The sequence below is a fragment of the Nitrospira sp. genome (assembly GCA_024998565.1).
Taxonomy (GTDB): Bacteria; Nitrospirota; Nitrospiria; order Nitrospirales; family Nitrospiraceae; genus Nitrospira_A.
In genome coordinates, this window is the sequence record JACOEM010000004.1 from 1 (window position 1) to 56,719 (window position 56,719).

Sequence of the window (56,719 nt, forward strand, 5' to 3'; positions counted from 1 at the left end):
GTCGCCAGGTGATGGAGCGGCTCTCTCCGCTCACCGTCAACTGGACAACGCTGCTGCTGTCCCTCTTGTTGCAGATTCCTCTGCTGTGGACCGATCAGAAATTGCTGTTGACCGGAGCGAGTGTGGTCCCGGTCTCCGGGTGGGTGGCTTTAGGGTATCTGATCGTGTTCGCCACGGCATTGGGGCAGCAGGCCTGGTTGTACGGGGTGCAAGGGGTGGGTCCTTCGCGGGCCGGCGTGTTCGTGAATCTCATCCCGGTATCGGCTCTGCTTCTGTCTGCGCTCGTATTGGGTGAGGCGATCGGCGTCCGCGAGATCGTGGGCATTGCGCTCATCCTGGCCGGCGTCTGGTTGGTCGGTTGGCAATCGGCCCGACTCAAACACGCCGGCGGATAGCTTCTTCCCGCCGCATAAACAGGTACAGCATGCGTTTGCGGTGTCATCGGTTCATCTACGCAGTTCTCACTCCCATAAAGCAGCAGTCTCGACACGCCTCCGGTAATCCGCTAGAGTGAACCAGTGAGCCCAGATGCCTGCCATGGCTCTCATCCTGTGTGAGCATGCCGTACACGGTTGTCGCCGACCTGTCGCGAGGGGATCTGATTCCGTCGCGTCAGTCGTGACATTTTTTTGTAAGGTGGCGGAATGACCAAATTAAGAGTGGGCGTCATCGGGGCCGGAGCGTTTGCCGAAAGCTGTCATGTGCCCGGCGTGCAGTCGCATCCGGAAGCGGAGGTTGTGGTCCTCTGCGGGCGAGACTCGGCACGGACCCGCGCGGCGGCGCAGCGGTTGGGTGTGCCGGAAGTGTCGCTCGACTATGCGGATGTCTGCGCACGGACTGACATCGATGCAGTCACGATAGCAACCCCGAATGTAGTGCACGCCCGTCAGGCCCAGGCCGCGTTTGCTGCCGGGAAGCACGTGTTCTGTGAAAAACCCCTCGGGATGAACACGGAGGAAGCGGCTGACATGCTTCGGGCCGCGGAGCAGAGCCGCAAGATTCACCAGACCGCGTTCACGTATCGCTACTTGTACGGTGTGCAGGAACTGAAGCGCCGGCTTTTGAACGGGGAGATCGGCGAGCCGTATTATGTGGCGGTGCACTATGATTCCTGGGATGGCTTGAGACCTGGTTCGAAGATTGGTTTTCGCGAACACCTCGATTCCGCCGGAGCCGGGGTATTGTACGACGTCGGGTCCCACCTCTTTGACCTTGTCGGATTTGTGCTCGGGCCGATCGAGGCCGTTTCAGGAAATACCATTCTGGTTCCACGGAAACGGATCGATGCGAGAACCGGCGTGCTCGCTCATGTGGAAACCGACGACATCGCATCGGCGGCGTTTACCTGTCGAGGTGGGATTCAGGGACAGTTGTTTGCGAGTCGCGCGACCCCGAATTCCGGCGACAAAGCGTACATCGAGTTGGTCGGGCGACAGGGAGCCCTGAAGGCTTCATTGAGCCGTGGGTCGGTGGATGTCTTGACAATCTCACGCCCGTCGCAACCCGGCTGGGAAGTCGTGCCGTTGCCGGTCCAGGCCTCAGATGGCCAACCTCATTGTCTTTCCCGCATGATGCACAGTTTTGTTGATGCCTGTCTTCGCGGAAGTTTGAACGCCGAGATCGACGCGTCTTTTCATGACGGACTCGCCGTGCAGCGCGCCATGGATGCGGTGCGACAATCCTCAGCCGAACCCGCTGCAATCTCCCTGGACGCCGATTTCGATTCTACGGCCTTCGGCGGAGTGGCATAACCTGACCGATTATTCATGTGGTGCGGGCCGTCGCGCGGCCTGGCTCGGACAGGGTGCGGCCTGTCACTGCGCATGCATCAGTCGCCCGGCGGTCCTGAGAGGGGCGCAGCAAGACCACGACCACGATGGAGCTACACGGTATGATCGGAGCAGCTGATGTTGATACTACCACGCATGCGAGGTGAGGGCGGATGCTGATATCGCAGGACGGTGTGCTCGACAGAGGAAGCGTCGCGGTGGTGGTGCCTGCTTACAACAGAGCACACTTTACCCGGGATGAAGAAGTCTCGTTTCGCCATCTGGAACATTTTCTCGGCCGGTACGACAAATTTCTGGTGGTGCCGCGGAGTCTGGAGATTGAGCGGCCGGGCTATCAGATTCAACGGTTCGACGACGGCTATTTCGGGAGTGCGATTGCAAATGGGAAACTGATGCTGTCGCCTGCCTTTTACGAGTCGTTCCGGAAGTATCGCTATATCCTCATTTATCAGCTCGATGCCCTGGTGTTTTCGGATCAGTTGTTGGAATGGTGCGCCACGGATGTCGACTATATCGGCGCACCATGGGTGCAATGTGCCGACAGCCCGTGGGTGGGGACGCCACGGGTCGGAAACGGCGGGTTGTCTCTTCGAAAAGTCTCGAGTTTTCTGCGCGTGCTCTCGTCGGAACAGTATTGGATCCATCCTGAAGTGTATTGGCAGCGAGTCGTGTCCGGGACGCCCTGGTACGTGCGGGGGGTGTATCTGCCAAGGAAGTGGTTCAAATATATCAAACGGTTCAATGGGGTGAAGCGACAGGTCGCGCAATGGCATCTACGTCCCGATGGAACCAAAAATGAAGATCATTTCTGGTCCGATGAGGCGGTGCGATATGACGATCAGTTCAAGGTCGCCTCGTTCGACATGGGACTTCGGTTCGCCTTCGAGGTTGTTCCCGGGCGTTGTTTTGAACTCAACAATCGGCGACTCCCTTTCGGCTGCCATGCCTGGCCGCGGTACGATCGCACCTTCTGGGAGCCCTATCTCCTCAAATCGTAGTTCCGTCCCATTACATCGGGCTGTCAGGCAAGTCCCCTCCGTGATCCGGAGCCGCATGCAGGAGTCGACCGACTCATACCCCCCTCCTTCTCCTTGTCTCACATGATGTGGTCGCGTGCCAGTCTGCCGGGAACGTGACGGTTTCTCTTTCAACCTCTTCTGATCACTGCTCCACGGAGTAGGGCCGTACTAGGGCCGATTGCCGGGGTTTACCTCAGTGAATCATGGGCGTATCTTACCGATGGATTTGGGGGAGACCGACTTGCGAATCGCTTATTCGTGCGGAGTTCTGAGGAGACGATTCTAAGGATGCTGGCTGCGATTTGCCTGGTGACTGCGGGAGTCTTCGTGTTGGATGCGGCGATTCCGCTGGGGCATGGGATGTGGCTTTTGTACCTGTTCCCGCTCTGGCTGAGTTCGCGACTCGACCCGCCTGCGGCTCCCCTGCGATATGCCTCGGTATGCACGGTCTTACTTGCCGGAGGATTGTGGCTCGCGCCTCCCGGTGTCGATGTGACGACGGTGATGTTCAGCCGTGCTCTGGGTACCGTCGTGATTTGGGGGGCCGCCTACCTGCTGTCGCAGCGGCGTGAAGCCGAGGACGCATTGCGTGCCGCCAATAGTCGCCTGGAGCTGCGAGTGGCGGAGCAGACGAAGAATCTGGTTTCCGCCAACGACCGGCTGACGGCTCAATTGGTTGAGCAACGGCGGATCGAAGCCGAATTGCGCGAGAGTCGGGAGCGGTTCGAACTGGCCGCGGAAGGTGCGGATGTTGGGGTGTGGGAGTGGGATCTGCAGGAACACACCGCCTACTATTCCCCGCGCTGGAAAAGCCAGCTTGGATGTACCGAAGCTGAAATCGGTGCGACGGTCGCCGACTGGCAGGCGCGTCTTCACCCTGACGACCGCGCGCGGGCGCTGGCGACGGTCAGGTTGTTTCAGGAGGGATATACCAAACAGTATCGTCTGGACCACCGCCTCCGGCATCACGACGGGTCCTATCGCTGGATCTCTTCGCTGGGCGCGGGAGTGTGTGATGAGCAGGGGCGGATGGTCCGGATGACCGGCATTCATCTGGATGTCACGGCGAGAACACAGGCTGAGGAGGCGAGACGGGAAAGCGAAGACCGATACCGCACATTGGTGGAACAGGCCGGCGATATCATCTATCGGACCGATGCCGCGGGGAGGTTCATCTACTGTAACCCGACTTCGCTTCGTGTCCTGGGCTATCTCCCGGAGGAGTTGCTCGGTCGGCACTACTTAGAGATCGTTCTGCCGCAGTGCCGTTCGCAAGCCGAGCGGTTCTATGGCCGCCAGTTTGTCCGCAAAACGCCTCGCACCGTCTATGAGGTGCCGGTGGCCACCAAGGACGGCCGGGAAGTGTGGTTGGGGCAGCATACGCAGCTGTTACTGGAGGGGGACGTCGTCAGCGGCTTTCAAGTGGTGGCCCGGGACATCACCGAGCGGAAAGGTGTCGAGCAGGCGTTGCGCGAAAGCGAGGAGCGCTTTTCCAAGGCGTTTCACAGCAGTCCGGCCGGGATGGCGATCAGCCGGCTTGAGGACGGCCGGGTGCTGGACGTGAATGAGGCGTTCGTGCGGGTGTCCGGATTCTCCCGCGAAGAGCTGATCGGCATGTCCTCGCTGGATATCGGAATCTGGGTGAATCCGGAGGATCGCCGGCACTTGGCTGAGATCTTGACGCGCGACGGATTTCTGCGACATCTGGAAAAAGAGTTCCGCACGAAATCCGGCGAAGTGCGGCATGGGCTGTTCAATGTCGAGCCGGTGTGCATCGGCCGGGAGACCTGCGTGCTCACCCTCGTGCTGGATATCACGAGACGCACGGAAGCGGAGGCAGCGTTGCGTCGTAGTCAATCGGTGCTGCAGGCGCACCAACATGCCTTGATGCGGCTGACAAAAAGCCAGCATATCGGGTCGGGGGACTGGCAGTTGGCGCTGGAAGAACTGATGCAGACGTCGGCGCTGGTGCTGGGGGTGGATCGGGCGAGTGTCTGGTTGCTGGATCGAACCGGAACGATTCTGGACTGTGTGGAGCTGTATGAGCAAGGTCAGGCGCGGCATTCACGGGGACAACGATTGAATGTGGCCGAGTACCCTCGCTACTTCGCCGAATTGCTCCAGGAGCAAGTGGTCGATGCGCATGATGTCGCGGCTGATTCACGCACGGGCGAATTGGTACAGCCCTATCTCGGGGCTCTCGGGATCGCCTCGTTGCTGGACGTGCCCATTTTCTTCGGCGGTCGATTGGCCGGCGTGGTCTGTCATGAGCGGGTCGGCCTGCCGCGCGAATGGACGCGAGAAGAAGTGCAGTTCGCCACGTCCGTCGGGAACCTGGTGACCCTGGCCTACGAAGCGAAGCAACGGCTGGAGGCTGAAAATGCGCTCATGACGGCGAAGGAGGCGGCCGAGTTCGCAAACCGGGCGAAGAGCGACTTCCTGGCGACCATGAGCCACGAGATCCGGACGCCGATGAACGCAATCGTCGGCATGGCGGATCTGTTATCGGAAACCCCCTTGAACGAGGATCAGCGGGAATATGTGCAGATTTTTCGCGATGCCGGGAGCAACCTGCTCAGCCTGATCAACGATGTGCTGGATCTGTCAAAAATCGAAGCCGGCCACTTGGATCTGGATGTGGTGGACTTCGATCTCAACGACCTGGTGCAACGGGCGGCTGAACTGGTTGCCGTGCGCGCCAGCGAGAAAAACCTGGAGTTGGCCTACCAGATTCAGCCGGATGTGCCGACGTCGCTGGTGGGCGACCCGAATCGTCTGCGGCAAGTGTTGCTCAACCTGCTGGGCAATGCCATCAAGTTCACTGATGAAGGCGAAGTGGTGTTGCGCGTGGAACGGGATCCGCAGGCGGACGGCCCGGGGACCATTCTGTTTACGGTGCGGGATACCGGCATTGGAATTCCCACAGACAAGTTGGCTGCCATCTTCGAGCGATTTACCCAGGTGGATTCCTCAACGACCAGGCCATACAGCGGCACCGGGCTCGGGTTGACGATTTCCCGACGACTGGTTGAGCGGATGGGCGGCAAGATGTGGGTGGACAGCGAACTGGGCAGGGGGAGTACGTTCAGCTTCACCGCCAAGTTCGCCGTGCATGTCCAGCCGGTGCCGGCGGTCCCGCCGGCGCAGTGGGAGCAACTGGCGAGCTTGCGGACCCTCATCGTGGACGACAACGCGACCAACCGCCTGATTGTGCGGGAAACGCTGGCAGGATGGGGTATTCCAGCGGCCGAGGTCCCGGGAGGCGAGGAGGCGCTGTTCGAGCTACGTCGGGCGTCGAAAGCCGGTGTGCCGTATCGGTTGGTGATCCTGGATGTGCGCATGCCGAAACTCAGCGGGTGGCAGGTCGCGGAGACAATTGCCCGTACCCCGGGCCTGGCGGGAGTATCCATGATCATGCTGACCTCCGAGCGGCGCGCCGGTGACCAGGCGCGGGCCCGCGAGTGCGGAGTGGTGCGCTATCTCACGAAACCGTTTCGACGATCGGATTTGTTCAACGGCATGATGGCGGTGATCGGCAAGGTGGCGTTGGCTGAGAGCCATGCGCTGTCGCCTCAGCCGCCGGAGTCGACCGGGGACATGCCGGGGCTGAAGATTCTCCTGGCCGAGGATTTTGTCGACAACCGCCGTATGATGGAGTTTTATTTCAAATCGACCCCCCATCGGGTTGAGACGGCGGCCAACGGCCAACTTGCCGTCGAGATGTTCCAGCGGGGCTCGTACGATCTGGTGCTAATGGACATTCAAATGCCCGTATTGGATGGGTATGCCGCGACGAGGGCGATTCGGTCGTGGGAGCAGGCGCAAGGCCGGAGTCCGGTTCCGATTCTGGCGCTGACGGCCAATGCGTTGCAGAGTGAAGTCCAACGGAGTCTGGAGGCGGGGTGTACGGCGCATTTGACGAAACCTATCCGTAAGGCTCGCCTGCTGGAAGCCGTGCAACTGTATTTTCAAACTTCCGATCCGGTCGCGCCGTCGTCGTCGGATGCGTCGTCCGAATCCGTCGTGTTGCAGGTGAGCGGAGAGTTTGAATCCCTGATGCCGGGGTTCCTGGAGCATCGACGACAGGAACTTGTCCAGATTGCAGACGCAATCGATCGAGGAGATTTTGAGACGATTCGCGAGATCAGGCATGGGCTCAAGGGGGCCGGGGGGACCTATGGTCTCGAAGCCATCAGCGCGTACGGGCGCGCGTTGGAAACGGCGGCGGGCCAGAAGGACGGCGCGTGCGTTCGCGAGGCGCTCCACAGGCTCACCCGTTTTCTGGAGCGGCTGCAACTGGTCTATGTGTAAGGAGTATCCAAGCCATGCGTGTCTTGCTGGTGGAAGACCACATCGATATCCGGCGCCTGTTCGAACAGGTCATTGAGGCGCGGGGACATGACGTCACGGGCTGTGCCGATGGTGAGTCCGCCTGGGAGGCCTACAGTCGGCGACCCTATGAACTCGTGTTACTCGATTGGGAGTTGCGAGGGGGCGGAATGGACGGACTGCAGGTGTGTCGGACCATCCGATCGAGTCCCGGCGGCGACCGCTGTGTCATTGTCATGATCACCGGACATGATTCTCCGGAATCCTTGCGTACGGCGCTCCAGGCAGGGGTCAACGACTATCTGGTGAAGCCCGTCGGTGTGGAGTTCTTGAAGCTGCGGCTGACGATCGCGGAGCAGTGGGTGGAGAGTGTGCGACGGCGCTTCGCGGCGGAAGATCAAGCGCAGGCCTTGCAGTCGCAGTTGGCCGATCACGGCAAGTTCCATGACCTGATCGGCCGGAGTCCCGCGATGGTGGTGCTCTACGAAGAGATCCAGAAGATCGCGGCCGTCGATGCGACCGTGCTGATCGAAGGCGAAACCGGCACGGGAAAGGAATTGGTGGCCCGCGCAATTCATCTCTCCAGCCGCCGCGCACCTCATACCTTTCTCGCCGTCAATTGCGCCGGGTTCACCGACTCCATTCTGGGCAGCCAGCTCTTCGGTCATAAGAAGGGGGCCTTCACAGGCGCGATCGACAATCAGGAGGGTGTGTTCGAGGCCGCGCAGGGGGGCACCATATTTCTGGATGAGATCGGGGATATTTCTCCCGCCGTGCAGACGAGCCTCCTGCGTGTGCTGCAAGAACGTGAAGTGACCCGGTTGGGAGAATCGAAGCCGCGCAAGGTGGATGTGCGGGTGGTGGTGGCGACACACCATAACCTCGTCGAAGATGTCGAAAAAGGCACGTTCAGACGGGACCTGCTGTATCGCATCAAGGTGGCGCGACTCCAACTCGCCCCGCTTCGTGAGCGGCCCACCGACATTCCGTTACTGGTCCATGCCTTTCTCGGACAGTTCCGGTCCGTGATGGAGAAGCCTGTGTTACAAGTGAGTCCGGAAGCCTTGCAGGTCCTCATCAGCCATTCGTGGCCCGGTAATGTGCGAGAACTCAAGAGTGCGGTGGAGTCGGCCCTGATTCATTGCAAGGGGACCGTCGTACGGGTGGAGGATCTTCCGCCGGAGGTCCGGAATCCGGAGCCGGCGGCGACCTATGTGCCGCTTCAGCGCCAGGACGAACGGACTCGCATGGTCGGGGCGCTGCAGCAAACGGGCGGCAACCGCTCGGAAGCCGCACGGTTGTTAGGGATGAGCCGACGAACTTTCTATCGCCGCCTGGCTGAATACGATGTATCCGCACCGGGTGATGGGGGAGATGCACCCCTTCAGTGAATCCGCCTCGATTACGATCTAAATGCGGGGACCTGTACCTCCGCGTCAGATAGATCTTTCCTCTGAATCCACCATTTCCTACTTTCTTCGCCTGACGAGCCATTTCGCGCGTATCAGATTCAGCGTAGCCGCACCCGCGTGTGCAGGTGCTGAAACTGTGCAACGAGGCAACATGACACAGGTCTGGCACAACGCATTGCGCCATGTCCTTGACGCGCGAAATGGATGGATTTTCTATCAATCAGCGCAAGTGCCTAGTATTGCTTGATGCTTCACCCGCCGTCTTTGATGGCACGATCCTTGATATGAGAAGAGGCATGAGAGCGAGTTACCACCGGCCATAACGGGTCGAACGACGGGGAGAGGCCAAAGAGGGGACGCATATGGATGTCGCAGGATTTTTACTCTCATACGATGCGGAGCAGGAAGTGTTGGTGACGATTCAGCCCTCGTCCCTCGGACCCTTCGATCAGCCTGATGTAAAAGAACAGATTGACGGATCTTGGATCGATATGTCGCGAGTGCCGCACCGAACCTGGACGGATCGAACGAGGGCAGTCGGAGCGGTGTTGACATACCTGCAAGGGTTGTCGCCGATCTCATCGGGATTTCCGCCCGCGACTCGTGAAGGAATGAAGGGCCAGAACTAGAACCAAGGAGAGCACCATGTGGAGTGAACAGCAGAATGTTGTGCAGGTTGAACGTGAGGCGAATGCGCAGGGCTCGACACCGGGGATCGCGCAGGCGTTGGGCGGAGGCCTGGTGGCCAAACGGCGTCCTGAAGACTTGACTCCTCGCGAACAGGAAATCTTGCAGTTGGTTTGGGCCGGCCTGACGAATCGTACGATCGCGGAGCGGCTGCATATCAGCATCAAGACCGCGGAGGCTCACCGCGCCAATATGATGAAAAAATTGCGTGTGTCCAACATTGCGCAACTCTTGAAGACCGCGCTGGAAGAGGGGCTGCTCGCCACCCATGCGGGCTGATGGGGTTCGCGGCGGCCTGCGTTCTCGGGGGAAGTCCCACTCCCGGCGGCGCAGCGGCTCCCCGCGAATCCGCCCCCTCACAGTAGAAATGAGGCTCGCGCCGGCGAGGGTGTTTGCAGTAGAATGCCGCACCGTTGCAGGAGCGAGCCGTGGTCGAACAGCGTATCGAAGAAATCACCCGCGCCAATCTCGCCTTTTATGCCGCCTTTGAAAGCCTGGACATGCTCCAGATGGACAAAGTGTGGGCGCATCTCGAATACGTCACCTGCATTCATCCCGGCTGGAGCCTCCGCAGCGACTGGCCGGCGGTGCGCGATTCCTGGGTGCTGATCTTCAACAATACCTTCTCCATGAAATTCGAGCTGTCGGATGTGCAGGTTCAGGTCGCAGGGGACCTGGGGTGGGTCATCTGCACCGAACATCTCACCAGCCGTCAAGACGACCAGCCGGTCGAAACGCGTGTCCTCGCGACCAATCTCTTTGAGCGTATCGGCGACGAGTGGTTGATGATTCATCACCATGGCTCGCCGGTGATGGGCTAGCCCCATTGCTGCGGAGGCTCCGGATGTCCGGCGAAGCTCGAAGGACGGTCGGTGCCGGGTGGTTGGCGCTGGGACTCTTCTTCCTCACCGGCTGTACGACCGTCGCTCAGGTCACGACGTGGTCGGATGAATCCTGTCGGCAAAAGGTCAAAGACCAGCTTCAGTCGATCCTCATCGAGGAGCGTGAGCAAGGTGATGTCGCGAATCGCCTGGCCGTGAATACCACTGAGGTGTTGGCGACCGGTTCTTTGGGCCCCCGTCCCTTCGGCGTCTCGTCGCCATCCGGCGCCGACTATAGTTTCTTCATACAACGTAAAGGCGAGGGCTGTCTCCTGCGGTTGTTCGGCCGTCAGAAGGGGTTTACCCGGTACACCAATAACCTCACCTATATCTCCACTCGTTCCCTTGACGGTTGTGCTTGCGCTGAATGATCGTCGCCTGACGATTGCGCTTCCAGTTTCCCTGCCGTTCTCTTTGGTTCTGTAAACTCTCGTCCCATTCGCATTCCGCACACTCCCCGCGCCTGCTCAAGATCACCGGAATCTGTTGCGCTATGGCGGCCTCACCGGGCCGATCTGTCGCCAGAAGTGTCTCACGATACTGTCTCACGCTTGGATTCTGGCACACTCTTGTTTCTTGTGGCACAACCTATGGCATTGGGCATAAATCCAGAATTATTGCGCAACATATTGTTTTGAATAGAACAATGTCTTTCAGGCGTGGCTTGGCACAGCCCTTGATCTAGTGGAGATATGTCTCGTAGGGCAAAGACCTTGGGGATTTTGATGGAGTCGCGCAGTCGAGAGTCCTGAATGCGCAGAACAAAGGGAGGAGTGATCATGATGGTGAAGGGGTTCTTACTCAAAGACAGGGAGGAGCAGGAGTATCTGCTGGCCATTCAACCGGCCACCCACGGCATGTTCGAGCGGTTGATCGTCCGCCAAAAAGTCGATGGGTGTTGGGTTGAGCTCAACGGGAATGCACAGGGTTCCTGGCAGCCGCGGGCACAAGCTATTACTGCGGTGTTGGGGTACCTGCAACGTCTCTGGGACACGTCCAAGCCTGCCTTGGCGCGGGGGAACTAAAGAAACGGCAAAGGAGGAACTTGATGTTGGCTGAGAAAAAAGACAGCCGGGTAGGGAACCAAGAGGTGACGGAGGACGGGGTCTTCACGACACATCGTCCATCGTCCGACGCTCTTGCAGCGGCCGCCGTAAAGCGAAGGCCGGAGGATCTCACGCCGCGTGAGTTGGAAATTCTCCGCCTGATCTGGGATGGCCATACCAATCGAAGTATCGCAGAGCAGCTGAATATCAGCATGAAGACGGCCGATACTCATCGCTCGAATATGATGAAGAAGTTGCGCGCGTGTAATACTGCCCAATTACTTAAAGCGGCGCTGGAGGGAAATCTGCTAGAGACGGGCTCGGGCCTGAGGCGTCCCGGTCGGGGAGGCCAACGCTGAGGACCGACAGGCAGGAGACCGGTTTGAATTGCCTGACCTTCCGTCCGGTGCAGGACAGGAAGGTGCAGGTGAAGCGGAGAGACTTACAAGCCGGGAATGGGGTGGGGCAGGTCTTTGGTGCCGAGGGTCTGGAGCCACTCACCCGCGATCACATCGCGTTCGTCCATCGTCATGCCGGCATATTTACGAAACATCTGTGGGCCTCGTCGCCGCCTCCACGTGAGGAAGCCGAGAAAGTGATCCTTGCAGATGGCATGGGTGCCTGCTGGCGCATACACTCTCGCCTGACATCCGTCGATTAAACAGCTCTGTCCGCTCATCGGTATCCCCCCTGATTGTCGCAAAGTATGCCGGAGATCGACCTGGAAATGCAATGTGGTGGCTCGGCGAGCGCAGCCTGCCAGACAGGCCGACGCACCGCGCTGGAGTGATGCTCAACCACATCGGCACCAACCCATCAGCGTTTCCTTGCCCGCTTCTTCATGGGGAGTTTCCGCTTGCAATCAGATCCAGCAGCCAGGTACCGTACCCTGTTCTCACGCGGCGTCCGGCAAGGAGTGCCCGAGCATAGCATGGTGATGCAGGTCATATCGGTGGTCGGAGCTCTGATGGTGCTCGTGGCCTATGGCCTCATTCAGGCCGGCACCTGGCGTGAATTGGACGCGGGGTATCTGGCGCTGAACATCCTCGGCTCGTTGCTGCTGGGAATTGTCGCCATTGAAGATCGACGGGTGGGTTTTGTTCTGCTGGAATTCGCGTGGGCCGGCATTGCGCTGGTCGGCGTCGCCCGGGCGATTCGCGCCAGGCGGGCTGCCCGTAGCCTCTAAATCGCCCATAGATAATAAACATCGGACCGTCTTGTAACGAAGGAGTAGGGAACTATGGCAGGGTTGTTGTCAGCAGCCGAAATTTTTGAAAAGGCAAAGGACGCGGCGGTCGGGGCGACCACGGCCGATGAAAAGGCGCTCCAAATCGATTACGAAGCTTTGCAACTCAAGTTCCAGGCAGCCTTGGGCGATCGCAAAGTGGCCCGGTGTCATATCAATAAGTTCCTGCCCGAAGGGTACGAAGATCAGGGACGGTTCAATCTGGTGCTGCTCACGGCCGGCAACGTGATTTTCGACATCGTCATCGGGGATTCCTATTTCCGCTATGATGTCGTGTCCGTCGGTCAGCTGGATAAGGTGCAGGTCATCGATGCCATGTGGGATAACCGCGAAAAGCGCCGGGAAGAACCCTTCTTGAGCCTCCGGCTGATGCACGCCGAAGAGACGCATCTGCTGTTGGCGTTGGATGATGAGGAGCGGAAGAGTCTGCTCGGATTTGCGTCAGCCGTGTCGGCCGTGCGCAATCCTGAAAAGTAACACACCTCTGCCGCTCGAAAACGTGTCGTTATTGGTGCGAGTGATCGAGGCCCGAAGGATGGTCAACACGGCCGTCCAGCAAGGCCGCAGCGGGTGAAGTGTTGACGCGTATCTTCAGAGGTACGTTGAGGCGCTGAACGACACGGGCGAACGTTTTCAACATCCTGCTACGAGTGCTTCTGAAATGGAAGGGCATGGACGGTAGCCTGATGGCGCGTCCCTGCCACTTCGACCGTCAGTGTGGTGTCAGGGGAAGAAAAGTCTCGCAAGGGAAACCCGAAGGCCAGGACGGCATTGCGCTGTGGCGAGAAGGCAGCGCTGCTGATCCATCCCACCTCCCGATCTCCGCTGAATAGCTTTGATCCTGCAGGCGGAACCGTGTTGTCCTGGATGATCAATCCGACCAGATGCCGGCGCACATTCCCATAGGTATCCATCCTGGCCACGACTTCCTGTCCCGGGTAACAACCTTTTGAAAGGCTGAACGCCTTGCCTTCCAGGTTGGCTTCCGGGGGGACAATCTCTTCGTTGAGATCCGGACCGGCCTTGGGCAGACCGGCTTCGATGCGCAACAGTTCGCGCGCCTGTGTGCCGACGGGCTTGATGCCGAACAGTGCGCCTGATGTCATGAGCTGGTTCCAGGCGGCGGGGACCGCATCGGCCGGCAGCAAGACTTCAAAGTCCTGTTCGCCAGTTTCTTCGGTACGCAGGATCAGTCCCTGCTGCCCGCCGATCGTGGCGGGGAGGGTGTGCAAGAGCTGAAGGGCGCGGACCTCGATACCGAATGCCGCGGCGACGGCCTCTGCTGATTTCGGCCCGCTCACCAGCAGCAAGCCCCAGCTTTCTCCGCAATTCTCCATCTTAGCCTTGGTGCCGTAGAGCAGGAACTTTCGCAACGCCTGAAATGTGGCCTCACCCACCTCGCCCACATCTTCGACCCACACGGCATCGGCTTGCACATACACCCGGAAGTAGCCGAGCATTTTTCCCTTATGGGTCAGGAAGCTGGAGTAGCGCCCCTGGCCTGGTTGAAGCGGGAGGATGTCGTTGCTGATGATGCTCTGGAGCCATTTGATGCGATCGTCGCCGGTCACCCGGATTTTTCCGCGGTGCGACAGATCGGACAGCCCGACGGCGCCGCGGACGGCGGCATATTCTGCGGCGGGATCACCATAGTGGGTCGGCATCGACCATCCTGCGGTGCTCTCGAAAATGGCGCCTAGTTGTTGGTGCTGATCGTGGAGTCGGGATTGTTTCATTGGATTCTTGCTCTCTGCTCTCAGCCTTCAGCGTTCATCTCTGAGCGGACGGCTGATCGCTGACTGCTGTTGGCTATGATTTCTTCAACCAGCTCTCTGGTTCGCGCGGAGAATTCATTTCTGGAGACGATCTTCGTCACGCCTAGGTCCTTGGCGCGGCGCCAGGTGTCCGTTTCTTCGTGATTGGCAAAGGCCAGGATGGGGAGCGAGCGCAACGCGGGATCGGCCCGGAGGGTTTCCAGCGCTTGGAAGGCATCGATCGCCAGATCGTTCATGTTGAGGATCAGGGCAGCAGGAGAATCCGAGGCGGTTTTTTCCGCCACCTCATCCTGGCTGCGGATCCGCTCCAGCGTGTAGCCCTGCGGCCGCAAGGCATCGCGTACCTTGGTGTAAAAGAAAATGTCGGTCACGGCCACTAAAATCGTGATGCTCATCCGGTTCCTGTCCTATGATCCCTAATTCAGTGAGCTGATGAGCCGACCCAGAGCCTTCTTGGCCAAAGCGTAGTCCGGGTTGAGGGCGAGCGCCTGTTTGTAGCAGTCGATCGCCTCGCTCCACTTGCCCTGGCGCTCGTAGACCCGGCCCAGATTCAGATGCGGGAAAGCCGGGCTCTCATACCGCCTGGCCTGCATGGCTTTTTGAAACCAGGGAATCGCCTCGTCCAGATCACCCTTTTCGATCAGGTAGGCGCCGATGTCGTTGTAGGGATTCCCGAAGTGCGGATCGCAGGCGATGGCCTTGTGGCATTCATCGATCGCCTCGTCCAGCTTACCCATGAAGCTGTAGGTCCATCCGAGGAACGTATAGGCCTCGGCGGTTTGATGCGTCGCGAGCGACAGCTTGTAGAGACTGACCGCTTCTTCCAGCTGCCCCTTCATCTGCTGCTCATAGGCTTGCTGGAACAGCTGCCAGGCTTCGCGCTTGTCTTCTTCGCTGCCGTCGCCCTGTATAAGAAAGTCCTGAACATCCATGTGTGATCACAAGAGCCAATGGCGTATGGCGCATAGCAGTTCGATGGTCCGTTCCCTGCTACCAGCCGTTCGCTATCAGCTATATGCTCTTGCCTTGTTTCAGTTTCTTCTGAATTAACTCCGCGCCATAGCGGCCGGAGAGCAACATCGATCCGAAGGCCGGGCCCATTCGTGGTGTGCCGAACACGGCCGCGACGGCCAACCCGATCACGAAACAATTGGGAGAGACTTCCCCGGTCCGGTCCATCACTTCTTCTTCCGACCGCGACACCCACATCGCGCCGTTGCCCGGAACCTGCTGGTAGAGCCCGCGCTTGTGCAGGAGATTGACGACGACGGCATCATGTCCGGTGGCATCGACCACGATTTTACTCTCCAAGGCGATCGGATCGACATGGATAATATCGTGGCCCGCCATTTCGGCGGTGGTGCTGTTGACGACGACGCCTTCAAGCACGCCTTCGCGGCGCAGGATCAGATCGACGACCCGCGTCAGGTTCATGATCTTCGCGCCGGCGTTGTAGGCGGCGGCAATCAGCGCCCCGGTGGCATGCGGAGGATCGACCATGTACATGCCGGGGCATTCCTTGATCTGCTTGCAAGGCACGCCCACTTCTTTGAGAATCTTATGCGCGGGGGCGCAGATGGTGGCTTTGTTCATCAAATACCCGCCGGACCAGAAGCCGCCGCCGAGGGCCAGGCTCTGCTCTACGATGAGGGTCTTGATGCCCATCCGGCCGAGATCGTGGGCGCAAATGAGGCCGGAGGGCCCGGCGCCGACGATGATAACGTCGCTCTCGATCAGCTGATCGAACTCTTTATAGTACTCCCGCGCAATCTGGCGGGTGATATCGCGCTCGCGTAATGGCGCCGGCTTCGGCTTTCCCATGCTACCTTCCCTCTCAGCGGATGCTGAACATGATTCCCGGCTTCGTTCTCGGCTCCATCCAATCCTCAACGTACCCCGGAGGGTACGCCTCCGGTTTGAGTTCGCCTGTGGCCTTGCCGGATAGCCATGTTGATCCGCCTTATAGATAGATTTCTGAACCGGCCTTTTTGAATTCTTCTGATTTTTCTTTCATGCCGATCTGGATGGCCTGCTGCTCCTCCAGCTGTTTCTGTGCCGCATAGTCGCGGACGTCCTGCGTGATCTTCATCGAACAGAAATGCGGTCCGCACATGCTGCAGAAATGCGCGACCTTCGCGGCATTGTCCGGCAGCGTCGCATCGTGATACGAGCGGGCGGTGTCCGGGTCCAGCGACAGGTTGAATTGATCTTCCCAGCGGAACTCAAAGCGCGCTTTTGATAAGGCGTTGTCACGCGCTTGGGCACCCGGATGGCCTTTGGCCAGGTCCGCGGCGTGGGCGGCAATCTTGTACGTCACGACGCCGACCTTTACATCCTCCTTGGTCGGCAGACCGAGGTGTTCTTTCGGCGTGACATAACAGAGCATCGCGCAACCATACCAGCCGATCATCGCGGCGCCGATGCCGGAGGTGATGTGGTCATAACCGGGAGCGATGTCCGTCGTGAGCGGCCCCAGCGTGTAGAACGGCGCCTCCTGGCATTCCTTCAGCTGCTTCTCCATGTTCTCTTGAATCATATGCATCGGCACATGGCCGGGACCTTCGATCATCACCTGGACATCATGGTTCCGCGCGATCTTGGTGAGTTCGCCCAAGGTCTCCAATTCGGCAAATTGCGCCTCGTCGTTGGCATCGGCAATCGAACCGGGCCGTAAGCCATCGCCTAGGCTGAAGGCCACATCGTAGGCCTTCATGATTTCGCAGATCTCTTCGAAGTGCGTATAAGCGAAGTTTTCCTGGTGATGCGAGAGGCACCATTTGGCGTGGATCGAGCCGCCGCGCGAGACGATGCCGGTCATGCGTTTCGCTGTCATCGGCACATAACGCAGCAGGACTCCGGCGTGGATCGTGAAGTAGTCCACACCTTGTTCGGCCTGCTCGATCAGCGTATCCCGGAAAATTTCCCAGGTCAGGTCTTCGGCCTTGCCGTTGACCTTTTCGAGTGCCTGATAGATCGGCACCGTGCCGATCGGTACGGGCGAGTTGCGGATGATCCACTCGCGTGTCTCGTGAATGTTTTTGCCGGTCGAGAGGTCCATCACGGTGTCGGCGCCCCAACGGATCGACCAGATCATCTTTTCGACTTCTTCCTCGATCGAGGAGGCGACCGCGGAATTGCCGATGTTGGAATTGATCTTCACGAGGAAGTTCCGGCCGATGATCATCGGCTCGGTTTCCGGGTGGTTGATGTTGTTCGGGATAATCGCGCGTCCGCGGGCCACTTCGTCGCGCACGAATTCGGGGGTGATGATGTTTGGAATACGCGCGCCCCAGGCTTGGCCGGGATGCTGCAACACGCCGCCGCCATGGCCGTTGGTCGAGGCCAGGAGTTCTTTGGCCCTTGCGCGGGACTGATTCTCCCGGATCGCGATGAATTCCATTTCCGGCGTGATGATGCCCTTCTTGGCATAGTGCATCTGGCTGACGTTGTGTCCGGCTTTGGCGCGGAGCGGCTTGCGAATATGCGTAAACCGGAGGTCGGCCAATTTCGGGTCCGCGGCTCGCTGACGCCCGTACTGGGACGTGACCTGCGAAAGTTCTTCCGTATCCCGGCGACTCTCGATCCAGGCTCGGCGCAAGGGCGGCAGGCCGGCGCGCACATCGATCGTCACGTTCGGATCGGTATAAGGACCGGAGGTGTCGTAAATCGTGATCGGCTGGTTGGGCGTAGAGCCCTGGCCGTTGGCTGACTGCGTGGGGGTCAGGCTGATTTCGCGCATCGGGACCCGGACCCCCGGGAGCGCGCCGTCAACATGCACCTTGCGCGAAGCCGCAAAAGGGGTCGTGGTGAGGCGCGCGGTCGAGGGCTTGGAGCCATGACCGTTGCTGGAACCGTTCTGTGTATGGGCCTCGCTCATAGCGGACATCCTTTCGTCGGAGGTGAGCGTCTGACAGCCGAAATAAAAAAAGCCGCATCCAGCGAGGGTGCGGCTTGAATCGATCACGAAGCCAGTCAACCGGTCGCTTCCCTACGCTGGTATTACCCAGGTCAGGTTGTGAGGGTCGCCCGAGCAAGTCGGACTCTCAGCCGGATGGCACCCCTAGCTGTCGAAGGTGATCGTACCGACCTGCCGGGGCGAAGTCAATCTTCCGGAGGGCCTAGTAGAGGAGGGGCTTCTCGGGCAGGAGTTCCAGTTCGGGCGAGTGATGCGGAGTGCCCAGGCAAGCGTGCCTGAATGATGCGGCGGGAGATTCGTCACGGAATGTTCAATGCACAATGAGTCATGCTCAAGGGATGGCAGGACGCCGGGCGCATTCAGGGCGAGAAGCTGCACGCTCGCGCATCATCGGAGAGCACCAATTGCAAGCCAGGGCGAAGAGGGGCCGCGTTGCGATGACGGTTTGTATCGCATCAGATACCGCCCTCGTATCGTATCGGATACGAGAACGCCCCCTGGTTCCTCTCAAGATTCACGTGAAGTCTGCGTCGCGCGTTCGTGCCCCCCGTCACCCTGCTGATCGCCGCAAAACATTTCGCGAGGTTCTAAATACTTGTTTTTATTTGCTGATCGCTGCATGAGCAGCCGCCGCACCCGGTATACCGTTTGCTTTTGACAGGAAGGACAGCCGCGTAAGGGAACTTCTCTCCCGGTCAATCTTGATTGCTCAATCTTTCCGGCGAGGTGGCTCGTGTTGCTGCACATCGCTCTACAAGAAGGCTTTCACCATGACGAGGTGCGTGTGTCGGTGGATGCCCGGGAAGCGTTGGTCAGTGCCGACCTCACGACGCGTCGACAAACCGGGTATGCGGCGGCTGTGGAAGTCGACGTCGCACATACCCCGGTCGTCGTGGAGGTCGTGTTGAGCAAGCGGGGGGTGGCTGAAAGCCAATCGGTTGCAGTGGATCGTCCGACCTATCTCGGTGTGTCACTCACAACTGAAGGGAACCTCGTCTGGAAAACTTCGTACGAACCCTTCGGGTACCTGTGACGGGACGTACCGAAAGAGCGTGATGCCTGAAGGTCGCGACCTATCACAACAGGAGGTAGCGTATGAAAGAGCAAGATCAAATCGATCAGGAGTATCGTGTCGAAGCCGCCGAAATCGCCCGTCCGGGCATAGAGCCCCTCATCCCGATCCTGCCCTGGCCGCCACGTCTCCGCGTGAGCGGGTTGTATGCCGCATCCAGGATCGTGACGCCCCCCATCCCGGCGCCCGGCCCCCTGCCGATTCAGCCCGTTCCACTCGCTCAGCCGATGCCGGGCATCGCGCCGACAGCAGCCGGTCCGTGGCAAATTGAGGAACTGCTGCCCTGGGGCTTTCTTCGCGAAGAGCTGCGCCTCGATGTGGACGGGCGCTATCCGCAGATGATGGCCAGCGGAACGCTCTATGGCGTGTTGGCCAAACGTGTGCACTGGATTGCCCGTCTCACCGCATCCGGGCCGAATGCCTGGACCGGCTCAATCTGGTTCAAGGATGGCGATGTCGCCAGCTTCCCCTACACGATGGTCGAGATCACGACGACGGCAACCTTTCTCTCCAGCCAGCGCAAGGCCGTTGTCCGGTTCTCAGGCGGGGGCACGTCGGTTCGGACGAGAACGTTGGCCTTCAAGTCTCCGTACTTCAGGCAGGTGGAATTCGAGTTCGACTGCGCCACCGGCGTCACCGCGACCACGCACATCGGCACCCATGACCATCCGAATCGTCCGGCCACATTGCCGGGCGAGACGCTCTCGATCGAGGAGGTCTACCGAAGGGTCGGGTTCGATGTGCGGAAGTCCGGCAGCGACAGCATCGTTCCCATCGGCGATGCGGGTACGAATGCGCGTTGGAGCGACAACGAAATGCACGATGCGATGCAGGTGTACTGGTCGCGATTTGCCGGCAAGGCGCAGTGGTCTCTGTGGGTGTTCTTTGCCCGGTTGCACGAGCAGGGCACGAGCCTGGGCGGCATCATGTTCGACGACATCGGGCCGAATCATCGCCAGGGGACGGCGATTTTTAACGAGTCGTTCATCTCTACGGCGCCGAGCGGTGATGCCAATCCGGTCGCGTGGGCCCAGCGGATGCGGTTCTGGACGGCGTGCCATGAAATGGGACACGCCTTCAATCTGGCGCATTCGTGGCAGAAGCAACACCCGCCGGACTGGGGCACCCCGTGGATTCCTTTGGCGAACGAACCGGAAGCCCGCAGCTTCATGAACTACCCGTACAACGTGTCCGGCGGGCAGACGGCGTTTTTTTCCGACTTCGCCTATCGGTTCAGCGACAACGAGTTGGTATTCATGCGCCACGCGCCGGAGCGGTTTGTGCAGATGGGGAATGCCGATTGGTTCGATCACCATGGATTCGAGCAGGCGAGCGCTTCACCGGAGCCCGCGTTGAAGCTCAACCTTCGCGTCGATCGCGCCCAAGCCACCTATCAATTCCTTGAACCGGTTGTGCTTGAGCTCAAGCTGACCAACATCGGTTCGCGTCCACTGGTGCTGGAAAAGGAATTGCTGTCCATGACGGATCACATGACCGTCATCGTCAAGAAGCGGGACAAGCCGGCCCGGCAGTACCTGCCCTTTGCGCGCTATTGCCACGACATGCAGGCTCAGGTGGTGATGCCCGGGGAATTTGTGACCGATTCGCTCTTTATCTCTGTCGGGCGGAACGGCTGGGATATCGCGGAGCCGGGATATTACACGATCCAGATCGCGCTCCATATGGAGACGGAGGATATTGTCTCTGAGGCCCTGACCATCCGTGTCGCTCCTCCACGGGGCTACGACGAAGAATTTCTTGCGCAGGACTTCTTCTCTGATGACGTCGGACGCATCCTCAATTTCGACGGCAGCGCCATACTCCGTCGAGGGAACGATACGCTCAGGGAGGTGAGTGACCGGTTCGGCGATCGTGCGGTGGCCAATCATGCGCGTGTGGCCCTGGCTGCGCCGTTGGCCAGGGACTACAAGGTGCTCGACATGGGCGATCGGATGGGGGAGATGGCGTCTGCAAAGGAGGCCGGAGGCCGTCTCCGTCGCGCCGCCCCCCGTATTGAGGAGGCACGGCAGCTCTATACGAGCGCTCTGCTTGAGAAGAAAGATCAGGCGATCGCGACCTTGGGACGGACCGACTATGAATATTATCTGGGCCGGTTCAGAGAGTCATTGATGGAGCATGGAGCGGTGTTGAAGAAAGAGCCGCGGGACGTCAAACGAGACGCCAAGCGCGAAAAGAACGGTGACATCGAGCACACGATGAGAGTGATTAAGGAGGCACTCTCCAGCCTCAAGGATCTAGAGCCGGTCTCTCGTTAAGCCGGCAAGGGCGGTGGAGAAGGCGGGCCGATGCGGGGAGGCATCGGCCCGCTGACTGTGAGCGTCTAGGGGGGTACGGCGCGGCCTAGACAGAGAGTTGCTCGGCCTAAACCGAGAGGGCCAGGTGATAGACGCAAAATTGTTCGTCCCGCTTCCAGCCAGCGGAGCGGTAGAGCGCCTGGGCGGCGTCGTTTGTGAGCGCAGTTGAGAGCGAGAGGCGCACCGCACCGAGTGACACTGCAAAGGTGGCAGCAGCCGACAACAGCGAAAAGGCAACGCGGGTTCTCCGGGCCTGCTCCTGCACGAAAAGATCGTTGAGGATAAAAATCCGGGCCAGCGACACGGACGAGAAGCTCGGATAGAGCTGTGCGAAACCGATCGCCGTATCTCCCTCATGCGCAATGAACAGCGTGGACTCTTTGTTCGCACAACGGGCAAGCAGGAACGCCCGCGCGGCAGCCACATCGCTGGTCCGACCGTAAAACTGACGATAGGCGTCGAAGAGTGGAACGAGTTGTTCGACATCATCGATGGTGGCTTGTCTGATGGTATGTGTCGTAGATCTCCGGCGGGCATTGTGGGCAGCCTGCTAGCCCGGATTATTCATGAATGCCGTCGCGAGGCGTTCGAGACGGAAGCCCGCCGAGGCTGCTCACACGTGAGGCAGACACAGGCGTACTCGCAGTCCGTCGAGGAGGCCGAACGAGAACAGCCTCGCCGGGCGAGAGGATCGGGCGCCGGAGCGGGTATTCATGAATAGTTCGGGCTAGAGGACGCCTCGTTCGATCTCTTCCAGATAGAGAAAGTCCGGTGCTTTCACTCCGGCAGCTCGCCTCAATTCGACCAATTCCGGGGACTCGAAGAAGCGCCGGGCGTTCTCCAAGCTAGACCAGGCCGAGAAGTGAACAATGCTATTCGCATCTTGGTCGTGGCGCAGGAGCTGGTAGCTGATTTCTCCGGCACGTTTCCGCAGATCCGCCGCGCCATCGAACACAGCTTTCCAGGCGGGGTAGGCTTCGACTTCGTGAATAATCAACACGTGGGGCATGTGAACTCCACAATGAGTGGTGCGGCCTAGTGTACTGCAAAGGCAGAGGGGGATTCATCACGATGGACGCCAGGGGGCCACGATGAAGAGGCTGTCGGAGCTGCTGGTTTTGGACGGGGGAGAGTGGTGGACCGATACCCGTAATCGGTGTCCCACTTGGCGGGCGACGCGTTCATCGTCGGGAGTATGAACGCGCCGCCGAGCGACAGGCTAAAGAAGCCGATCGTGCCTATTGGGCCGGCTTGTCCTCTGATTCGACACGCTTGTTTCTTCGGCTAGGTTCTTCGCTTGAGCATGTCCGCGAGATGGGCGAAGGGCGTGAAGGTCGAAGGTTGATCTTGCTTCCGCCGCGGCGGCGATTCATCCGACGCATCAGCTGCTTGATACCGCTGGTGCTCATTGTCGTGGCAGTAGAGACAGAGCAACTCCCAGTTGCTCCCGTCGGGCGGATTGTTGTCGTGGTTGTGGTCCTTGTGATGGACGGTGAGCTGGCTCAGCTTCTTGCCGTCAAATTCACGCCCGCAGTGCGCGCAGATCCAAGGAAATAATTTGAGTGCGCGTTCTCGAAGATTGTGGTCGCGCTGAGACTGGTTGCTCCGTGCCATGCGAGCCTCCGTGGGGAAAGGCGACTCGGCGCAAGGATATTTTACTGCAAGTCTTGTATTTAAGATCGCCACGCGGCGGGAGATGATGCCCCCTGTTTCTCAGCTCGCTTTCGCGGTTACGCGCAATTTGACGTGAGCCTTCTTCTGGAGCGCGCTCAAGATGCTGAAGAAGTTGTCTGTGCTTGGATTCCCACGCGGGGCCAACATCCGATGCAAGCTTTTGCTCGGCTTCTTGAGCGTCAGGGCTAACTCCTCAAACCCGATGGTGGCATTGACCAGGTCACGGAGGATAGCCTTGCCCACGGTGGGATCGCCGGCGAGATAGGCGTTAAGCGCCGCTGTAAACAGTGCCTCACGAAAGCGCGGATCACGCTCTGCTCGGGCCGTTACCGTATTTCTAAACTCTCGTGTGAGTGCCATAGATTCTCCCGTTCCCTGTTACGTCTTCTTGGTGTCCTTACGACGACGGTAGTCTGCCCAGCGTTCTCTTGCCGTCTCGATCGCTTGTTGCTGGCGCTGCTTTGTGCTGCCACCCCGCAGGATCGCGAGGTGGTCGCCGTCCTTGCCGAAATAGATGCGATATCCCGGCCCAGCATCGATCTTGTGCTCGAAGACTCCAGTCCCCACTCCCTTCACGTTCGACTAGTTCCCGGCAGCTAACTGATAGAGCGCTGCTGCAACTTTTGCTGAAGCGACAGCTGAGAGGCCTCCGAGCCATGCGGCAAAAGGCGACCGAGACCTGTGGTCAAGATATTCGAGTATGCGTACCTCGGACATGGAAATAGTAACGCATATGTTACTATTGTTGCGAGGGGGTATGCAATCGAATTACCGTGAGGGTAGGGGGCGGTTTGGTCAGGTTGCCATGTGGTGAGGTGTCTCACATTTACGGAAATGCTCGATGCTCAATGCGGAATGTCGGATGGGGTGAGCATGTAACGAAGCCCCCAAAAGCGTCATATACCATGATATGTGTGACTGCAAGACCTGACCGGCCTTCTGCGCACTTGGGTTTCTTTTCTCCTCAGGCACTTAGTCAGAAAATGGTGTCAGGAATCATTTCCTGATCCGGATCCGTATGAGCCCCCGTGATAAGTGGCCAGTAGTTGCAATTCATTGAAGCAATAGCAACTCATGGCGTATTATTCGCGATCGGCAACGGTGTGTTGTAAGGACACGAACCGGCAGATCCAGTTCTTTGCGGATCGGCCTAAAGATAGTTAGAGATCACGGAATGAAACCTCCTGAAGCATCTCCGCCTCTGTTTGACACATGTGTTCAAGACATTGAGGCTGCGTACAAGAGACTGGGGCATAAACTTGGTTGGCGTTTCCTTAGCGTTTCTCGCGCTATCCTCGACAAGCCCGTGAGAATCGTCCTTGTCACAATCAACCCGGCAGGTAATTCGATTCCTAAGGATCATCCGTGGCCAAGCTCTGAGAACGGCTCCTCCTACATCGTGGAAAAGTGGGGGAACGCCATACCAGGAAGGTCAACCCTGCAAGTTCAAGTGCAAGAAATGTTTCGACTTCTCCGTGAGGCAATTGGATTTTCCGGATCACACGAGGAATTGCTGGCTCAGTCGCTCATATCCCATTTTGTGCCATTTCGTTCCCCGCGCTTCGATGACTTGCCACGGAAAGCAGAATCAGTCGAGGTTGGTAGGAAGCTTTGGAGCAATATCCTTCCGCATGCCATGCCACGATTAGTGATTTGTCTGGGTCGTGTTGTTCAAAAAGAGCTGCGAGCGCTGATTCCTCAATGTCTTTGGGCAACTCATATCGGCTGCAGCAGCCATCTCACGGGTTGGGGTAACACCACAGCGGACGTTGATAGCTACACGGCACCTCATGGGAGTGTACGATTGCTATATCTGCCTCATCTTTCAACTTGGACTCTTTTTACAAGCGGGAAGTCTCTCCCAAATATGTCGGCAATCCTGCAGGACGCAGCACATGACCTTTAACAAGTGCATTAAGGCCGCTCCCTTCGGTCGCGCGACCGGCAAATCGCTATGCGCTTTGTCGCAGTCTTATGGCCACCGTTAGGCGTGTGAGCGATCTGGAACCCCCCATACCTTTGCGCAATCTTCTACGGTAGTGCCTGTCACGGCATTGTCCGCCCATCGACTGCATGAGTGGGTACCTGACTTGCCGCAGCATGCGGCCGTTGAGTTTCGGAGGCAACGGCGAAGCCTGTCCTGTGTGAGCCGGTTACCGGCGAGTTGACAGGCTTCGAACAGGCAAGGCTTAATCTGGTGCTCATGCAGGCGTCTGTGGCGCACCAATCCCCTGCCGGCGCTGTCCTCGTTCCCTCAAGCCTGGCCCCTTCGGCCCATCTCTGCAATCCTTCCTAGGCCCTCTTCTCAGCGGCGGTTTCATTGATTGTGCGGGAAGGGGTGTCGTAGAATCAGACAGTGTAAGTTCCCTCGTGGTATAGTTTTTTCAATCAACCGAAAGGCTGCAGGTGAAAACGGTCGCCACGCTTCCCCGTCCCATTACCGACTATCAATCCTTGTCTGCCGAAGAACTCTTCGAACGGACTCGCGCGGCCAAACGGACGCTGGGTGACCGGGTGATGATCCTCGGCCATAATTATCAACGCGATGAAGTGATTCAGCATGCCGATTTCCGCGGCGACTCCCTGATTCTCGCGCAGGTGGCCGAGCAGCGTTCCGATCGGCCCTATGTCGTGTTTTGCGGCGTGCACTTCATGGCGGAGACCGCCGATGTGTTGAGCCGGTCCAATCAAACGGTCATTCTCCCCGACATGGCGGCAGGCTGTTCCATGGCTGACATGGCGGCGATCGAGCAGGTCGAACAGTGCTGGGATGCGCTCGGGCGGGTGGTGCCAGTCGAAGAAACGGTGATGCCGGCGGTGTATGTGAACTCCGCCGCGATCTTGAAAGCGTTCTGCGGCGAACATGGCGGGCTGACCTGCACCTCGTCCAATGCGCGGAAAGTCATCGAATGGAGCTGGGCGAGGCGCGAGAAGATCCTGTTTTTCCCCGATGAGCATCTGGGGCGGAACACGGCCAACAAGATGGGCATTCCTCGCGAGCAAATGATTGTCTGGGATCCCTTCATGCCGCGAGGCGGCAATTCGGTGGAGGCGATCAAGCGGGCGAAGCTGATTCTGTGGAAGGGCCATTGCAGCGTCCACCAGATGTTTCAGCCGTCGCACGTGGACTATTTCCGCAAGCAGTACCCGGACGTGAAGGTCATCGTCCATCCCGAATGCCATGAGGATGTGGTGAACAAGGCAGATTTGGTGGGCTCGACGGAGTACATCATCCGCACCATTACGGCGGCGCCGGCGGGCACCACCTGGGCGGTTGGTACCGAACTGAACCTGGTCAATCGCCTGAAGCATGAGCAGACCGATAAGAAGGTGTTTTTCCTCTCCTCGACCGTCTGCCAATGCGCGACCATGTACCGGATCGATGCCCCGCATCTCTGCTGGGCGCTGGAAAACCTTGCCGACGGCCATGTCGTGAACCGGATTGTGGTCCCGGATGACGAAAAGCAGTGGGCGAAGGTGGCGTTGGACCGCATGATGGCCCTCAGTTAGCAGGATCGTGAAAAGCGCCTCCGGCGGCGTTCTCGCGTCGCTCGCATGTTCAACGTACCGCTAAAGGTACGCCTCACATGCTCCCTCGCTGCGGCCTTGCCGGAAGACGCTTTTGACGATCCTGCCCATGTCAGATCTCCGCATACCGCGTTCGCTTCCCCGTTTAGCGTTCATGAAGAGCCAAAAGCACGACAGTATTTGAGTCAATCAGGGCTTGATAGGTTTCCCCCCATAACAAACCACTGGTTCCTCTCGCCTCGTTTCGGTATAGTCCTCTCTTTACGCGCACTTCATGACTCTTTTGTCCCTCAGATAGATCATCCTATGGACTATAAAGCGACCCTCAACTTGCCGAAGACCGACTTCCCGATGAAGGCGAATCTGCCGCAGCGGGAACCGGAGATGCTCGCCCGGTGGACTCAGGAAAAGCTCTACGAGCGTATCCAGGAATCCCGTCAGGGGTTCCCGCGCTATGTGTTGCACGACGGGCCACCCTATGCGAACGGGCGGATCCACATCGGCCACGCGCTGAACAAGATTCTGAAAGACATCATCATCAAGTCGAAGACGATGTCGGGGTATCAAGTCCCCTACGTGCCCGGCTGGGATTGTCACGGTCTGCCGATCGAACATCAGGTCCTGAAGGAGCTGGGCGACAAGAAACGGGATCTGGATGCCCTCGCGATCCGCAAGCTCTGTAAGGAATATGCCGAGAAATATGTCTCGATTCAGCGGGAAGAATTCCAACGGCTGGGCGTGTTGGGCGACTGGCAGCAACCCTATCTCACGTTGAATCCTGCCTATGAGGGCACGATCATCCGCGAGTTCGGACGGTTTGTGGAGCGGGGCGGGGTCTACAAGGGCCTGAAGCCTGTGTTGTGGTGTACCCAAGATCAGACGGCATTGGCCGAGGCCGAAGTCGAGTACGAGAACCACACGTCGCCCTCTGTCTATGTGAAGTTCCCGTTGGTAAGTCCGCCAGACGTGCTCCAAAAGACAGCATTTAAGGACATCGCATTTGCGAACACGGTCAAGAAGATTTCTGTCGTAATTTGGACCACGACACCATGGACTTTGCCAGCGAACCAGGCAATCTGCCTCCATCCTGATCTCGATTACGTTTTTGTCCAGCTTGATGGAAGCGATGAAGCTTTCATCATGGCCAGAGGTCGTGTTGAGAGTGTGCTAGCGGAATGGGGTGCCAAGAATCCCACTCTTTTCGGGCAACGGAAAGGGCGGGAAGGATTTGAAGGCCTAGAGACGCAACGTCCCTTAAGCCATGGCCTTTCGCCGATTCTTCTGGGAGACTTTGTCACGTTGGAGCAGGGAACGGGCTGTGTCCACATTGCGCCGGGCCACGGTATGGAAGACTACCTACTGGTGCTGGATCACAATGCCAAGGCCAGCGTCGGTGAGCGGCTCGAAATCCTGGCGCCGGTGGATAACGGCGGGAAGTTCACGGCCGCGGTTCCTGAGTTTGTCGGGCAGCATGTCTTCAAAGCCAATCCCAAAATCGTGGAGCGCCTCAAGGAGAACGGGCGGTTACTCGGGCATGGTTCGCTCAACCACTCCTATCCGCATTGCTGGCGCTGCAAGCAGCCGGTCATCTTCCGCGCGACCGAACAGTGGTTCGTCTCGATGGAGACGAATGAACTGCGGAAAGAAGCGTTGGCGGAGATTGAGCGGGTGCGCTGGATTCCGGCCTACGGGCGCGATCGGATCAACGGAATGATCGAGAACCGGCCTGACTGGTGCCTCTCGCGTCAGCGTGTCTGGGGTACGCCGATCCCCGGTTTTACCTGCGTGAAATGCGGCAAGGTCTTGGCCCACCCCCGTGTGATCGATCATGTCGCGGACTTGATCGGACAACATGGTACAGACTATTGGTTTGCCAACCAGGCTGCCGCGTTGCTGCCTGCCGGGACTCAGTGCGAAGGTTGCGGTGGGACGGAATTTGAAAAGGAACGCGACATTCTGGACGTGTGGTTCGAGTCCGGCGTGAGTTATGCGACGGTGCTCAAGCCTCGGCAATGGTGGCCGGCGGATCTGTATCTGGAAGGGTCCGATCAGCATCGTGGCTGGTTCCATAGCGCCTTGCTGGCGGGGGTCATCACCGATCATCAAGCGCCTTACAAGGCCGTGCTCACGCATGGATTTGTATTGGACGGGGCTGGACGGAAGATGTCGAAATCGGCGGGTAACGTCGTCGCGCCGCAGGATGTGATCAAGCAATCGGGCGCGGAGATCCTTCGTCTCTGGGTGTCGGCCCAGGACTATCGTGAGGACCTGCGGATTTCCCAGGAGATCCTGAACCATCTCATTGAGGCCTACCGGAAGATCCGCAACACCTGCCGGTTCCTGTTGAGCAATCTCTACGACTTCGATCCCGCGCAGCATCGCGTGCCGTTCGATCAGTTGCCCGAATTAGACCGCTGGGCGCTGATGCGGTTGGGCGACCTGATTCCGCGGGTGCGTAAGGGGTACGACGACTTCGAGTTCCATACGATCTTTCATGCGTTGAACAACTTCTGTTCCGTCGATTTGAGCGCGGTCTACCTCGATATCCTGAAAGACCGGCTCTACACGTTCCGCAAGGATTCGCCGTTGCGGCGCGGCTCGCAGACCGTCTTGTTCGACATTCTGGTGGCCCTCACGAAGTTGATGGCGCCGGTGCTGAGTTTCACGTCGGAAGAAATCTGGCGGATGCTGCCGGAGTCGGTGCGGGTGGACTCGAAGGCCGACAGCGTGCATCTGGCCATGTTCCCTGAAGTCGATCCGCGTTGGGCGGATGCGAAGCTGGCTGAGCGGTGGGAGCAGTTGCTTGAAGTGAGAACGGCAGTCCAGGCGGCATTGGAAGTGCAACGTCGTGAGAAGGTGATCGGGTCGCCGCTGGAAGCGCGGGTCGTGATCGACGCGAATGCCGACCGATATGAGTTACTCCGGTCCTATGGACAAGACCTGGCGTCGTTTTTTATCGTCTCTGATGTCGAACTGAGGCTCGTGCACCATTTGCCGGTCAAGCCAGACTTCTCGATTACGGTGCAGAGGGCCGTCGGGGTGAAGTGTGAACGGTGCTGGAATTATCGCGGATCGGTCGGAAGCTTTCCGGACCATCCGACTCTTTGTGACCGTTGTGTTGAGGCGGTCCGTTGAGCAACTCCGTCCGCTATCTCCTGCTCGGTTTACTGAGTCTGGCAATTGTCGTACTGGATCAGGTCACGAAGCTCTCTGTCATGGAGTCCATGCGGCTCCATGAATCGATTCCGGTCATCGCCAACTTCTTCAGCATCACCTACATCCGGAATCCCGGTGCGGCTTTCGGGTTTCTCTCCTCCAGCAGCAGTTCGTTCCGGTTCATCTTTTTCGGTGTGACGTCGGTCTTTGCCGTAGGCCTGCTGGGCACGATTCTGGTCCGCATGCCGAAGGATGATTGGATGGGGCGGCTGAGCGTGGCGGCAATTCTCGGCGGGGCGATCGGGAACTTACTGGACCGCTTGCGGTACGGGGAAGTGATCGACTTTCTGGACTTTTATTTCAACGCCTACCATTTCCCTGCATTTAACGTCGCCGACTCGGCGATCACCGTCGGGGTGGCATTTCTGATTCTGCACTTTGCGCTGGAGAAGGAGCCGGAGGCGACGCCGGTGGTTCCCGATAACCCGCCTTCCTGACGGCACGCGGACAAAGTTCGTCGGCAGCGTTCTCGCGTTGTTTTTCCCGATCAGGCCGGCATCGTAATGATGAAGCCGCCCTGCTCCCGAAACTGGCGCTGCTGCTCTTCCGAAAACATGACGAGCGGTTCGCTGTGGCAGAACTGGCATTCCTTAAGGGTGATGACCGCGTTCGGTTCACCGATTCCCACCAGATATTGCTTGGCGAGGACCAGAGCCTTTTCCTGACTTGTGGTCATCACGTCGAAGTGCAGTTTGCCGTTCTTTCCTTTAACCCAGGTATCGTACACGTGGACGCTGTCCATTTGGTTTGCCATGGTCACTCGGCTCCTTGGTATGAGTGTAGTTAGCGGACGACCAGCAGCACGATGACGCCCAGCACCATGCGGTAGTAGGCGAAGACGCTCAGGCTGTGGCGTTGCACATAGGTGAGAAAGGCCGCGATGACGGCCCAGGCGACGGCGAACGAGACCACCAGGCCGATCCCGAGCGCGACGTAATCGTCCTGGCTGAAGGCGGCTTGGGATTTCAGCATTTGGTAAATGGTGGCAATGATCATCGTCGGCAGTGCCAGGAAGAAGGAGTATTCCGTGGCGACGCGGCGATCGAGACCGGCCAGCAGTCCGCCGACAATCGTGGAGCCGGAACGGGACATGCCGGGAATCAATGAGGCGCATTGGGCGATGCCGACCCAGATCGCCAAGCGGGGCGTGACCTGGAGCAGTTCCTTCACACGTACGCGGTCCCGCATCCGTTCGACCACCAGGATGATGATGCCGCCGACGATCAGCGAAATCGCCACGGTCGTCGGTGAGAAAAGATAGGCCTTGATGGACTTATGGGCGAGGAATCCCACGAGCGCTGCGGGCAAGAAGGCCAATCCTAAGCCGATGACAAACCAGAGGTTCGGCTGGGCTTGAATGGACTGCTGAATGAGAGTTGTCCACGAGGCATTACCTCGGGCGGCCACGAGCGACCGGAAGTCACGCTGTTCACGGAATGCATGCGAGGCCAGCGAGGCCAGCTTGGTGCGTTCGTAGGCGATGATGGCGAGGATGGATCCTAGCTGGATCGAAATCTCGACGTTCGAAGCGATGTCTCCGGTGAATCCGAGCGCGTGTCCGACGAGAATGAGATGGCCTGTCGAGGAGACGGGAAGAAATTCCGTCAGTCCTTCGATGATGCCGAGAATGATCGCGAGCTCCGGGCCCCAATTCATCATAATAGTCTGCTTAGGATGGTCTGTGAGTGTGCTGCTGGTCGGTTACGGGGTTTTGCTGAACGGTGAGTGCATATTCCCAGACTGCTCCCTGGCAGTCAAGCTTCGTCGAAATTTGCGGAGTCGCCAGGGGCTGTGAGCGACGCACCGGCAGGCGCTTCGCAATCGGCAAACTTGTTGACAAAGTTGAGATGATGGCATACACACAACAAGAGAGAAGAGGTCCGATCGGTCCAGATCGAACAGGGGAGGGTCGCATGAGGCATGTGTGGATGGCTGGGCTCGCGCTGATGAGTGCGATGGCCGTCAGCGGGTGCGTAAGTGACAAGAAATACCATGAGGCGCTTGCCGATGCAGACACCGTCCGGGGAGACCTGGAGCGGGCGCGGGCGCAGAAGAATGCGCTGGAGCAACAGGTCAAGACGCTGAAAGATCTCAACGCCAAGTTCGGTTCGGAAAGCCAGATCGCTCGGGATGAACTGCAGCGGATCCAGCATGGCCGGGACAAGGAGCGGGATACGATCGAGGTCCGGACCAAGGAATTGGAAGATAAGGTCAAGCAGCTGAGCGCGCAGAATCGAAACATCAAGCAGGAGTATGACGAGGCTCGCCGGCACAATGAGCAACTGAAGGCGTTGGTCGCGCGGTATCAGAAAGAGATGAAGGAGCGTTCGAGGTCCCTGAGTTCCTCGGCTCCCGCGGAATTGACCGCGCCGTTGTCCGGTGGTGCATCCTCGGCGAAATCGGCGCCATCGTCGAATCCGTTCGGTGGGCCGGTCGAGGCTGCGGCTCCGCCGGTGTCCTTGCTGAATATCAACAAAGCGCCGTCGACCGATTTGGTTCTGACGCTGGGTGTCAGTCAGGATGTGGCCGACCGGATCGTGAGTAATCGCCCGTACCGTGTGAAGGGTGAGCTGGTGGCCAAGAACGTGGTTCCGAAGGACGTCTTTGACGATATCAAGGACCGCATCACGGTCAGTCCCTAGTCGTGCCCTGAATGTCCGCGCATAGCGGACCGAGGAGTTCGAAAGGCCGTTTGCCGTCGCAGGCAAACGGCCTTTGTGTTTTCTGCGCCGGCGCTGTTCTGCCGGGCCCGACCGGGTGGCGATGCTGCATCGCAAAATCGTTTCCTGCTAGAATGGCCGCATTGTTCGAGGAAGAAGGGGCCTGTCCATGCGTCGGATCGGGGTCATCGTCGGAGTCCTTGCGCTGGGTCTTGCCATCGCCGGGTATGTGTTTTTCAACGGCGAGCGAAAGGCCGTTGTGCGCTACCGCACGGTTCCTGTCGAACGGGGCACCATTGTCTCGCTGGTCACGGCGACCGGGACGATCAATCCCATCACCACGATTCAGGTCGGGAGTCAGGTCTCCGGCATGATCGAGAGCCTCCATGCGGATTTCAATTCCAAAGTGACCGCCAACCAAGTGGTGGCGCGTATCGATCCCTTTCCCTACCAAGCCCGTCGCGATCAAGCGCTCGCCAGTTTGGCGAACGCGAAGGCGGCGTTCGAGAAGGCACGGATCGATCTGGCCCAACGGCGTCGGGAACTGGACCGGGCCAAGTCGCTGATCGGCCAGCAATTCATCTCGCAGAACGAAGTGGACGTCGCGTTGACCGCCTCAGAAGGCGCGGTGGCGCAGCTCAAAGTCACGGAGGCTGCCGTCAAGCAGGCGGAAGCGATGCTGCAGGCGGCCGAGTTGGATTTGAAGTATACGGTGATCCGTTCACCGGTTGACGGCGTGGTGATTTCGCGCCTCGTCGAGGTCGGGCAGCGTATCGCAGCCAGCTTTACCATACCCATGCTGTTTCTGATCGCCGAAGATGTCACGAAGATGCAGGTCGATACCAACGTCAGCGAGGCCGATATCGGCGGGATCGCCGAGGGAAAAGCGGCTTCGTTCACCGTGGACGCCTACCCGGGAGAGCAGTTTCACGGCCGGGTGAGACAGGTGAGAAATGCGCCGATCAATATTCAGAATGTGGTGACCTACGATGTCGTGGTCGAGTTCGATAACCCGGCGTTTCGTCTGAAGCCGGGCATGACGGCGAACGTCTCCATTGTCGTGGCGAAAAAAGAGAACATTCTCAAAGTGCCGAATTCGGCGCTCCGTTTTACCCCGCCCAAGACGGTGCGCGATGAACAGGCCTCGGGCAGACCCGCCAAGGGTGAGGGCGACGGCCGCATGTCCGGAGGCGCTGCTCCTGAACCAGGGCCTCGCCGGTTGGCCATTTGGAAGCAGGGGGCCGACGAGGCCTTGGAACGAGTTCCTGTCGAGATGGGTATTTCAGACGGGGCTTACGCTGAAATCGGTTCGGCTTCGATCAATGAGGGGGACCAGGTCATCATCGGGATCGACTCTCCGCGTGGGGATCGCAAGGGCGGTGACCTGCCGCCGGGATTCGGGTCCGGGCAACAGCGCGGCGCCCGGCGTGATCGCGGGCTCTAAGGGAAGGCTCCATGGCCTCGTTGATCGTCTGCGAAGACCTCTGGAAGATTTATCGTGTCGGCGACGTTGAGGTGCAGGCGTTGCGAGGTATCAACCTCACCATCGATCGCGGTGAATTTGTGGCGGTCATGGGCACGTCAGGATCGGGCAAATCGACCCTGATGAATATCCTGGGCTGTCTCGACCAGCCCACGCGTGGTCGATATGAGCTCGATGGCTTGGATGTGGCGACGGCGAAACCGGATCTCCTGGCCGAGCTTCGCAACCGGCAGATCGGTTTCGTATTTCAAAGCTTCAATCTGATTCCCCGAACCAGCGCGTTGGAAAATGCTCAATTGCCGCTGTTTTATCGAGGCCTCTCGATCAAAGCCCAGCGAAAACAGGCTGCCGCAGCGTTGCAGCGAGTCGGGTTGGGCGGCCGGGAGCAGCATTATCCCACCCAGCTCTCCGGAGGCCAGCAACAGCGTGTGGCCATTGCGCGGGCGCTGGTCGGGGCTCCTTCGATTCTTTTTGCCGACGAACCGACAGGCAACCTCGATACCGCATCGAGCCGGGAAATCATGAATATTCTCGAGGAACTCAACCGCGAGGATGGCATCACTATCATCCTGGTGACCCACGAATCCGATATCGCCGCCTACGCCTCACGCGAACTGGTCATGAAGGACGGTCAGATCGTGCAAGACGTACGGCGGGCCCCGCATCTCACGGTCGTGCGGTAGGACGCCCATGCCGGCTTTTATTCTTCTCACCGTGATGACCGCGCTGCGTATTCTCAGCCGGAATCGGCTTCGCGCCGGTCTGACCATGCTCGGCATCGTCATCGGTGTGGGCGCGGTGATTGCGATGGTGAGTATCGGGCAGGGCGCCCGCGCGGCGGTGCAGGCACAGGTGGCCAGCATGGGGACCAACGTAATCATCATCATGCCGGGCTCCACCACCGTCAGCGGGGTGCGGGGGGGACAGGGCGGGGCCGTGACGTTGACCGTCGGAGACGCAGCGGATTTGAAAAAACGGAGTCCCTTGTTGTCGGACACCGGCTGGGCCAAGCGGGATGTGATGCAGATCGTCAACGGCAACCGCAACTGGAACGGTCCCGTCAACGGGATCTCTCCGAGTTATCTGACGATTCGGGACTGGTCGTTCACCAGCGGAGGACCGTTCACCCAAACCGACTTGGAGAGCGCGGCCCGCGTGGCGCTGATCGGGCAGACGACGCTGGAAAATCTCTTTGATCCCGGCGAGGAGGCGATCGGTGCGACGATTCGCATCAAGAATGTGCCGTTTCAGGTTGTCGGCGTCTTGGCTCCGAAGGGCCAATCAGCGCAGGGCTCGGATCAGGACGATGTGATTTTTATCCCCTTCACGACTGCGGAGCGGAAGGTGTTCGGCAGTCAGTTCCTGGGATCGGTCGGGGCCTTGTTTGCGTCCACGGAACAGAGCGCGGATTTGCCCGAGGCGGTCGATCAGATTCGGGAGGTCTTGCGGGCGCGACATCGACTCCAGGGCGAGCAGGCGGACGATTTCACCATCCGGACGCAAGTCGATATCGGAAAGGTGCAGGAGAGCACGAGCCAGACGCTGACGGTCATGCTCTTTGCCATCGCGTCAGTATCGCTGCTGGTTGGCGGGATCGGCATCATGAATATTCTGCTGGTGTCGGTGACGGAGCGGACGAGGGAAATCGGAGTCCGCATGGCGGTGGGGGCCAAGCGGCTGCACATTCTGATGCAGTTTCTGATCGAGGCGGTCACGTTGAGTCTGTTCGGCGGTGTGATCGGTGTGGTCGTCGGCATCGTCGGGGCACGACTCACGACAGTGATCGCGGGATGGCCGACCATCATTTCGTTCGAGGCGATCATGACCGCCTTCGTGTTCTCGCTGGCCGTCGGACTGTTTTTCGGGCTCTATCCCGCCAACAAAGCCGCACGGCTCAATCCGATCGAAGCCCTGCGCTACGAATAACGCCCCAGCCTGAACCGGCAGTCTCCGGCCGTGAGATGGCTCCGGTGGGCTGTGAGCGTAGTTTGGAGGGGGTTAGTGAAAGGCTCGTTCGAATTCCGCTGGAATGGTACCCAGCACGGAACGTATCCCCCGGGGAGGAGCTTCCGTGTCCTGGTTGGCCAGATCGATGACGAGCGGGACGATGTAGGGTTCCCCCGAGGGATCGTGGGTGATGGTGACGATGGGCTGGTGCAGTTTTCCTGAGTTGATGACGGACACGATGGCCCGCTCGCCGGTGGTCAGTGAGACATAGCTATACACCGGATAAATTCCCATCACTTTGACGAAGAGCGAGATCAACCGGTTTTCGTATCTGCCTTCCTGCCCTTCTTGGTAGAGCCGCTGCAATGACTGGTGCGGGGTGAGCGGCGACGCACCGCCGAATCCGGTCAGCAACTCGTCGTAGCGATCCGTGACCATCACAATCCGTGTCATGTCGGAGGTGAATGCGCCGCCGGTTTCTGCGGGGAATCCGCTTCCATTCAAATAGGCATGGTGCTCGGCCACAATCTGTTCCACCGCCGGTGAGAAGCCGTTCCGGCGTTCGAGCAGAATGGCGCCCCCGCGCGCGTGGGCTTCATAGGTCTGCCGGTTCTGTTCGGAGAGGGTGGTCGAGGTGTCGTGAATCCGTTGGAGAACGTTCGGCGGGACCTGCATGAGGCCGATGTCGTGAAGCAGTGCGCCGGTGGCTAACTCCTGGATGGCCAGGAGGTTGTAGTCTGCCGCGTGAGCCAGAATCATTGAAAAGCTGCAGGTGGCCAGGGCGTGCTGGCTGAGCGGGGCATTGCCCGCGCGCCCTTGGTTGAACGCCATGAACAGGGCATGGGTGTTGAGCGCTTGGGCGACGGCACTGATCGCATGCACGGTGTGTGTGGCTTCTTCCGGATCGACGACGCCTGTTTGCGCGATGCGTGAGAAGGTGTTCTGCACCGACGCTTCGAGTTGAGCCCGTGCGGTTCTGGCTGCCAATAGCTCTTGCGTCATCGCGGCAAGGGAGCGGACCTCCGTCGCGTGAGGCGACGGGGCGGCCGGCGTCTGAGTGATGCCGTGTGGTTCGTCCTGTGCCGACGTCGAGGTGCCTGGGATATCCAGGCCCCGGGCGGGGTCGATGGACAGGTGTTTGACTCCGGCACGCCGTAATTTCTCGATCTGCTCGTCGGTCCGGATCAGGAACGAGTGCCGCATGAAGGGCGAACGGAACCAGGCTACGTCGATTTTGGCGACGTGCATGCCGATCTGGAGCGCATCGATGTCGATCGGTCGGTATGCCATAACGTCCGGGCGTTGCGGGCCTGCCGCTCTTTTGCGGTCTTCTTGCGCTGTGTTATCGATCTCGCCGACTGTCGGATTGAGGGGCCGGGGGCACCACTAGCGGGCCTCAAGCGAGGTGAGACTAGCTGAGCCGGGTGCTGCAGGCGGCGCCACCGACAACAGTACTTCCATGCGAGGATTGTCGCGATCCTGATACTTGTAGAGGTGCGTTTCGACCACCCGATTGTCGTTCAGTCCCAGGCCCTCACATAAGGCGTCTTGCGCGATCTTGAGTCCTCCGTCGGTATCCCGACGCAGGGCCGAGGTGAAGAAAAACTGAATGGATAACGCGAGGCTCGACTGGCTCAAGGTTCGCCTTAGAGTACCACGATGAGGCGATTGGGCAAGCGCAACCAGAATTTGTTGCCCGACCAATTCCTTGAACGCACGGCCTTTGGCGGAGAGCAGACGGCGCCCGTTGGCCGTGGCATATTGGTGATTGATGCTGGGCGGGACGGGTAACGTCAGCGCAATGGAATCTGCCGTCACTCGAACGGACGGTGGGTCGGTCGTGACGGCCATTGCCGGAGTACGCGTGCGGATGGCTGTGCGCGGGAGAACTGATTCCTGCGCGGAAAACGGTGCCTTCTGAGCCGGGGGTCTGAAGGAGGTTGTTCGAATCGGGATTGAGGACTGTCGATGGCGGGACACGCGGCGCAAGAGCCTGCCTATCAACTAGAGAAGATTTTGGATCTTCGCCATATCCTGCTCGTACCGGTCTTCCGTTCTGGTGAGATACCGTCGCCATTCCGACGGACCCCAGACTTCCAGACGGTGGTACATGCCCACGAGGAAGATTTCCTGATCTTCATCCATGGGGACGAGCTTGCGAAGACGGCTCGGGATCAGCACACGGCCGGCCTTGTCGATATCCGAGGTGCCGGCTTGCGACATCACATGATGCATGAACAGGCGGCTCTGGTCCTCGTCCAGGGTAATTCTGGTCCGTTCCAGGACCTTTTCCCATTCCTTGGCTGAGTACATCCAGAGTGTCTGCTCGGTATTCTTCACGAACATGACCTGATTGCCCTCGGCCTCGAGCCGTTCTCGAAGGGGGGAGGGGATCAGGAAGCGTCCCTTGTCGTCGACTTTGCAGAGGTATTCGCCGGCAAACATTATCGGCAGCCTCGCTCGTGAGGGCGGCTATCGTGACGAGTCGATGGAGCTGTACGTAGGCGCATAGGAATCAGCCGAGTAGCCATTTCTTCGCTGATGGTAGGAGACAAGGCCAATCCTGTCAAGTGAATATTCATGACCGGGGCGGTCACTCGCAGTCGGTCTGGTCCATTCCGGGTGGAGCAGCGCCTCCTCCTTCCATCACCGCTTCGACGTCATCGCCGAGGTCTTCTCCCATTTCCTGCCCCATTTTTTTCATGAGCCGGGCCATACTCTGCGGGTCGTTTTCGTCAAATCCGCTCAGATTGCTTGGATCGGACAGGGCTTCCAGGCGTGCTTCGTCCGATTTGGGAGAGGCAAACCTGGAGAGCAGTCGCTCCAGATCCGGGCTCTGACAGTGGCCGCATGTCTGTTGCGGCGCAGCGCTGATGCTGAGGATCAGGCGGGTGGTTCGTTTCCCACATTGGCGACAGCGATATTCGTAGATCGGCATAACTACACCTTCAGGGCGTGCAGTTGATCGAAGGCTGATGGAGGGAGCCAGGTATCAGGCACCATGCCGGCCTCCACGGAACGCGCGAGCGTGAGCACGGCGACGTCTTCGGCGCCGGCGTTGAGCAGGATTTTGGCGCATTCGTTGGCGGTGGTGCCGGTGGTGAAGACATCGTCGATGAGGAGGATGCGCTTGCCGGTCACCTCCCCTGGGGCGCGCAGGGCGAACGCCCGGTGAAGGTTCTGCAGGCGTGCGGAGCGGGGGAGCGTGGTCTGGGGGTCGGTATCGACGATGCGAACCAGGTTTCGATAGGATACGGGTCTCTTCAATACAGGTCCGATGCGGTCGGCGAGCAAGAGGGATTGATTGAATTCTCGCTGTCGAAGGCGGTTGGGGTGGAGCGGGATCGGCATGAGGAGATCCGCATCCAGGTTTGCGGGAAGAGCCTGGGCGAGCAACGCACCTAGCGCATCCGCCAGCACTACCTTCCCGTGATATTTGAAGAGGGCAATGGCGTTCTGGAGCGGAGAGCAGTAAGCATAGGCTGCCCACACCTGCGAATAGTGCGGTGCACGGGTACGGCAGTCATGGCATTCGTGAGTCGGGCTATGGGCTGTAGCGTATGGAGACGCGAAGGGGCGGTGGCATCGCGGGCAGGCCGGCCCCTGCAACGGTCGAATCAGCCCCCAGCATCGGCGGCAGAAAAACGGTGTGGGATCGTCCGTGAGAGGTTGTTCGCACGTGGTGCAGTCCGACGGGAGCAGGAGTCGTGTGGCCTGCCTGATGATGCCTGCGAGCAGTGCGTGTGAGGTCATTGCTAGATCCAAGAGGCGTGACGGACGCGCGTTGGGATTGTGTACGGAATACCCCTCAGCCGTCAAGGTTGTGGGGTGCGAACGGGGTGTGGTATAGGACCACTCGCCTGCATCGGGGCGGTTCCAAAGGGCTCGGCCATGTGCCGGTGGCACGCATCTGCCGGATGCTCCCGCACTCCCTTACGGCTATCGATTCCCATCATGCAAGATCCCACCAATATGCTGGTACGGGTACAGAATCTTTCGAAAGAATATCGCCGCGGGCAGACGCTTGTGTCGGCGCTGCAGGACGTGACCCTCGATGTGAAGGCGGGAGAGTTCTGTGCCTTCGTCGGGCCGAGCGGGTGCGGGAAGAGCACGTTGCTGAATCTGATCGGCGGGCTGGATCAGCCCACTTCGGGAACCATCGCCATTGAGAACCGGCTTGTGACCCATGCGAGCGCCACCGAATGGACCCGCTTGCGACGCGAGTTGATCGGAATCGTCTTTCAGGCCTTCCACCTGATTCCCGGCCTGACGGTTGCGGAGAATGTCGCACTGCCTTTGCTGCTGAGGGGGGAACGGGGGGCCGCGGTGGCCCAGCGGGTCAACGAAGTCCTGGAAGCGGTGCGGATGGACAGGCGACGTTCGCACCGGCCCGGCGAGTTGTCGGGAGGGGAGCAGCAGCGTGTCGCGATTGCCCGGGCGATCGTGCATCGGCCACGACTTGTACTGGCGGATGAACCGACCGGGAATCTCGATTCCAAACAAGGGGCGGACATCGTCAGCCTGTTCCGTACATTACCGCAACGGTTCGGTCACTCGGTGTTGCTGGTGACGCACAGTGACAGTGCGGCCGGCGCAGCCGACTATGTGTGGCATATGCGGGACGGCCGGCTGGTGAATTGTGTCCGGCAATAGGCCCGAGCGGTTGTGTACTATGTTCGTGAAGGCGGCTCGGCGTTCGGAGAGAGGCCTCATGACTAACGCGTGGCGAATTTTACAGAGGATAGGGGAGGAATGCCGACGGGATTGTTCCATGTCCTGTCGGGAGAAAGGATCAGCATGGATCTGAGTGTCACTATTGCGGGAATAAAGTTTCCGACCTGTTTCATGAATGCCTCCGGAGCGCTCTGTGTGACGCGGGAGGAACTCATTGCACTGGGGCGATCCCGTGCGGGCGCCATCGTGACTAAATCGATGACCCTGGAGCCACGGGTCGGTAATCCTGAACCGCGGTATTACGGATTTCCGGGGGGCTCCATCAATTCCATGGGGCTGCCGAATCTCGGGTATCGAGCCTACGCGGAGATGATTCCGGAACTCACCCGTTTCGGTAAACCCGTGATCGCCAGCATTGCCGGCCTGTGCGAGGACGACTTTCTCACGATGGCGCGTGCGATCAATCAGGCGCGGCCCGATCTCATCGAGGTCAATCTCTCCTGTCCGAACATTCCCGGTAAGCCGCAGATCGCCTATGATCCGGTCGATTCGGAACGGTTGCTCAAGCGGGTGCGACCGCTCATCACCGTCCCCATGGGCGTCAAACTACCGCCCTATTTCGATCCGGCGCACCACGCGGTGATGGCGGAGGTGATTCGACGCTGCGGGGTCGACTACCTCAATTTGATCAACTCTGTGGGCAACGGTCTGGTCGTGGACCCGAAGCGTGAAACGCCGGTCATCAAGCCGAAGGGCGGGTTCGGCGGGTTGGGAGGATCGTTGATCAAGCCGGTTGCGTTGGCCAATGTGCGGGCGTTCTGGAAGTTGCTGGAGGGACGTATCCCCATCATCGGGACCGGTGGAGTCGTGCAGGGGATCGATGCCTTCGAGCATGTGCTGTGCGGTGCGTCGGCGGTTCAGGTGGGGACGGCGCTGGTCGAAGAGGGTGTGGCGGTGTTTGAGCGATTGGAGCGCGAGCTGGCGGCTGAGTTGGCCGCCCGGGGCAAGCAGTCCCTTGAGGACTGTCGGGGGAAACTGAAAGAGCTGTAAAAAGGTGCGCCGGTTCCGCACACGAAACCGGCGCATGGAGTGTTTATCGGAAGGCGAAGTTCTTCGGAAGAAATCCCTGTTGCAACGCTTGACGGAGTAGCTGCGCGACATTGCGGACTTTCAATCGCCGCATCAGATTGAACCGATGCACCTCAACGGTGCGCACGCTGATGTCCAGGCGTCGGGCGATGTCGCGGTTGGTATTTCCTTGGGACACCAGTTTTAGAATTTCTTTCTGCCTGGGCGTCAGTCCCTCGGACCGTTTCGCGCGCACGGGCACCGGCTTTACGACCCTTGCGGGTTTTTTCTTCTTGGTCGATGAAGCGGCCTTGGAGGTCTTCGCGGGCTTTCTGGATTGAGGTCGTTTGCGTAGTGCCATATAGATATTGTACCCCAAATTCTACTGAACGTAATCTTAGCATATCTGGGTAAATCTGTAAAAATAATTACTAGAGTGTTGTTCCGGTAGGTCTGCCGATGCCGCTGATTTCCTCTGCCCTAGTCGAGGTCTGTGCCCGTCTTGGATGGACACATTTGTCCACTCATCCCGGTCGCACGCTTCTTACGATCATCGGCGTCGGGTTGGGCGTTGCGGCGACGATCGCGGTTCAGACTGCCAACGTGGACGTCCTGCGATCGTTCGAGGACTCAGTCTTAGCCGTGGCCGGTCCTGTCACGCTGGAGGTATCGGCCGGAGAAGCGGGCATGGATGAGCGCCTGATCGCTTCCGTGAGAGGTATCACCGGTGTGGATTCAGCTAAACCGGTGGGAGAGATCGGGGTTCGAGCGGCCGGCCGTTCCCAATCGTTCCTCATTCTTGGCCTGGACCTCCTGGAAGAGTTGAATGCCATGCAGGGGCGTCTCCCTGCGACGCTAGAGACTCTGTGGCGAGCAGGTGAGGGGGATGAAATGGAAGGCCTCCTGGCTCCAAGCGGAGTCCTGCTCGGGCAGGGGCTGGCCTCTGAGCTGGGAGTCGGATCAAAGGCCCTGCTAAACCTTGAGGCCGGTGGCCGGGAAGTGTCCGTTGTGGTCACAGGGGTGATGGGCCGTCGGGCCGGGGGGCCGTCGGCATGGGACCATCTGGCCGTGATGGATATTGCGGCTTTTCAACGGACCTTCGGTTTGAGCGGCCGGTTGGATCGAATCGACGTGGTGACGCAGCCCTCCGCGTCGGTCGAACAGGTGGCCGAAGCGATCGCAAGGATCCTGCCTCCGGCCGTCACGGTGCGCCGTCCGATCCAACGCAGCCAGCAAGTCGAATCGATGGTGGCTGCATTCCAATTGAATCTCTCTGTGCTGAGCATGGTGGGGCTCCTGGTCGGGATGTTCCTCATTTATAACACCGTGTCTTTCACCGTGGCGCAACGCCGGCGGGAGGTGGGAATCCTGCGCGCGATCGGGATGTCGGAGCCTATGGTCGTGGGCCTGTTCCTTGCGGAGGCGGGAGTATTCGGTGTGGCCGGTGGGGTTCTGGGGGGGACTCTGGGATTGGTTCTGGGGAATGTGCTCGTCGGTTTGGTCGGTCGGACCATTCAGGACCTCTATGTCCCGATGGCGGATGCGCCAAGAACCTTTGGTTTTCCGCCGGGATCAAGCCGGCTATTCATCGAAGCGATTGTGATCGGTGGCGGAGTGTCAATCCTGGGAGCATTGGGACCCAGTCTGGATGCCGGACGTACCATGGTGGTTGCGGCCCTTGCTCCCGGGGAATACGATGTGGCTCAGCGAGTTCGTGCTGCCTCACTGGGGGGCGTGGGTGGCGGTTTGCTGCTTTTCGCTGTGGGATGTGCGCTGGCCGGACCGGTCGGCGGGGTTCCGGTCTTCGGGTATCTGGCGACGTTCTGTCTGCTTGCCGGTCTCTCCTGCCTGGTTCCGATCCTCATGCAGTGGGTCTGCCGCACCCGAGAGTTGGGGGCCGCTTCCGCGTCGCCATCGTTGGGGGGCGCCATTCGCCACATTGCGCGGGAGCAGACGTCGCGGGGGATAGGCCGGAATGCGGTGACCGTCTCTGCCTTTCTCGTCGGGGTCGCGATTATGGTCGGGGTCATGGTGATGATTCGGAGTTTTCGCGACACGGTCGAGATGTGGATCGATCAGACGGTCATGGCCGATTTCATCGTAGCTCCGGCCGGATGGCCCCATGTGGTTCGCGGCGGGTCGTCGGGCCAAGCTTTGCCTGGTGCCTGGCGAACTCGCCTGGCCGGGTCAGCGCATGTGTCGGCGGTCGATGCGTACCGCGATGTGCGCATCGAAGTGGAGGGGCGGCCGACCGCGTTGGTATCCCGAGATTTAGCGCTTCATGGGGCACGCAGCCGCTATCTCTTTCTGGAAGGTGACTCGGCGGTAATTCTGAGTCGTGCCGCGGCGGGAGAAGGGGTCATCCTCTCGGAAGTGGTGGCTAATCACCTGCATGTGGTCAGGGATAGTCAGGTTTCGATTGCGACACCGGTGGGGGAAAAATCGCTGCCGGTTCTGGGGGTCTTTTACGACTACGCGACCGATGGCGGGAAGATTGTCATCGACCGGTCGTTATACCAACAATGGTGGAACGATGACGGCGTGACGGTGTTTCCTGTGTATATCGATCCGGGAGTCGACTTGGAACAGGCCAGGGCTGCCCTGCTTGAAACGCTGGCTGAGGGCTCCCGCGGGAGTCTGTTGCCGACGGTGTTGAGCAACGGAGAATTGCGCCGGGAAATTCTGCGAATTTTCGACCGGACCTTCACGTTGACCTATGTTCTGGAAGCCATCGCGGTCATCATCGCCATGCTGGGAATCATCAATACGTTGGTGACGTCGGTGGTCGAGCGGCGTCGGGAACTGGCCACGTTGCAGGCGCTTGGCAGCAGCCGGGGACAGATCACGGCCCTGATTCTCTGGGAAGCCGGCTATCTGGGGCTGTTGGGAACGGCGATGGGATTGCTCGGCGGGCTTGCGCTCGCCTGGATTTTAATCCGGGTCATCAACCGGCAGTCGTTCGGCTGGACGATCCAGATTTCATGGCCACTGGGGTTGATGGCGGAAGTGGCGGTCTTAGCCCTTGTGGCATCGCTCCTCGCCGGGTTCTGGCCGGCCCGTTGGGCCGGCCGGCAACCGCTGGTTGAGGGGCTCCGTTACGAATGAAGGCCCGCGACTGGCTCTGACGCAGGAACTCCCTCCTTGGTCGGCACTGCGTCCACCTGGATCTCGAACCCCAGGTCTTCGATCATTCGCCACACCTCTGCCGCCGGTTGACCCGGCGTGGTGAGGTATCCGTTGACAAACACTGAATCCGCCGGATAGAGCGCGAGCGGCTGCAAGCTGCGCAGGTTATGCTCGCGGCCTCCGGCGATACGGATTTCCGTTCGGGGGTGCAGGAATCGGAAGAGGCACAGGGCCTTCAGGCATCGTTGCGGCGTCAGCGGGGCACAATGCTCCATCGGAGTGCCGGATGCCGGGTGGAGTGTGTTGATGGGAATCGAGTCCGGTTTAACCTCACGGAGGGCCAACGCGAGGTCGATCAAGTCCTCATCGCTTTCTCCCATTCCGACGATACCACCGGAACAAATTTCGAGTCCGGCCGTCCGCGCATGACGGATGGTGGCCAGCCGGTCTTGGAAGGTGTGCGTCGTACAGATTTCCGGATGGTAGGCTTCGCTCGTGTTCAGGTTGTGATTGATTCGGTCCACCCCGGCAGCTTTCAAGTCCTTGGCCTGGCGTTCGTTGAGAAGACCCAGGGAGCAGCAGATCTGAATCGGAACTTCCTGTTTGATGGAGCGCACGGCGGAGGCGATATCGGCGATGTCCCGGTCGATCGGGCTGCGGCCGCTGATGACGATACAGTACCGTTGGGCCTTTGCGGCTGCCGCACGGCGGGCGCCGGTGACCATCTGGTCTTGCGAGAGCAGTCCATAGCGCTCGATCGGAGCCTTGGAGATGGCCGATTGCGAACAGTAGCCGCAGTCTTCCTGGCACGCGCCGCTCTTGGCGTTCAAGAGCATTTGCAGGCGAACCGTCTTGCCGAAATAGCGTTCACGAACGGTGAACGCCGCCTGCAGGAGTTCCAGCAGTCGAGAGTCCGGTGTCTGCAATACGGCGAGGGATTCCTCGTGGGTGAGTATTTCGTCCCGCAAGGCCTTATCGGCCAGGATGGTGAAGTCAGTCATGCACGCTACTCCTCGAAAAGACAGATCGAACCTTGATTCCCGATCGGGAGACCCGTGGGCGGAGGCCGTGTCTGTGAAAAGAAAAAAGGGCGGGGAAACCCTACACGGTTTCAAATGGAGATGCAATGCCTTGATAAGGGACGTTCGGGATGCGCGAAGCCTGGCCGTCCTGGTCGGTATCGGGCTGGTTCGCGTCCCGCCAGGGAAGGGCGACGTAGGTGTTCCATCGTCCGCATCGCCGGCAACGACCTGACCATTCGGCCAGTTCATGGTGGCACTGGGTGCATTGGTAGGGCACCACGACCCGTTTCTTGAAGCCCAAGGCCTTCTTGAGCTCTCCCACGGCCTCGTCCATGTGCTGCTTACGCAGGTACAAGTTGGCCATGATCTTATGGTAGTCGACGAGTTGCTCCTGCGTTCCGTCGAGCGTTGCGAGCACGTCATAGGCTTCATCGACCATTTCCAGCCGATAGTAAAGTTTCCCGAGGTAGAACTGGATCACGGCATTGTGGGGGTCCTGCTGGAGCGCCTCCTGGTAGACGCGGATGATCTCGTCCGGCTCGCCCAGCTCCAAAAAGAGTTCTTCCAGCCGGTGCAGGATGATGATGCTCCGAGTCTTGGCATAGATCTTCTTGAGAATTTCGACCGCGTTTTTGGTTTTTCCTTCACGGACTAGAATCTCACCGATACCGATGTAGGCCGGGAGGAACGTCCGATCTTTCTTGATCGCGCCACGGAAGTAGCGACGGGCTTTGTCCGGGTGTCCGCGTTCCAGGAGTTGCCGTCCGACTTCATACATACACCCGAGGAGCAAATTTGATTCGGCTCGCCGTTCGCTTTCCGGGAGGTTCGCTTTGACCAGCCGGTGTTGAATTTCGAGCGCATCGCTCCATTTCTCCAGCCGGATTTGCAGATCACGTTTGCGGATCAACGCCATTAGGTTATCCGGCTCGATGCGGAGAATGTTCTGGAGCGTTTGGAGCGCGTCCTCGTATCGTCGGGCGCCTTCCAGATCCTTGGCCAATTCGAGCAGGACTTCCACATTGCGTTCCTCAATGCGGTGGGCCTGCTGGTGGAGTCGGATCGCTTCCGTGAAATTGCTCTCGGAACGGTAAATGTTCCCGAGCCAGAGCAGCGAATCCGTTCGATTCGGATCGATCACCAGCGCGCGTTCAAACAGATTCACGGCATCGGCCGTCCGCTTGGACATGAAGGCGTGTGTCCCGTCCCGATGCAGGGCATCGACCTTCTCTTTGCGACGGACGAGGCGATTGGTCCGCCAATTCATGAACACATGAGAGGTTTCTTTGATCGTGACGATGAGGGCTACCAGTGTGGCGCCCAGGGCCATCGAGAACAGGACTAATGAGACGGGGCTCAGTTCGAACAGCGCGTCCGGGCTGGTCCGAACCGTAATGAAGCCGGGGTTGAGTTCGCGAAAATAGCTGTAGAGAAAGATGCCGACGCTGACGAGGAAGATCGTGGAGAGGAGCCGAAACATGCTAGACCCGTTTCCGGGTGCGCGCCGGACGTGTGGTGGTTCGTGTCGGGGGCGCGGCTTTTACCGCCCGCTCTTCCGGCAATCGAACTTGTCCCGCGTCGCCCCACAGTCGTTCGAGGGCGTAGTGTTCGCGAATATCCTTTTGGAAAATGTGGACGATCACGTCACCAAAGTCCATGACGACCCACTTGGCTGACGATGCACCTTCAGTGCTGAGCGGCCGGTGACCTTGTGCCGTGAGCACGTCGCTCACGTGGTCCGCCATGGCCCGCGCTTGACGCTCCGATTCCCCGGAACCGATGACCAGATAGTCGGCGACAGAGGTCAGTGTGGCGATATGCAGGATGAGAACATCGGTGGCTTTTTTGTCCAGGATGGCGCTTGCCACCGCGAGAGCTTTGGCCTTTGATTCAGAGACGCTCACTGTCCTCCCTGTATAACCCCTCGCGAAGTATATAGGATTCGACAGGGGTGGGCAACAGATTTGCCAGAGAGGCGCCGTTGCGCAGCCGTGCCCTGATCTCCGAGGCGGACACGTCGCAGGGGGGCAACCGCAGGAATGTGAGTGTCTGCCCGTTTGTAATGGCCACGTCCGCTCGTTCTTGTCGCGCTTCGTCCAGGGTGGTCAGGGTGGTTTGCGGCACGTCCCGGAAGAGCGGGATTGCGGCCATTGCCTGAAAGGTCGTGGAGGGTCTTGAAATGACGACGAAGTGGCAGCTCATCAGGAGAGTGTCCGCTTCTTTCCACGAGGGCAGGTCGAGAAACGCATCCAGTCCGATGATGAAAAAGAGGGCGCTCTTGGGGCCGTATTCCTGCTGGATCGCGCGGACCGTGTCGATGGAGTAGGACTTGCCGGCGCGTTGGATTTCAAGATCGGTGAGTGCGAATTCAGGGATGCCCTGGATGGCAAGCTGGACCATGCGGTACCGGTGCGAGGCTGCGGCCAGCGTGCCCGGTTGTTTGTGCGGGGGATCACCGGTCGGGATGAACAGCACGCGATCCAATTGCAGGAGCTGCCGGGCAGATTGGGCAATCGAGAGGTGGCACCGGTGGATCGGATTAAAACTGCCCCCCAAGAGTCCCAGGCGCATATCGAACGGGCTCCCTGCAAACGTCTGACGGTGTGCGGCGGACCGGTATTCAGATGGGGTGTTAGTGAAATTACGCCCCAATCATGTATGGGTGGTCGTCAGCCGGCTAGAGGATCACCAGGTTGTCGCGGTGAATGACCTCTTCATACTCCTGAAGACCGGGGATTTTTTGGATGTCGGCCGTCTTGAGCCCCTTGATTCGAGCCAGGATTTCCGAGGAGAAGTTGACGAGGCCCTTGGCGCATTCTTTCCCGTCAGGACCGGCGCAGGTCACCGGGTCGCCGGCCTCGAAATGACCGGTAATGTCGAGGATGCCCGATGCCAGGAGGCTTTTGCCGTTCCGTACCAGCGCCTCGACGGCGCCTTGATCCAGCTGCACATGGCCGCGGGGGCGCAGAGTAAACGCGATCCAGTGTTTGCGACTGTTCATGCGTCGTTCACGGGCGAGAAACAGGCTGCCGCCGGGTTGCCCGGACAGCACGTCCGGAAGGAGTCTTGTCCGAGTTCCATTGAGAATCAGGGTGGCGACGCCGTATTCCCCCACCTTTTTGGCTGCGCGTACTTTAGTGGCCATGCCGCCGGTGCCTTCGAAGGTGGACGACATGCCGGCCCGTTGTTCGATGTCTTCCGTAATCTCGGGGATCAGCGGAATCAAGGCGGCCGTCGGATCCTTCCGTGGGTCCACGGTGAAGAGCCCGTCGACGTCCGAGAGAATGATCAGCAAATCCGCATCCACAAGGTGGGCGACTTGCGCCGCCAGGGTATCGTTGTCCCCCACGCGAATTTCCTCGACCGCGACGGTATCGTTCTCGTTGATGATCGGAATCACCCCGAACTTGATCAGGGTTGTCAGGGTGTGCCGGGCGTTGAGAAACCGTCGCCGATCGGCGAGGTCTTCATGGGTCAGTAGCACCTGGGCGACGCGGAGCGTGAGGCGTTCGAAGGCCTTCTCGTAGGCCCACATGAGGAGGCTTTGGCCGACCGCAGCAGCGGCCTGTTTGAGCGGCAGGCTTTTCGGGTATTCGCGCAGCCCGAGCTTCTTGATGCCGGACACGACCGCACCGGACGAGACGACCAGAACCTCGCGTCCCTGCGCCCGGACCTCGGCGATTTCGCCGGCAAGGCGCTCGATGCGCTCGGCGCTCAGGCCCGATTCACGCGAGGCGACCAGGCTGCTCCCGATCTTGATGACGACGCGCTTGGCTTGTCTTAGGAGTTCGTCTCGCACGGAGTTTTCCGAAGCAGTTCCACTTGCTGGCCCATGTAGCGTATGCACTCGTCCAGTCCTTCTCGCGTGGCGGCCGAAATCGCAAAAAATGGAATCTTGCGTCGCTGACAGTACTTCCGGAGCCGTTCGAGCCGCTCACCTTCTCCCTTGACGTCGAGTTTCGTGCCCACTACGGCAAAGGGGCGCGCCGTCAGCGCGTCATCGTAGGCGGTCAGTTCGTGGCGCATGATTTCCAGGCTCGAGACCGGGTCCTCGGTGGCCCATTCTGAAATGTCGATCACATGGAGTAGCAGGCTGGTTCGCTCGATGTGGCGCAGAAACTGAAATCCCAGCCCCTTGCCTTCATGTGCCCCTTCGATCAATCCTGGAATATCGGCGATGACAAAGGTCTGCTCGCCGGTCCACCGTACCACGCCCAGGTTGGGCGTCAGGGTGGTGAAGGGGTAATCGGCAATTTTGGGGCGAGCGGCGGACACGGCGGCGATGAGTGTCGATTTTCCGGCGTTCGGATAGCCGACTAATCCGACATCGGCCAGGAGCTTGAGATCGAGTCGAAGTAATCGTTCTTCGCCGGGAGTGCCCGGCTCGAATTGTGTCGGCACCCGGTTGGTTGAGGTGGCAAACTGGGTGTTGCCTCGGCCTCCCTGGCCACCCTTGGCAATGACGTGGCTTTCGCCGTCTTTGGTGAGATCGGCCAGCAGTTCCTGGGTGTTCTCGTCGAACACCATGGTGCCGACCGGGACGGGAATGCGCACGTCGGCGCCCCGGCGTCCGTGGCAGTTGCTGCCTCCTCCGGTCTCGCCTTTTTCGGCCTCGTAATGTTTTTGGTAACGAAGATCCAGCAGGGTGCTGAGGCGAGTGGTGGCTTCGACCACGACGCTGCCGCCGTGACCACCGTCACCGCCGTCAGGGCCGCCGCGAGGGACAAACTTTTCCCGTCGAAAGCTGCAGGCGCCGTTGCCGCCGTGACCGGCCTTCACCAGGATTTGGACTTGATCGACAAAGGTAGACATGACAGCGATCCCCGAGCCGGCGTGGTTAGTTAGAAACAGCAGTATAGCGTATTCGCCGGCTCATGGGGGATGCTGTAACGAAGGGCACCTGTTCCGTAGGAACAAAGGTATGGACTGAGGAGGGTCAGGCCTTCGCTGTGACGGGATAGACGCTGACCTTCTGACGGCCGCGGCCACCTTCGAACTTCACGACACCGGACACATAGGCATAGAGGGTGTGATCCCGGCCCAAACCGACGTTGAGGCCCGGGAAAAACTTCGTTCCCCGCTGGCGCACAATGATGGAGCCTGCCTTGATCGTCTCTCCGCCATAGGCCTTGACACCGAGGTATTGTGGGTTACTGTCACGGCCGTTCCTTGTCGAACCGCCGCCTTTGTTTGTTGCCATGGCAAACTCCCCTTCGAGTCGTTACTTCGTTTCGATCCCAGTGACCCGCAGCTGCGTAAAGCCCTGCCGGTGGCCTCTGGTACGGCGATAATTCTTGCGACGGTGTTTCTTGAAGACCGTAATGGATCTGGTGCGACCCTGGCGGATGATTTCCGCTGTGACGGTCGCTCCCGCTACCACCGGCTGGCCGACTACCAGTCCGCCCTCGCCGTGCAGCAGCTTGACCTTGTCGATCTGCACAGAGTGCCCGACATCACCAGGAAGTGACTCCACTTGGAGTACGGTTCCGGTTTCCACTCGATACTGTTTTCCGCCTGTCTCGATAATAGCGTACATGTGCGTCTTTCTCCTCGTCAGCAGAACGTGGGTGTTTATCATAGCGGCGGAGAAGGTGTCAAGAATTAGTGCGTCCGTGTACGAAGCTGGCTGGATGTTCGACTGTTTGAAGGATGCGGGAGCGGCGAACACTCGGCAGCGAAATGTCTGCGCGCGGTTGTCTTGACGGTCGTCGCGGGGCGCTGGTATTATCCCGCGCATGTTACAAACTAGCGAAAAAATATGGATGGATGGGAAGTTTGTGGCCTGGGCTGATGCGCAGGTTCATGTGCTCACGCATTCGCTTCACTACGGGTTGGCAGCTTTTGAGGGCATTCGCTGCTACAAGGGGAAGAGCGGGTCAGCTATTTTCAGGCTACCTGAGCACGTGGATCGTCTCTTTGAGTCCGCCCATATCGGCTTGATTGAAATGCCTTTCGATCGAAAACAAATCACGGAAGCGATAGTCGAGACCGTCCGAGTCAATCGGCTGGAGGCTTGTTACATTCGTCCGTTAGTGTATATCGGGTACGGTGCCATGGGGCTGTATCCGGCGGAGAATCCCATCAAGGTGAGTATCGCGGCCTGGAAATGGGGGACCTATCTGGGCGATGAGGCCTTGTCCAAGGGGATTCGAGCCAGAGTGTCATCCTTTACGCGTCACCATGTGAATGTCTCCATGACGCGCGGCAAAATCTCCGGCTATTACGTCAACTCCATTCTCGCCAAGCGGGAAGTGAAGGCTGATGGCTATGACGAAGCGATCATGCTGGATCCTGAGGGGTATGTTGCCGAGGGTACGGGAGAAAATGTGTTCATCGTGCGACGTGGCGTCTTGAAAACCACTCCATTGACCTCCATTCTCGAGGGAATTACGCGCAACTCCATCATCCAGTTGGCGAAGGAGCGTAATATCCCAGTGGTCGAGGAGCGCTTTACGCGCGATGAAATGTATGTGGCGGAAGAAGTCTTTGTCACCGGGACTGCGGCAGAACTCACCCCTGTGACGGAAATCGATCAGCGGCGCATCGGCAGCGGAAAGCCAGGGCCGGTCACGCAAACATTACAAAAAGCTTTTTTTGATGTGGTGGGCGGGACTGATTCCGCTCATCGGCAGTGGCTGACTCCCGTCTAGCAGTCTCATCGATCACATTCCCCCACGAGATATTTCAGCAGCATGCGAGTTCGCTACAGCCTGTGGCTGTGGCGAACAGGATTTCGTCACGTGTTCGGTTGATGCCTGTGGTGCCGTAAGAGCTGCGAGGCGAGGAAGCTAGTGCGAACCCTCGCCGGATGAATGGGATTCAGCGGCAGGGGTTGTTGTGGTTTCTGCCGGCGTGGAACTTGGCGTTGTAGCGGCCGGTTTCTTATTCAGGTCGATGACTGTGGAGGAGAAATTCCGGTCCTTCGCGATGATGGCCAACGACAATGAGGTGAACATGAAGACAAATGCGGTGATAACGGTGAACTTGCTCAGGAAGTTAGCCGGCCCCCGGCTTCCGAATACGGTTTGGCTGGAGCCACCGAATGCCGCACCGATTTCAGCGCCCTTACCGGATTGCAGCAGAATGGCTCCAATCATGAGCAGGCAGACGATGACATGAATGATGATGAGCAGTGTATACATGTTGAGTCTTTAGGCCGTGGTGGGTTTGGACCCGATTGCGACTTTGGCGAGTGTAGCAAAAGAGACCGGGTCTAAACAAGCCCCGCCGACCAGTGCGCCGTCGATTTCTTCGGATGCTAGAAAATCGGCGATATTATGCGGTGTGACGCTCCCTCCGTACAGAATGCGGACGGTGTTTCCTATGTCCGTTCCGCCCAGCTCGTTGAGGGTCTTGCGGACGAGTTGGTGGACTGGGACCGCCTGTTCCGGTGACGCAGCCCGTCCGGTTCCAATGGCCCACACTGGCTCATAGGCAATCGTCACGGTTGAAAGCGTTTGTGACTCGATCCCGGCAAGTCCGGCACGTAGCTGTCGTTGAATGACGAGGTCGGTCTGCTCTGAATCACGATCCTGGAGTGTTTCTCCCACGCACAGAATCGGTTGAAGGCCATGCCGGAGGGCGGCCAGAACCTTTTTATTCGTCCAGCTGTCCTGGTCTCCGAAATACTGTCGCCGCTCCGAATGGCCGACGAGGACAAACTGGCACCCAATCTCTTTCAGCATAGCCCCGGACACTTCGCCGGTGAATGCTCCCTTATCTTCCCAATAGAGATTTTGCGCGCCGAGGAGAAAGGACGAGGCAGGGCCTAGCGCCTCGCGTACGGCGTGAAGCGCCGTAAACGGCGGTGTCAGGCCGACCTGGATGCCGGCATGGTGGGTCAGTTCCTCCGACAGACGATGAACGAATGCCCCGGCTTCGGAGGCAGTCTTATTCATTTTCCAGTTACCGACGATGAAGCGAGTTCTCACGGAGCCTCTATTGCGGAAAGGAGCCGGTGGACGATGTCGTTATGCCGGACGGTTGGGAAGGGCTGCGAGTCCCGGAAGCGTTTTCCCCTCGAGTAATTCCAGCGCCGCTCCACCGCCGGTTGAAATGAACGAGATACTTTCGGATTCTCCGGCCCGATGGATTGCGAGGGCGGTTTCGCCTCCCCCGACGATGGTCAAGGCGTAGGCATTGGCGACGGAATGGGCCATCGCAAGGGTCCCTCTGGCAAAGGCATCGATTTCGAACATGCCCATGGGACCGTTCCAGAGAATGGTCTTGGCATCCTGAACCGCCTCTGAGAAGAGTTTGACCGAGGCGGGGCCGATATCCAGTCCGTACCAGCCTTTTGGAATTTCCTGAACCGGAACGATCTTGGTTTCGGCCCCCGGTTCGCGGCTGGCCGCGACAACACAGTCCACCGGGAGATAGAATTTGACGCCGCTTGAAAAGGCATGGTCCTGCACGCCCTTGGCGAAGTCGAGCATGTCGTTTTCAACCAGCGATTGGCCGATCTCCAGCCCCATGGCTTTGAGGAAGGTAAAAGCCATACCGCCGCCGATGATGACTTTGTCGACTTTCTTCCCGAGGTTCTCGATCACGCCGATTTTCCCGGACACCTTGGCTCCGCCGAGAATTGCGACGAAGGGTCGAACCGGATTTTCTACGGCGCCTTCGAGATATTCGATTTCTTTCTTGAGCAGATACCCGGCAGCGGCTTCAGGAATGTATTTCGTGATGCCGACGGTGGAGGCATGGGCCCGGTGGGCGGCACCGAACGCGTCATTGATGTACACATCGGCGAGGGATGCCAAGGCCTTGGAAAACCCGTCGTCATTCTTCTCTTCTTCCGGATGGAAACGGAGATTTTCCAACAGCATGACGTCGCCGGGCTGCATCTTGGCGACGAGACCTTCGACAGCCGCTCCGATGCAGTCCGGGGCGAAAATCACTTCTTTGCCGAGCAGGCGTTGAAGGCGTTTTGCGACGGGGGCCAGACTGAATTTCGGATCGAACCTGCCCTTTGGCCGGCCGAGGTGGGAGCAGAGGATGACCTTGGCTCCCTCATCAACGGCACGATTGATGGTGGGAAGGGTGGATCGAATTCTGGTGTCGTCGGTTATCTGCAATGAATCATCGAGCGGAACGTTGTAGTCGGCGCGAATGATCACGCGTTTCCCACGAAGCTGGACATCTTCGATGATTCGTTTGCGAATATTCATGACAGACCTTCACTCCTCCTCTGGTGTGTGCAGCCCAGGACGATGGTAGCGTTGATTTGTGCGGCACGTCAGAAAAGCGCGTTGTGCAGGAGTCGGATCACGCCCCCTTGGCGACGATGTATTTGATCAGGTCCCGCACGCGGCAGGAATAGCCCCACTCGTTGTCGTACCAGGCGGTGACCTTGACGAGTCGTTTGTCGATCACTGCGGTCAACGGGGCATCGACAATCGCGGAGTGTGGATCGTCCTTGAGATCGATCGAGACGATCGGAGCATCCGAATAAGCCAGCACATTTTTCATCGGACCTTCGGCGGCTTTCTTGAACGCGGCGTTCACGGCCGCCACATCGCAATCCTGTTCGGTTTCGACCGTGAGGTCGACCAGGGAAACATTGGGGGTGGGAACCCGGATGGCCAGTCCATCCAATTTCCCCTTCAGTTGCGGGATGACCAGGTGAAGCGCCTTGGCCGCACCGGTGCTGGTCGGAATCATCGACATGCCGGCCGCCCGCGCACGGCGGAGGTCCTTGTGGGGAAGATCGAGCAGCTGTTGGTCGTTCGTGTAGGAGTGAATCGTCGTCATGACACCGTGCTTGACGCCGAAATTTTCCAGCAAGACTTTGGCCACCGGAGCCAGACAGTTGGTGGTACAGGATGCGTTGGAAACGATGTGGTGCGCCTTGGCATCGAACACTTGTTCGTTCACGCCGAGGACCACGGTGGCGTCAGGATCCTTGGCAGGGGCTGAAATGATGACGGTTTTTGCTCCGGCCGAGAGGTGTTTTCCCGCTCCTTCACGGTCGGTAAAATGTCCCGTCGATTCCACGACGATCTCAACGCCCAGGGCCTTCCAAGGAAGTTCCTTGGGATCGCGGACGGCTAAAACCTTGATGGCCTTCCCGTCAATAATGAGCTGGTCGTCTTTGGCCTCCACGGAGGCGTCGAGCGTGCCATGGACCGAGTCGTACTTGAGCAAATAGGCCAATGTTTTCGCATCGGTGAGGTCATTGATGGCGACAAATTCCAGGCTGGGGTCTCCCAGGGAGGCACGAAGCACGTTGCGGCCGATGCGTCCGAATCCATTGATACCGATGCGTGTGGTCATGGGGCTAAATCCTCAAGAATTAAACGGGTGGAATTGAGTGAGTCTGGGGCGATAGTACTGACCGACTTTCTGCGTGTCAAGCATACAAAAAGAGGAAAACGACTGTGGTGATTGGGGAATGGGTGATTGCCTTGCAAATGGTTTGAGCTCTCCTTGCCTGTGCCTGGATGGTCGGGTAGAGTCTGTTTTTTCGTCACCATCAACCGGTAATCGGGGTGCGATGCAATCAGAAACCTTACAGTCCGAATCGTGCCGCGTGCTGGAATGGGCCACGCTGCTGGACTCCCTGGCCTCCTATGCCCAGTCTGCAATCGGGACTGAGCGGTGTCGATCGCTGGTCCTGGAAACCGACCTGACCGAGGCCCAGACGCGCCAGCAGGAAACGTCGGATATGCTTCGATTGAGGTCCGGGGTCGATCCCTTTCCGGTCCTCCGATTTCCCGATGTGGCGGAGTGGCTAGGCCGGGTTGCCAAGGGCGCTTGTCTTGAGGCGCATGAGCTGCGGGACATCGCGCTGGTCTTGGTGTTGGTCGATGACGTGCAACGGTATCTCCTGCG

56 protein-coding genes, 1 pseudogene and 1 riboswitch (1 of these 58 cut by a window edge) are annotated in these 56,719 nt (G+C 59.2%); of the genes and pseudogenes, 27 read left to right on the forward strand and 30 right to left on the reverse strand.

What is annotated here, in order from left to right; all coding sequences use genetic code 11:
- From H8K11_08000 to H8K11_08060, 13 genes are all read left to right on the forward strand, one after another.
- Positions 1-395 (forward strand): DMT family transporter (locus tag H8K11_08000; protein MCS6263687.1); only part of this gene is annotated, 395 nt, incomplete at its 5' end.
- 249 nt (positions 396-644) lie between these two features.
- Entirely contained in the window at positions 645-1,751 is a 1,107-nt protein-coding gene (locus H8K11_08005) for a Gfo/Idh/MocA family oxidoreductase (protein MCS6263688.1), read from the forward strand.
- 191 nt (positions 1,752-1,942) lie between these two features.
- Positions 1,943-2,788, forward strand: a complete 846-nt coding sequence (locus H8K11_08010; GenBank protein MCS6263689.1) for a hypothetical protein — start codon at positions 1,943-1,945, stop codon at positions 2,786-2,788.
- 309 nt (positions 2,789-3,097) lie between these two features.
- Entirely contained in the window at positions 3,098-7,120 is a 4,023-nt protein-coding gene (locus H8K11_08015; protein ID MCS6263690.1) for a PAS domain S-box protein, read from the forward strand.
- Positions 7,121-7,134: 14 nt separating this feature from the next.
- Entirely contained in the window at positions 7,135-8,529 is a 1,395-nt protein-coding gene (locus H8K11_08020; GenBank protein MCS6263691.1) for a sigma-54-dependent Fis family transcriptional regulator, read from the forward strand.
- A gap of 383 nt (positions 8,530-8,912) precedes the next feature.
- Positions 8,913-9,179, forward strand: coding sequence for a hypothetical protein (locus H8K11_08025; protein ID MCS6263692.1), 267 nt, complete (start codon positions 8,913-8,915; stop codon positions 9,177-9,179).
- Between the two features lie 16 nt (positions 9,180-9,195).
- A complete protein-coding gene (locus H8K11_08030; protein ID MCS6263693.1) occupies positions 9,196-9,516 on the forward strand; it encodes a response regulator transcription factor in 321 nt (106 codons plus the stop codon).
- Between the two features lie 149 nt (positions 9,517-9,665).
- Entirely contained in the window at positions 9,666-10,058 is a 393-nt protein-coding gene (locus H8K11_08035; GenBank protein MCS6263694.1) for a nuclear transport factor 2 family protein, read from the forward strand.
- A gap of 23 nt (positions 10,059-10,081) precedes the next feature.
- Complete coding sequence (locus H8K11_08040) at positions 10,082-10,489, forward strand: hypothetical protein (GenBank protein ID MCS6263695.1); 408 nt, start codon at positions 10,082-10,084, stop codon at positions 10,487-10,489.
- Between the two features lie 408 nt (positions 10,490-10,897).
- On the forward strand, positions 10,898-11,143 hold the full coding sequence (locus tag H8K11_08045; GenBank protein ID MCS6263696.1) for a hypothetical protein: 246 nt from the start codon (positions 10,898-10,900) through the stop codon (positions 11,141-11,143).
- A 23-nt stretch (positions 11,144-11,166) separates the two neighbouring features.
- On the forward strand, positions 11,167-11,523 hold the full coding sequence (locus H8K11_08050; GenBank protein MCS6263697.1) for a hypothetical protein: 357 nt from the start codon (positions 11,167-11,169) through the stop codon (positions 11,521-11,523).
- Positions 11,524-12,095: 572 nt separating this feature from the next.
- Positions 12,096-12,350 carry a hypothetical protein gene (locus tag H8K11_08055; protein MCS6263698.1) on the forward strand — a complete coding sequence of 85 codons (255 nt, stop codon included), beginning with the start codon at positions 12,096-12,098 and terminating at the stop codon, positions 12,348-12,350.
- A 54-nt stretch (positions 12,351-12,404) separates the two neighbouring features.
- Entirely contained in the window at positions 12,405-12,887 is a 483-nt protein-coding gene (locus H8K11_08060) for a hypothetical protein (GenBank protein MCS6263699.1), read from the forward strand.
- A gap of 167 nt (positions 12,888-13,054) precedes the next feature.
- Here the strand turns inward: H8K11_08060 and H8K11_08065 are convergent, their stop codons facing one another.
- The 5 genes from H8K11_08065 to thiC all read right to left on the reverse strand — a co-directional run bounded on the left by H8K11_08065 (position 13,055) and on the right by thiC (position 18,062).
- Positions 13,055-14,146: an aminomethyl transferase family protein gene (locus H8K11_08065; GenBank protein MCS6263700.1), complete on the reverse strand. Its 1,092-nt coding sequence runs from the start codon at positions 14,144-14,146 to the stop codon at positions 13,055-13,057.
- A 20-nt stretch (positions 14,147-14,166) separates the two neighbouring features.
- A complete protein-coding gene (locus tag H8K11_08070) occupies positions 14,167-14,580 on the reverse strand; it encodes a histidine kinase (protein ID MCS6263701.1) in 414 nt (137 codons plus the stop codon).
- A 21-nt stretch (positions 14,581-14,601) separates the two neighbouring features.
- Entirely contained in the window at positions 14,602-15,117 is a 516-nt protein-coding gene (locus H8K11_08075; protein MCS6263702.1) for a tetratricopeptide repeat protein, read from the reverse strand.
- 79 nt (positions 15,118-15,196) lie between these two features.
- Entirely contained in the window at positions 15,197-16,006 is an 810-nt protein-coding gene (locus H8K11_08080) for a thiazole biosynthesis protein (protein ID MCS6263703.1), read from the reverse strand.
- Between the two features lie 139 nt (positions 16,007-16,145).
- The gene (thiC, locus tag H8K11_08085; GenBank protein ID MCS6263704.1) at positions 16,146-18,062 is read right to left on the reverse strand and encodes a phosphomethylpyrimidine synthase ThiC; all 1,917 of its coding nucleotides are present in this window, start codon (positions 18,060-18,062) and stop codon (positions 16,146-16,148) included.
- Between the two features lie 91 nt (positions 18,063-18,153).
- Positions 18,154-18,257: riboswitch (TPP riboswitch) on the reverse strand.
- Between the two features lie 577 nt (positions 18,258-18,834).
- On the opposite strand from thiC, the gene H8K11_08090 reads away from it, so the two are divergent.
- Positions 18,835-19,134, forward strand: a complete 300-nt coding sequence (locus H8K11_08090; GenBank protein ID MCS6263705.1) for a hypothetical protein — start codon at positions 18,835-18,837, stop codon at positions 19,132-19,134.
- Between the two features lie 62 nt (positions 19,135-19,196).
- Complete coding sequence (locus H8K11_08095; GenBank protein MCS6263706.1) at positions 19,197-21,449, forward strand: hypothetical protein; 2,253 nt, start codon at positions 19,197-19,199, stop codon at positions 21,447-21,449.
- Positions 21,450-21,555: 106 nt separating this feature from the next.
- On the opposite strand, the gene H8K11_08100 is transcribed toward H8K11_08095, so the two are convergent.
- The 5 genes and pseudogenes from H8K11_08100 to H8K11_08120 all read right to left on the reverse strand — a co-directional run bounded on the left by H8K11_08100 (position 21,556) and on the right by H8K11_08120 (position 23,879).
- Positions 21,556-21,996, reverse strand: coding sequence for a GNAT family N-acetyltransferase (locus tag H8K11_08100; protein ID MCS6263707.1), 441 nt, complete (start codon positions 21,994-21,996; stop codon positions 21,556-21,558).
- Between the two features lie 219 nt (positions 21,997-22,215).
- Positions 22,216-22,497, reverse strand: coding sequence for an antibiotic biosynthesis monooxygenase (locus H8K11_08105; GenBank protein ID MCS6263708.1), 282 nt, complete (start codon positions 22,495-22,497; stop codon positions 22,216-22,218).
- Between the two features lie 275 nt (positions 22,498-22,772).
- A complete protein-coding gene (locus H8K11_08110) occupies positions 22,773-23,102 on the reverse strand; it encodes an HNH nuclease family protein (GenBank protein ID MCS6263709.1) in 330 nt (109 codons plus the stop codon).
- A 99-nt stretch (positions 23,103-23,201) separates the two neighbouring features.
- Positions 23,202-23,522: a transcriptional regulator gene (locus tag H8K11_08115; protein MCS6263710.1), complete on the reverse strand. Its 321-nt coding sequence runs from the start codon at positions 23,520-23,522 to the stop codon at positions 23,202-23,204.
- Between the two features lie 18 nt (positions 23,523-23,540).
- Positions 23,541-23,879 (reverse strand): annotated as a pseudogene (locus tag H8K11_08120) (type II toxin-antitoxin system RelE/ParE family toxin).
- A gap of 1,689 nt (positions 23,880-25,568) precedes the next feature.
- Between H8K11_08120 and nadA the strand changes: the two are divergent.
- From nadA to lspA, 3 genes are all read left to right on the forward strand, one after another.
- Positions 25,569-26,672 carry a quinolinate synthase NadA gene (nadA, locus tag H8K11_08125; GenBank protein ID MCS6263711.1) on the forward strand — a complete coding sequence of 368 codons (1,104 nt, stop codon included), beginning with the start codon at positions 25,569-25,571 and terminating at the stop codon, positions 26,670-26,672.
- A 324-nt stretch (positions 26,673-26,996) separates the two neighbouring features.
- Positions 26,997-29,825, forward strand: coding sequence for an isoleucine--tRNA ligase (ileS, locus tag H8K11_08130; GenBank protein MCS6263712.1), 2,829 nt, complete (start codon positions 26,997-26,999; stop codon positions 29,823-29,825).
- Entirely contained in the window at positions 29,822-30,343 is a 522-nt protein-coding gene (gene lspA, locus H8K11_08135) for a signal peptidase II (protein ID MCS6263713.1), read from the forward strand. Before ileS ends, lspA begins: the two co-directional genes overlap by 4 nt.
- A 50-nt stretch (positions 30,344-30,393) precedes the next feature.
- Here the strand turns inward: lspA and H8K11_08140 are convergent, their stop codons facing one another.
- Complete coding sequence (locus H8K11_08140; protein MCS6263714.1) at positions 30,394-30,660, reverse strand: DUF2024 family protein; 267 nt, start codon at positions 30,658-30,660, stop codon at positions 30,394-30,396.
- 29 nt (positions 30,661-30,689) lie between these two features.
- Positions 30,690-31,562: an undecaprenyl-diphosphate phosphatase gene (locus H8K11_08145; GenBank protein ID MCS6263715.1), complete on the reverse strand. Its 873-nt coding sequence runs from the start codon at positions 31,560-31,562 to the stop codon at positions 30,690-30,692.
- A gap of 257 nt (positions 31,563-31,819) precedes the next feature.
- Between H8K11_08145 and H8K11_08150 the strand changes: the two genes are divergently transcribed.
- The 4 genes from H8K11_08150 to H8K11_08165 all read left to right on the forward strand — a co-directional run bounded on the left by H8K11_08150 (position 31,820) and on the right by H8K11_08165 (position 35,975).
- Positions 31,820-32,548, forward strand: coding sequence for a hypothetical protein (locus H8K11_08150; GenBank protein ID MCS6263716.1), 729 nt, complete (start codon positions 31,820-31,822; stop codon positions 32,546-32,548).
- A gap of 187 nt (positions 32,549-32,735) precedes the next feature.
- Positions 32,736-34,010 (forward strand): efflux RND transporter periplasmic adaptor subunit, encoded by a 1,275-nt coding sequence (locus H8K11_08155; protein MCS6263717.1) that lies wholly within the window; start codon positions 32,736-32,738, stop codon positions 34,008-34,010.
- Positions 34,011-34,021: 11 nt separating this feature from the next.
- A complete protein-coding gene (locus tag H8K11_08160; GenBank protein ID MCS6263718.1) occupies positions 34,022-34,732 on the forward strand; it encodes an ABC transporter ATP-binding protein in 711 nt (236 codons plus the stop codon).
- Between the two features lie 7 nt (positions 34,733-34,739).
- Positions 34,740-35,975 (forward strand): ABC transporter permease, encoded by a 1,236-nt coding sequence (locus H8K11_08165; protein ID MCS6263719.1) that lies wholly within the window; start codon positions 34,740-34,742, stop codon positions 35,973-35,975.
- Positions 35,976-36,047: 72 nt separating this feature from the next.
- Here the strand turns inward: H8K11_08165 and H8K11_08170 are convergent, their stop codons facing one another.
- The 5 genes from H8K11_08170 to H8K11_08190 form a co-directional block, all read right to left on the reverse strand.
- On the reverse strand, positions 36,048-37,286 hold the full coding sequence (locus H8K11_08170; GenBank protein MCS6263720.1) for a DUF3391 domain-containing protein: 1,239 nt from the start codon (positions 37,284-37,286) through the stop codon (positions 36,048-36,050).
- A 96-nt stretch (positions 37,287-37,382) separates the two neighbouring features.
- The gene (locus tag H8K11_08175) at positions 37,383-37,847 is read right to left on the reverse strand and encodes a RusA family crossover junction endodeoxyribonuclease (GenBank protein ID MCS6263721.1); all 465 of its coding nucleotides are present in this window, start codon (positions 37,845-37,847) and stop codon (positions 37,383-37,385) included.
- Between the two features lie 153 nt (positions 37,848-38,000).
- The gene (locus H8K11_08180; protein MCS6263722.1) at positions 38,001-38,441 is read right to left on the reverse strand and encodes a division/cell wall cluster transcriptional repressor MraZ; all 441 of its coding nucleotides are present in this window, start codon (positions 38,439-38,441) and stop codon (positions 38,001-38,003) included.
- Between the two features lie 148 nt (positions 38,442-38,589).
- Positions 38,590-38,934 carry a zinc ribbon domain-containing protein gene (locus H8K11_08185; protein ID MCS6263723.1) on the reverse strand — a complete coding sequence of 115 codons (345 nt, stop codon included), beginning with the start codon at positions 38,932-38,934 and terminating at the stop codon, positions 38,590-38,592.
- A 2-nt stretch (positions 38,935-38,936) separates the two neighbouring features.
- Entirely contained in the window at positions 38,937-39,749 is an 813-nt protein-coding gene (locus H8K11_08190) for a ComF family protein (GenBank protein MCS6263724.1), read from the reverse strand.
- Between the two features lie 219 nt (positions 39,750-39,968).
- On the opposite strand from H8K11_08190, the gene H8K11_08195 reads away from it, so the two are divergent.
- Both H8K11_08195 and H8K11_08200 read left to right on the forward strand, forming a co-directional pair.
- On the forward strand, positions 39,969-40,649 hold the full coding sequence (locus tag H8K11_08195; GenBank protein MCS6263725.1) for an ABC transporter ATP-binding protein: 681 nt from the start codon (positions 39,969-39,971) through the stop codon (positions 40,647-40,649).
- Between the two features lie 144 nt (positions 40,650-40,793).
- Positions 40,794-41,720, forward strand: coding sequence for a dihydroorotate oxidase (locus tag H8K11_08200; GenBank protein ID MCS6263726.1), 927 nt, complete (start codon positions 40,794-40,796; stop codon positions 41,718-41,720).
- 43 nt (positions 41,721-41,763) lie between these two features.
- On the opposite strand, the gene H8K11_08205 is transcribed toward H8K11_08200, so the two are convergent.
- Complete coding sequence (locus tag H8K11_08205) at positions 41,764-42,099, reverse strand: response regulator transcription factor (protein MCS6263727.1); 336 nt, start codon at positions 42,097-42,099, stop codon at positions 41,764-41,766.
- Positions 42,100-42,197: 98 nt separating this feature from the next.
- Between H8K11_08205 and H8K11_08210 the strand changes: the two genes are divergently transcribed.
- Positions 42,198-44,843: an ABC transporter permease gene (locus H8K11_08210; GenBank protein MCS6263728.1), complete on the forward strand. Its 2,646-nt coding sequence runs from the start codon at positions 42,198-42,200 to the stop codon at positions 44,841-44,843.
- Here H8K11_08210 and bioB read toward each other — a convergent pair.
- The 8 genes from bioB to rplU all read right to left on the reverse strand — a co-directional run bounded on the left by bioB (position 44,834) and on the right by rplU (position 51,422).
- The gene (gene bioB / locus H8K11_08215) at positions 44,834-45,865 is read right to left on the reverse strand and encodes a biotin synthase BioB (GenBank protein MCS6263729.1); all 1,032 of its coding nucleotides are present in this window, start codon (positions 45,863-45,865) and stop codon (positions 44,834-44,836) included. The two genes, H8K11_08210 and bioB, sit on opposite strands and share 10 nt — an antisense overlap.
- A 100-nt stretch (positions 45,866-45,965) precedes the next feature.
- Entirely contained in the window at positions 45,966-47,366 is a 1,401-nt protein-coding gene (locus H8K11_08220) for a tetratricopeptide repeat protein (protein ID MCS6263730.1), read from the reverse strand.
- A 1-nt stretch (position 47,367) separates the two neighbouring features.
- Positions 47,368-47,790 carry a ribosome silencing factor gene (rsfS, locus tag H8K11_08225; GenBank protein MCS6263731.1) on the reverse strand — a complete coding sequence of 141 codons (423 nt, stop codon included), beginning with the start codon at positions 47,788-47,790 and terminating at the stop codon, positions 47,368-47,370.
- A complete protein-coding gene (gene nadD, locus H8K11_08230) occupies positions 47,777-48,457 on the reverse strand; it encodes a nicotinate-nucleotide adenylyltransferase (GenBank protein ID MCS6263732.1) in 681 nt (226 codons plus the stop codon). Before nadD ends, rsfS begins: the two co-directional genes overlap by 14 nt.
- Positions 48,458-48,563: 106 nt before the next feature.
- On the reverse strand, positions 48,564-49,685 hold the full coding sequence (gene proB / locus H8K11_08235) for a glutamate 5-kinase (GenBank protein ID MCS6263733.1): 1,122 nt from the start codon (positions 49,683-49,685) through the stop codon (positions 48,564-48,566).
- On the reverse strand, positions 49,667-50,698 hold the full coding sequence (gene obgE / locus H8K11_08240) for a GTPase ObgE (protein MCS6263734.1): 1,032 nt from the start codon (positions 50,696-50,698) through the stop codon (positions 49,667-49,669). The genes proB and obgE overlap by 19 nt, the downstream gene beginning before the upstream one ends.
- Positions 50,699-50,822: 124 nt before the next feature.
- Positions 50,823-51,086: a 50S ribosomal protein L27 gene (rpmA, locus tag H8K11_08245; protein MCS6263735.1), complete on the reverse strand. Its 264-nt coding sequence runs from the start codon at positions 51,084-51,086 to the stop codon at positions 50,823-50,825.
- Positions 51,087-51,107: 21 nt separating this feature from the next.
- A complete protein-coding gene (gene rplU, locus H8K11_08250; GenBank protein ID MCS6263736.1) occupies positions 51,108-51,422 on the reverse strand; it encodes a 50S ribosomal protein L21 in 315 nt (104 codons plus the stop codon).
- A 199-nt stretch (positions 51,423-51,621) separates the two neighbouring features.
- Between rplU and H8K11_08255 the strand changes: the two genes are divergently transcribed.
- A complete protein-coding gene (locus H8K11_08255; GenBank protein ID MCS6263737.1) occupies positions 51,622-52,536 on the forward strand; it encodes a branched-chain amino acid transaminase in 915 nt (304 codons plus the stop codon).
- Between the two features lie 138 nt (positions 52,537-52,674).
- Here H8K11_08255 and secG read toward each other — a convergent pair whose 3' ends face one another.
- The 4 genes from secG to gap form a co-directional block, all read right to left on the reverse strand.
- Positions 52,675-53,028, reverse strand: coding sequence for a preprotein translocase subunit SecG (gene secG, locus H8K11_08260; protein MCS6263738.1), 354 nt, complete (start codon positions 53,026-53,028; stop codon positions 52,675-52,677).
- Between the two features lie 9 nt (positions 53,029-53,037).
- Positions 53,038-53,817, reverse strand: coding sequence for a triose-phosphate isomerase (locus H8K11_08265; GenBank protein ID MCS6263739.1), 780 nt, complete (start codon positions 53,815-53,817; stop codon positions 53,038-53,040).
- 39 nt (positions 53,818-53,856) lie between these two features.
- A complete protein-coding gene (locus H8K11_08270) occupies positions 53,857-55,050 on the reverse strand; it encodes a phosphoglycerate kinase (protein ID MCS6263740.1) in 1,194 nt (397 codons plus the stop codon).
- Positions 55,051-55,153: 103 nt separating this feature from the next.
- Positions 55,154-56,161 carry a type I glyceraldehyde-3-phosphate dehydrogenase gene (gene gap, locus H8K11_08275; protein ID MCS6263741.1) on the reverse strand — a complete coding sequence of 336 codons (1,008 nt, stop codon included), beginning with the start codon at positions 56,159-56,161 and terminating at the stop codon, positions 55,154-55,156.
- Between the two features lie 220 nt (positions 56,162-56,381).
- Here gap and H8K11_08280 point away from each other — a divergent pair, with 220 nt between their 5' ends.
- Positions 56,382-56,719, forward strand: partial view of an endonuclease MutS2 gene (locus H8K11_08280; protein MCS6263742.1) — the start only. Its footprint extends 2,095 nt past the window's final position; 338 of the gene's 2,433 nt are visible here — the first part of the coding sequence; the start codon lies at positions 56,382-56,384; its stop codon lies beyond the right edge, outside the window.

What these genes read in the sequence shown, in the direction of transcription:
- H8K11_08005 (MCS6263688.1), top strand. Translation starts at nt 645, where the DNA reads ATGACCAAATTAAGAGTGGGCGTCATCGGGGCCGGAGCGTTTGCCGAA.
- H8K11_08010 (MCS6263689.1), top strand. Translation starts at nt 1,943, where the DNA reads ATGCTGATATCGCAGGACGGTGTGCTCGACAGAGGAAGCGTCGCGGTG.
- H8K11_08015 (MCS6263690.1), top strand. Translation starts at nt 3,098, where the DNA reads ATGCTGGCTGCGATTTGCCTGGTGACTGCGGGAGTCTTCGTGTTGGAT.
- H8K11_08020 (MCS6263691.1), top strand. Translation starts at nt 7,135, where the DNA reads ATGCGTGTCTTGCTGGTGGAAGACCACATCGATATCCGGCGCCTGTTC.
- H8K11_08025 (MCS6263692.1), top strand. Translation starts at nt 8,913, where the DNA reads ATGGATGTCGCAGGATTTTTACTCTCATACGATGCGGAGCAGGAAGTG.
- H8K11_08030 (MCS6263693.1), top strand. Translation starts at nt 9,196, where the DNA reads ATGTGGAGTGAACAGCAGAATGTTGTGCAGGTTGAACGTGAGGCGAAT.
- H8K11_08040 (MCS6263695.1), top strand. Translation starts at nt 10,082, where the DNA reads ATGTCCGGCGAAGCTCGAAGGACGGTCGGTGCCGGGTGGTTGGCGCTG.
- H8K11_08045 (MCS6263696.1), top strand. Translation starts at nt 10,898, where the DNA reads ATGATGGTGAAGGGGTTCTTACTCAAAGACAGGGAGGAGCAGGAGTAT.
- H8K11_08050 (MCS6263697.1), top strand. Translation starts at nt 11,167, where the DNA reads ATGTTGGCTGAGAAAAAAGACAGCCGGGTAGGGAACCAAGAGGTGACG.
- H8K11_08055 (MCS6263698.1), top strand. Translation starts at nt 12,096, where the DNA reads ATGGTGATGCAGGTCATATCGGTGGTCGGAGCTCTGATGGTGCTCGTG.
- H8K11_08060 (MCS6263699.1), top strand. Translation starts at nt 12,405, where the DNA reads ATGGCAGGGTTGTTGTCAGCAGCCGAAATTTTTGAAAAGGCAAAGGAC.
- H8K11_08065 (MCS6263700.1), bottom strand. Translation starts at nt 14,146, where the DNA reads ATGAAACAATCCCGACTCCACGATCAGCACCAACAACTAGGCGCCATT.
- H8K11_08070 (MCS6263701.1), bottom strand. Translation starts at nt 14,580, where the DNA reads ATGAGCATCACGATTTTAGTGGCCGTGACCGACATTTTCTTTTACACC.
- H8K11_08075 (MCS6263702.1), bottom strand. Translation starts at nt 15,117, where the DNA reads ATGGATGTTCAGGACTTTCTTATACAGGGCGACGGCAGCGAAGAAGAC.
- H8K11_08080 (MCS6263703.1), bottom strand. Translation starts at nt 16,006, where the DNA reads ATGGGAAAGCCGAAGCCGGCGCCATTACGCGAGCGCGATATCACCCGC.
- thiC (MCS6263704.1), bottom strand. Translation starts at nt 18,062, where the DNA reads ATGAGCGAGGCCCATACACAGAACGGTTCCAGCAACGGTCATGGCTCC.
- H8K11_08095 (MCS6263706.1), top strand. Translation starts at nt 19,197, where the DNA reads ATGAAAGAGCAAGATCAAATCGATCAGGAGTATCGTGTCGAAGCCGCC.
- H8K11_08105 (MCS6263708.1), bottom strand. Translation starts at nt 22,497, where the DNA reads ATGCCCCACGTGTTGATTATTCACGAAGTCGAAGCCTACCCCGCCTGG.
- H8K11_08110 (MCS6263709.1), bottom strand. Translation starts at nt 23,102, where the DNA reads ATGGCACGGAGCAACCAGTCTCAGCGCGACCACAATCTTCGAGAACGC.
- H8K11_08115 (MCS6263710.1), bottom strand. Translation starts at nt 23,522, where the DNA reads ATGGCACTCACACGAGAGTTTAGAAATACGGTAACGGCCCGAGCAGAG.
- ileS (MCS6263712.1), top strand. Translation starts at nt 26,997, where the DNA reads ATGGACTATAAAGCGACCCTCAACTTGCCGAAGACCGACTTCCCGATG.
- H8K11_08140 (MCS6263714.1), bottom strand. Translation starts at nt 30,660, where the DNA reads ATGGCAAACCAAATGGACAGCGTCCACGTGTACGATACCTGGGTTAAA.
- H8K11_08145 (MCS6263715.1), bottom strand. Translation starts at nt 31,562, where the DNA reads ATGAATTGGGGCCCGGAGCTCGCGATCATTCTCGGCATCATCGAAGGA.
- H8K11_08150 (MCS6263716.1), top strand. Translation starts at nt 31,820, where the DNA reads ATGAGGCATGTGTGGATGGCTGGGCTCGCGCTGATGAGTGCGATGGCC.
- H8K11_08155 (MCS6263717.1), top strand. Translation starts at nt 32,736, where the DNA reads ATGCGTCGGATCGGGGTCATCGTCGGAGTCCTTGCGCTGGGTCTTGCC.
- H8K11_08160 (MCS6263718.1), top strand. Translation starts at nt 34,022, where the DNA reads ATGGCCTCGTTGATCGTCTGCGAAGACCTCTGGAAGATTTATCGTGTC.
- H8K11_08165 (MCS6263719.1), top strand. Translation starts at nt 34,740, where the DNA reads ATGCCGGCTTTTATTCTTCTCACCGTGATGACCGCGCTGCGTATTCTC.
- H8K11_08170 (MCS6263720.1), bottom strand. Translation starts at nt 37,286, where the DNA reads ATGGCATACCGACCGATCGACATCGATGCGCTCCAGATCGGCATGCAC.
- H8K11_08175 (MCS6263721.1), bottom strand. Translation starts at nt 37,847, where the DNA reads ATGGCCGTCACGACCGACCCACCGTCCGTTCGAGTGACGGCAGATTCC.
- H8K11_08180 (MCS6263722.1), bottom strand. Translation starts at nt 38,441, where the DNA reads ATGTTTGCCGGCGAATACCTCTGCAAAGTCGACGACAAGGGACGCTTC.
- H8K11_08185 (MCS6263723.1), bottom strand. Translation starts at nt 38,934, where the DNA reads ATGCCGATCTACGAATATCGCTGTCGCCAATGTGGGAAACGAACCACC.
- H8K11_08190 (MCS6263724.1), bottom strand. Translation starts at nt 39,749, where the DNA reads ATGACCTCACACGCACTGCTCGCAGGCATCATCAGGCAGGCCACACGA.
- H8K11_08195 (MCS6263725.1), top strand. Translation starts at nt 39,969, where the DNA reads ATGCTGGTACGGGTACAGAATCTTTCGAAAGAATATCGCCGCGGGCAG.
- H8K11_08200 (MCS6263726.1), top strand. Translation starts at nt 40,794, where the DNA reads ATGGATCTGAGTGTCACTATTGCGGGAATAAAGTTTCCGACCTGTTTC.
- H8K11_08205 (MCS6263727.1), bottom strand. Translation starts at nt 42,099, where the DNA reads ATGGCACTACGCAAACGACCTCAATCCAGAAAGCCCGCGAAGACCTCC.
- H8K11_08210 (MCS6263728.1), top strand. Translation starts at nt 42,198, where the DNA reads ATGCCGCTGATTTCCTCTGCCCTAGTCGAGGTCTGTGCCCGTCTTGGA.
- bioB (MCS6263729.1), bottom strand. Translation starts at nt 45,865, where the DNA reads ATGACTGACTTCACCATCCTGGCCGATAAGGCCTTGCGGGACGAAATA.
- H8K11_08220 (MCS6263730.1), bottom strand. Translation starts at nt 47,366, where the DNA reads ATGTTTCGGCTCCTCTCCACGATCTTCCTCGTCAGCGTCGGCATCTTT.
- nadD (MCS6263732.1), bottom strand. Translation starts at nt 48,457, where the DNA reads ATGCGCCTGGGACTCTTGGGGGGCAGTTTTAATCCGATCCACCGGTGC.
- obgE (MCS6263734.1), bottom strand. Translation starts at nt 50,698, where the DNA reads ATGTCTACCTTTGTCGATCAAGTCCAAATCCTGGTGAAGGCCGGTCAC.
- rpmA (MCS6263735.1), bottom strand. Translation starts at nt 51,086, where the DNA reads ATGGCAACAAACAAAGGCGGCGGTTCGACAAGGAACGGCCGTGACAGT.
- rplU (MCS6263736.1), bottom strand. Translation starts at nt 51,422, where the DNA reads ATGTACGCTATTATCGAGACAGGCGGAAAACAGTATCGAGTGGAAACC.
- H8K11_08255 (MCS6263737.1), top strand. Translation starts at nt 51,622, where the DNA reads ATGTTACAAACTAGCGAAAAAATATGGATGGATGGGAAGTTTGTGGCC.
- secG (MCS6263738.1), bottom strand. Translation starts at nt 53,028, where the DNA reads ATGTATACACTGCTCATCATCATTCATGTCATCGTCTGCCTGCTCATG.
- gap (MCS6263741.1), bottom strand. Translation starts at nt 56,161, where the DNA reads ATGACCACACGCATCGGTATCAATGGATTCGGACGCATCGGCCGCAAC.